The sequence below is a fragment of the Acinetobacter sp. ANC_7682 genome, from assembly GCF_056779795.1.
On the sequence record NZ_JBWYIQ010000009.1, the window covers coordinates 1 to 56,993 of the forward strand.

At 40.0% G+C, this 56,993-nt stretch carries 57 protein-coding genes and 2 tRNA genes (1 of these 59 running past the window's edge); 27 read left to right on the forward strand and 32 right to left on the reverse strand.

Annotated features, from left to right (window positions below):
- The 6 genes from AC1M9D_RS05130 to rplS form a co-directional block, all read left to right on the forward strand.
- Nucleotides 1-437 (forward strand): hypothetical protein (locus AC1M9D_RS05130; RefSeq protein ID WP_481611635.1); only part of this gene is annotated, 437 nt, incomplete at its 5' end.
- Entirely contained in the window at nucleotides 421-885 is a 465-nt protein-coding gene (locus AC1M9D_RS05135) for a type IV pilin protein (RefSeq protein ID WP_481611636.1), read from the forward strand. The genes AC1M9D_RS05130 and AC1M9D_RS05135, both read left to right, overlap by 17 nt.
- Nucleotides 886-1,029: 144 nt before the next feature.
- A complete protein-coding gene (rpsP, locus tag AC1M9D_RS05140; protein WP_035264308.1) occupies nucleotides 1,030-1,287 on the forward strand; it encodes a 30S ribosomal protein S16 in 258 nt (85 codons plus the stop codon).
- 18 nt (nucleotides 1,288-1,305) lie between these two features.
- Nucleotides 1,306-1,854 carry a ribosome maturation factor RimM gene (gene rimM, locus AC1M9D_RS05145; RefSeq protein ID WP_035264305.1) on the forward strand — a complete coding sequence of 183 codons (549 nt, stop codon included), beginning with the start codon at nucleotides 1,306-1,308 and terminating at the stop codon, nucleotides 1,852-1,854.
- 26 nt (nucleotides 1,855-1,880) lie between these two features.
- Complete coding sequence (trmD, locus tag AC1M9D_RS05150) at nucleotides 1,881-2,621, forward strand: tRNA (guanosine(37)-N1)-methyltransferase TrmD (RefSeq protein ID WP_481611637.1); 741 nt, start codon at nucleotides 1,881-1,883, stop codon at nucleotides 2,619-2,621.
- Nucleotides 2,622-2,800: 179 nt separating this feature from the next.
- Complete coding sequence (rplS, locus tag AC1M9D_RS05155) at nucleotides 2,801-3,172, forward strand: 50S ribosomal protein L19 (protein WP_004787066.1); 372 nt, start codon at nucleotides 2,801-2,803, stop codon at nucleotides 3,170-3,172.
- Nucleotides 3,173-3,233: 61 nt separating this feature from the next.
- Here the strand turns inward: rplS and AC1M9D_RS05160 are convergent, their stop codons facing one another.
- The 7 genes from AC1M9D_RS05160 to AC1M9D_RS05190 all read right to left on the reverse strand — a co-directional run bounded on the left by AC1M9D_RS05160 (nucleotide 3,234) and on the right by AC1M9D_RS05190 (nucleotide 11,237).
- Nucleotides 3,234-4,214 (reverse strand): lipase family alpha/beta hydrolase, encoded by a 981-nt coding sequence (locus tag AC1M9D_RS05160; RefSeq protein WP_481611638.1) that lies wholly within the window; start codon nucleotides 4,212-4,214, stop codon nucleotides 3,234-3,236.
- Between the two features lie 142 nt (nucleotides 4,215-4,356).
- On the reverse strand, nucleotides 4,357-5,334 hold the full coding sequence (locus tag AC1M9D_RS05165) for a lipase family alpha/beta hydrolase (RefSeq protein WP_481590092.1): 978 nt from the start codon (nucleotides 5,332-5,334) through the stop codon (nucleotides 4,357-4,359).
- 228 nt (nucleotides 5,335-5,562) lie between these two features.
- On the reverse strand, nucleotides 5,563-6,537 hold the full coding sequence (locus AC1M9D_RS05170; RefSeq protein WP_481611639.1) for an esterase/lipase family protein: 975 nt from the start codon (nucleotides 6,535-6,537) through the stop codon (nucleotides 5,563-5,565).
- Between the two features lie 158 nt (nucleotides 6,538-6,695).
- Nucleotides 6,696-7,685 carry a lipase family alpha/beta hydrolase gene (locus AC1M9D_RS05175; RefSeq protein WP_481611640.1) on the reverse strand — a complete coding sequence of 330 codons (990 nt, stop codon included), beginning with the start codon at nucleotides 7,683-7,685 and terminating at the stop codon, nucleotides 6,696-6,698.
- A 221-nt stretch (nucleotides 7,686-7,906) separates the two neighbouring features.
- Nucleotides 7,907-8,890 (reverse strand): esterase/lipase family protein, encoded by a 984-nt coding sequence (locus tag AC1M9D_RS05180; protein WP_481611641.1) that lies wholly within the window; start codon nucleotides 8,888-8,890, stop codon nucleotides 7,907-7,909.
- 282 nt (nucleotides 8,891-9,172) lie between these two features.
- Nucleotides 9,173-10,159, reverse strand: a complete 987-nt coding sequence (locus AC1M9D_RS05185) for an esterase/lipase family protein (protein WP_481611642.1) — start codon at nucleotides 10,157-10,159, stop codon at nucleotides 9,173-9,175.
- Between the two features lie 37 nt (nucleotides 10,160-10,196).
- Entirely contained in the window at nucleotides 10,197-11,237 is a 1,041-nt protein-coding gene (locus AC1M9D_RS05190; RefSeq protein ID WP_481590088.1) for a lipase secretion chaperone, read from the reverse strand.
- A 146-nt stretch (nucleotides 11,238-11,383) separates the two neighbouring features.
- Here AC1M9D_RS05190 and truB point away from each other — a divergent pair, with 146 nt between their 5' ends.
- The 3 genes from truB (at nucleotide 11,384) to AC1M9D_RS05205 (ending at nucleotide 13,676) form a co-directional block, all read left to right on the forward strand.
- Nucleotides 11,384-12,289: a tRNA pseudouridine(55) synthase TruB gene (truB, locus tag AC1M9D_RS05195; RefSeq protein ID WP_035264283.1), complete on the forward strand. Its 906-nt coding sequence runs from the start codon at nucleotides 11,384-11,386 to the stop codon at nucleotides 12,287-12,289.
- A 12-nt stretch (nucleotides 12,290-12,301) separates the two neighbouring features.
- Nucleotides 12,302-13,069, forward strand: coding sequence for a sulfite exporter TauE/SafE family protein (locus AC1M9D_RS05200; protein WP_481611643.1), 768 nt, complete (start codon nucleotides 12,302-12,304; stop codon nucleotides 13,067-13,069).
- A gap of 148 nt (nucleotides 13,070-13,217) precedes the next feature.
- Nucleotides 13,218-13,676, forward strand: a complete 459-nt coding sequence (locus AC1M9D_RS05205) for a hemerythrin domain-containing protein (protein ID WP_035264279.1) — start codon at nucleotides 13,218-13,220, stop codon at nucleotides 13,674-13,676.
- A 36-nt stretch (nucleotides 13,677-13,712) separates the two neighbouring features.
- On the opposite strand, the gene AC1M9D_RS05210 is transcribed toward AC1M9D_RS05205, so the two are convergent.
- From AC1M9D_RS05210 to serA, 3 genes are all read right to left on the reverse strand, one after another.
- Nucleotides 13,713-14,591 carry an EamA family transporter gene (locus AC1M9D_RS05210; protein WP_481611644.1) on the reverse strand — a complete coding sequence of 293 codons (879 nt, stop codon included), beginning with the start codon at nucleotides 14,589-14,591 and terminating at the stop codon, nucleotides 13,713-13,715.
- Between the two features lie 113 nt (nucleotides 14,592-14,704).
- Nucleotides 14,705-15,574: an EamA family transporter gene (locus AC1M9D_RS05215; protein ID WP_481611645.1), complete on the reverse strand. Its 870-nt coding sequence runs from the start codon at nucleotides 15,572-15,574 to the stop codon at nucleotides 14,705-14,707.
- 135 nt (nucleotides 15,575-15,709) lie between these two features.
- Entirely contained in the window at nucleotides 15,710-16,942 is a 1,233-nt protein-coding gene (serA, locus tag AC1M9D_RS05220; RefSeq protein WP_035264273.1) for a phosphoglycerate dehydrogenase, read from the reverse strand.
- 352 nt (nucleotides 16,943-17,294) lie between these two features.
- On the opposite strand from serA, the gene AC1M9D_RS05225 reads away from it, so the two are divergent.
- From AC1M9D_RS05225 to AC1M9D_RS05235, 3 genes are all read left to right on the forward strand, one after another.
- A complete protein-coding gene (locus AC1M9D_RS05225) occupies nucleotides 17,295-18,704 on the forward strand; it encodes an FAD-binding oxidoreductase (protein WP_481611646.1) in 1,410 nt (469 codons plus the stop codon).
- 76 nt (nucleotides 18,705-18,780) lie between these two features.
- Nucleotides 18,781-19,209 carry a hypothetical protein gene (locus AC1M9D_RS05230; protein ID WP_481596176.1) on the forward strand — a complete coding sequence of 143 codons (429 nt, stop codon included), beginning with the start codon at nucleotides 18,781-18,783 and terminating at the stop codon, nucleotides 19,207-19,209.
- A 236-nt stretch (nucleotides 19,210-19,445) separates the two neighbouring features.
- A complete protein-coding gene (locus tag AC1M9D_RS05235) occupies nucleotides 19,446-19,805 on the forward strand; it encodes a hypothetical protein (RefSeq protein ID WP_228133217.1) in 360 nt (119 codons plus the stop codon).
- A gap of 61 nt (nucleotides 19,806-19,866) precedes the next feature.
- Here the strand turns inward: AC1M9D_RS05235 and AC1M9D_RS05240 are convergent, their stop codons facing one another.
- Nucleotides 19,867-20,193 (reverse strand): DUF1275 family protein, encoded by a 327-nt coding sequence (locus AC1M9D_RS05240; RefSeq protein WP_481611647.1) that lies wholly within the window; start codon nucleotides 20,191-20,193, stop codon nucleotides 19,867-19,869.
- On the reverse strand, nucleotides 20,133-20,594 hold the full coding sequence (locus AC1M9D_RS05245; RefSeq protein ID WP_481611648.1) for a DUF1275 family protein: 462 nt from the start codon (nucleotides 20,592-20,594) through the stop codon (nucleotides 20,133-20,135). Before AC1M9D_RS05245 ends, AC1M9D_RS05240 begins: the two co-directional genes overlap by 61 nt.
- A 305-nt stretch (nucleotides 20,595-20,899) precedes the next feature.
- On the opposite strand from AC1M9D_RS05245, the gene AC1M9D_RS05250 reads away from it, so the two are divergent.
- Together AC1M9D_RS05250 and craA are read left to right on the forward strand one after the other, a co-directional pair.
- Nucleotides 20,900-21,781, forward strand: a complete 882-nt coding sequence (locus AC1M9D_RS05250; protein WP_481611649.1) for a pirin family protein — start codon at nucleotides 20,900-20,902, stop codon at nucleotides 21,779-21,781.
- A gap of 171 nt (nucleotides 21,782-21,952) precedes the next feature.
- On the forward strand, nucleotides 21,953-23,176 hold the full coding sequence (craA, locus tag AC1M9D_RS05255; protein ID WP_481611650.1) for a chloramphenicol efflux MFS transporter CraA: 1,224 nt from the start codon (nucleotides 21,953-21,955) through the stop codon (nucleotides 23,174-23,176).
- 29 nt (nucleotides 23,177-23,205) lie between these two features.
- Here craA and AC1M9D_RS05260 read toward each other — a convergent pair whose 3' ends face one another.
- The 4 genes from AC1M9D_RS05260 to AC1M9D_RS05275 form a co-directional block, all read right to left on the reverse strand.
- On the reverse strand, nucleotides 23,206-23,496 hold the full coding sequence (locus AC1M9D_RS05260) for a DUF3817 domain-containing protein (RefSeq protein WP_179998758.1): 291 nt from the start codon (nucleotides 23,494-23,496) through the stop codon (nucleotides 23,206-23,208).
- A gap of 267 nt (nucleotides 23,497-23,763) precedes the next feature.
- Nucleotides 23,764-24,342: a superoxide dismutase [Cu-Zn] SodC gene (sodC, locus tag AC1M9D_RS05265; RefSeq protein ID WP_481611651.1), complete on the reverse strand. Its 579-nt coding sequence runs from the start codon at nucleotides 24,340-24,342 to the stop codon at nucleotides 23,764-23,766.
- A 120-nt stretch (nucleotides 24,343-24,462) separates the two neighbouring features.
- On the reverse strand, nucleotides 24,463-25,572 hold the full coding sequence (locus AC1M9D_RS05270) for an AI-2E family transporter (RefSeq protein ID WP_481587358.1): 1,110 nt from the start codon (nucleotides 25,570-25,572) through the stop codon (nucleotides 24,463-24,465).
- Nucleotides 25,573-25,698: 126 nt separating this feature from the next.
- Nucleotides 25,699-26,343 carry a ParA family protein gene (locus tag AC1M9D_RS05275; protein WP_179998757.1) on the reverse strand — a complete coding sequence of 215 codons (645 nt, stop codon included), beginning with the start codon at nucleotides 26,341-26,343 and terminating at the stop codon, nucleotides 25,699-25,701.
- Nucleotides 26,344-26,475: 132 nt separating this feature from the next.
- Here AC1M9D_RS05275 and AC1M9D_RS05280 point away from each other — a divergent pair, with 132 nt between their 5' ends.
- Nucleotides 26,476-26,943: a Holliday junction resolvase-like protein gene (locus tag AC1M9D_RS05280; protein WP_481611652.1), complete on the forward strand. Its 468-nt coding sequence runs from the start codon at nucleotides 26,476-26,478 to the stop codon at nucleotides 26,941-26,943.
- A gap of 31 nt (nucleotides 26,944-26,974) precedes the next feature.
- On the opposite strand, the gene AC1M9D_RS05285 is transcribed toward AC1M9D_RS05280, so the two are convergent.
- Entirely contained in the window at nucleotides 26,975-27,607 is a 633-nt protein-coding gene (locus tag AC1M9D_RS05285; RefSeq protein ID WP_481611653.1) for a class I SAM-dependent methyltransferase, read from the reverse strand.
- 244 nt (nucleotides 27,608-27,851) lie between these two features.
- Between AC1M9D_RS05285 and AC1M9D_RS05290 the strand changes: the two genes are divergently transcribed.
- Both AC1M9D_RS05290 and AC1M9D_RS05295 read left to right on the forward strand, forming a co-directional pair.
- Nucleotides 27,852-28,418, forward strand: coding sequence for a hypothetical protein (locus tag AC1M9D_RS05290; protein WP_481611654.1), 567 nt, complete (start codon nucleotides 27,852-27,854; stop codon nucleotides 28,416-28,418).
- Nucleotides 28,419-28,497: 79 nt separating this feature from the next.
- A complete protein-coding gene (locus AC1M9D_RS05295; RefSeq protein ID WP_481611655.1) occupies nucleotides 28,498-28,935 on the forward strand; it encodes a protease inhibitor I42 family protein in 438 nt (145 codons plus the stop codon).
- A gap of 49 nt (nucleotides 28,936-28,984) precedes the next feature.
- Here AC1M9D_RS05295 and AC1M9D_RS05300 read toward each other — a convergent pair whose 3' ends face one another.
- Together AC1M9D_RS05300 and AC1M9D_RS05305 are read right to left on the reverse strand one after the other, a co-directional pair.
- Nucleotides 28,985-29,560: a hypothetical protein gene (locus AC1M9D_RS05300; protein ID WP_481611656.1), complete on the reverse strand. Its 576-nt coding sequence runs from the start codon at nucleotides 29,558-29,560 to the stop codon at nucleotides 28,985-28,987.
- 53 nt (nucleotides 29,561-29,613) lie between these two features.
- Nucleotides 29,614-30,387, reverse strand: a complete 774-nt coding sequence (locus tag AC1M9D_RS05305; RefSeq protein WP_481611657.1) for a class I SAM-dependent methyltransferase — start codon at nucleotides 30,385-30,387, stop codon at nucleotides 29,614-29,616.
- Between the two features lie 121 nt (nucleotides 30,388-30,508).
- Here AC1M9D_RS05305 and AC1M9D_RS05310 point away from each other — a divergent pair, with 121 nt between their 5' ends.
- The 3 genes from AC1M9D_RS05310 to AC1M9D_RS05320 all read left to right on the forward strand — a co-directional run bounded on the left by AC1M9D_RS05310 (nucleotide 30,509) and on the right by AC1M9D_RS05320 (nucleotide 33,841).
- A complete protein-coding gene (locus AC1M9D_RS05310; protein WP_481611658.1) occupies nucleotides 30,509-31,771 on the forward strand; it encodes a hypothetical protein in 1,263 nt (420 codons plus the stop codon).
- Between the two features lie 305 nt (nucleotides 31,772-32,076).
- Nucleotides 32,077-32,817, forward strand: a complete 741-nt coding sequence (locus tag AC1M9D_RS05315) for a TetR/AcrR family transcriptional regulator (protein WP_481611659.1) — start codon at nucleotides 32,077-32,079, stop codon at nucleotides 32,815-32,817.
- A gap of 70 nt (nucleotides 32,818-32,887) precedes the next feature.
- Complete coding sequence (locus AC1M9D_RS05320; protein WP_481611660.1) at nucleotides 32,888-33,841, forward strand: 2-hydroxyacid dehydrogenase; 954 nt, start codon at nucleotides 32,888-32,890, stop codon at nucleotides 33,839-33,841.
- Nucleotides 33,842-33,951: 110 nt separating this feature from the next.
- On the opposite strand, the gene AC1M9D_RS05325 is transcribed toward AC1M9D_RS05320, so the two are convergent.
- From AC1M9D_RS05325 to AC1M9D_RS05335, 3 genes are all read right to left on the reverse strand, one after another.
- Entirely contained in the window at nucleotides 33,952-34,584 is a 633-nt protein-coding gene (locus AC1M9D_RS05325) for a hypothetical protein (protein ID WP_481611661.1), read from the reverse strand.
- Between the two features lie 374 nt (nucleotides 34,585-34,958).
- Entirely contained in the window at nucleotides 34,959-36,977 is a 2,019-nt protein-coding gene (locus AC1M9D_RS05330) for a CocE/NonD family hydrolase (RefSeq protein ID WP_481611662.1), read from the reverse strand.
- A 474-nt stretch (nucleotides 36,978-37,451) separates the two neighbouring features.
- Entirely contained in the window at nucleotides 37,452-37,841 is a 390-nt protein-coding gene (locus tag AC1M9D_RS05335) for a hypothetical protein (protein ID WP_481611663.1), read from the reverse strand.
- A 254-nt stretch (nucleotides 37,842-38,095) separates the two neighbouring features.
- On the opposite strand from AC1M9D_RS05335, the gene AC1M9D_RS05340 reads away from it, so the two are divergent.
- Nucleotides 38,096-39,007 carry a GAF domain-containing protein gene (locus AC1M9D_RS05340; RefSeq protein WP_481611664.1) on the forward strand — a complete coding sequence of 304 codons (912 nt, stop codon included), beginning with the start codon at nucleotides 38,096-38,098 and terminating at the stop codon, nucleotides 39,005-39,007.
- Nucleotides 39,007-39,201, forward strand: a complete 195-nt coding sequence (locus tag AC1M9D_RS05345) for a hypothetical protein (RefSeq protein WP_481611665.1) — start codon at nucleotides 39,007-39,009, stop codon at nucleotides 39,199-39,201. Before AC1M9D_RS05340 ends, AC1M9D_RS05345 begins: the two co-directional genes overlap by 1 nt.
- Nucleotides 39,202-39,240: 39 nt before the next feature.
- On the opposite strand, the gene glyS is transcribed toward AC1M9D_RS05345, so the two are convergent.
- Nucleotides 39,241-41,310 carry a glycine--tRNA ligase subunit beta gene (gene glyS, locus AC1M9D_RS05350; RefSeq protein WP_481611666.1) on the reverse strand — a complete coding sequence of 690 codons (2,070 nt, stop codon included), beginning with the start codon at nucleotides 41,308-41,310 and terminating at the stop codon, nucleotides 39,241-39,243.
- Nucleotides 41,310-42,287: a glycine--tRNA ligase subunit alpha gene (glyQ, locus tag AC1M9D_RS05355; protein WP_035264216.1), complete on the reverse strand. Its 978-nt coding sequence runs from the start codon at nucleotides 42,285-42,287 to the stop codon at nucleotides 41,310-41,312. The genes glyS and glyQ overlap by 1 nt, the downstream gene beginning before the upstream one ends.
- 314 nt (nucleotides 42,288-42,601) lie before the next feature.
- Between glyQ and AC1M9D_RS05360 the strand changes: the two genes are divergently transcribed.
- Both AC1M9D_RS05360 and AC1M9D_RS05365 read left to right on the forward strand, forming a co-directional pair.
- The gene (locus AC1M9D_RS05360; RefSeq protein ID WP_481611667.1) at nucleotides 42,602-43,429 is read left to right on the forward strand and encodes a transglutaminase-like domain-containing protein; all 828 of its coding nucleotides are present in this window, start codon (nucleotides 42,602-42,604) and stop codon (nucleotides 43,427-43,429) included.
- Nucleotides 43,430-43,627: 198 nt separating this feature from the next.
- A complete protein-coding gene (locus AC1M9D_RS05365; protein WP_035264211.1) occupies nucleotides 43,628-44,737 on the forward strand; it encodes an HPP family protein in 1,110 nt (369 codons plus the stop codon).
- Nucleotides 44,738-44,806: 69 nt separating this feature from the next.
- Here AC1M9D_RS05365 and AC1M9D_RS05370 read toward each other — a convergent pair whose 3' ends face one another.
- The 3 genes from AC1M9D_RS05370 to AC1M9D_RS05380 all read right to left on the reverse strand — a co-directional run bounded on the left by AC1M9D_RS05370 (nucleotide 44,807) and on the right by AC1M9D_RS05380 (nucleotide 47,507).
- Nucleotides 44,807-46,216: an SLC13 family permease gene (locus tag AC1M9D_RS05370; protein ID WP_481611668.1), complete on the reverse strand. Its 1,410-nt coding sequence runs from the start codon at nucleotides 46,214-46,216 to the stop codon at nucleotides 44,807-44,809.
- 97 nt (nucleotides 46,217-46,313) lie between these two features.
- Complete coding sequence (locus tag AC1M9D_RS05375; protein ID WP_035264205.1) at nucleotides 46,314-47,096, reverse strand: sulfite exporter TauE/SafE family protein; 783 nt, start codon at nucleotides 47,094-47,096, stop codon at nucleotides 46,314-46,316.
- Nucleotides 47,097-47,243: 147 nt separating this feature from the next.
- Entirely contained in the window at nucleotides 47,244-47,507 is a 264-nt protein-coding gene (locus AC1M9D_RS05380) for a PspC domain-containing protein (RefSeq protein ID WP_179998741.1), read from the reverse strand.
- 270 nt (nucleotides 47,508-47,777) lie between these two features.
- Between AC1M9D_RS05380 and AC1M9D_RS05385 the strand changes: the two genes are divergently transcribed.
- Complete coding sequence (locus AC1M9D_RS05385) at nucleotides 47,778-48,389, forward strand: hypothetical protein (RefSeq protein ID WP_481611669.1); 612 nt, start codon at nucleotides 47,778-47,780, stop codon at nucleotides 48,387-48,389.
- Nucleotides 48,390-48,480: 91 nt separating this feature from the next.
- Here AC1M9D_RS05385 and AC1M9D_RS05390 read toward each other — a convergent pair.
- From AC1M9D_RS05390 to AC1M9D_RS05405, 4 genes are all read right to left on the reverse strand, one after another.
- Nucleotides 48,481-48,556 (reverse strand) — tRNA-Lys (locus AC1M9D_RS05390).
- A gap of 19 nt (nucleotides 48,557-48,575) precedes the next feature.
- Nucleotides 48,576-48,651: transfer RNA gene (locus AC1M9D_RS05395), tRNA-Lys, on the reverse strand.
- A 130-nt stretch (nucleotides 48,652-48,781) separates the two neighbouring features.
- Nucleotides 48,782-50,623: a long-chain-acyl-CoA synthetase gene (locus tag AC1M9D_RS05400; protein WP_481611670.1), complete on the reverse strand. Its 1,842-nt coding sequence runs from the start codon at nucleotides 50,621-50,623 to the stop codon at nucleotides 48,782-48,784.
- Nucleotides 50,624-50,828: 205 nt separating this feature from the next.
- The gene (locus AC1M9D_RS05405) at nucleotides 50,829-54,206 is read right to left on the reverse strand and encodes an Rne/Rng family ribonuclease (RefSeq protein WP_481611671.1); all 3,378 of its coding nucleotides are present in this window, start codon (nucleotides 54,204-54,206) and stop codon (nucleotides 50,829-50,831) included.
- Between the two features lie 757 nt (nucleotides 54,207-54,963).
- Between AC1M9D_RS05405 and AC1M9D_RS05410 the strand changes: the two genes are divergently transcribed.
- Nucleotides 54,964-55,929, forward strand: coding sequence for an RluA family pseudouridine synthase (locus AC1M9D_RS05410; RefSeq protein ID WP_035264199.1), 966 nt, complete (start codon nucleotides 54,964-54,966; stop codon nucleotides 55,927-55,929).
- Nucleotides 55,930-56,054: 125 nt separating this feature from the next.
- Nucleotides 56,055-56,723: an HAD family hydrolase gene (locus tag AC1M9D_RS05415; RefSeq protein WP_035264197.1), complete on the forward strand. Its 669-nt coding sequence runs from the start codon at nucleotides 56,055-56,057 to the stop codon at nucleotides 56,721-56,723.
- A gap of 44 nt (nucleotides 56,724-56,767) precedes the next feature.
- Here AC1M9D_RS05415 and hcaR read toward each other — a convergent pair whose 3' ends face one another.
- Nucleotides 56,768-56,993: the 3' end of a DNA-binding transcriptional regulator HcaR gene (gene hcaR, locus AC1M9D_RS05420; protein WP_481611672.1), read on the reverse strand. It continues 680 nt past the right edge of the window; only the last 226 of its 906 coding nucleotides appear in the window; the start codon falls outside the window, past its right edge — the gene reads right to left on this strand; the stop codon is at nucleotides 56,768-56,770.

Sequence of the window (56,993 nt, forward strand, 5' to 3'; positions counted from 1 at the left end):
ACAGAATTAGGTCGCCCTCATACCCAAGTTGTCTCTTAAATTTGAGTAGCTTAAGGGAACTCAGCCTTTCAAACCTTTATGCAACAAAGCCACTTGAACGCTATAAAAGTCGCAGTTTTTCCTATCGAGGTTTTGATGCGAAGTATATCTACGATCAAGATACTTCAATGACGAGTATTTCCCTGCCTGATGCGAAGAAACCAAAATATGTGATTAGTATTGCCGATATCAGTGAAAAAACACCTAAAACCTTATTAAGTTCAGATCAGGGCTTGGGACGGGCATGGGGGATTCGAGCTGTACCAACGCAGACAGGCTATGATGCGTTTTTGGCGACGAGTCAGGGTATTCGTTGTAAAACAGAATATTTGGTGGAAAATGACTTAAAAGAAGTCAATGCATATACAGGATGTGGTGCAAATGCAAAACAATGGTAATTCAGGATTTACTTTAGTAGAGGTTATGATTGCAGTGGTCATCATTGGAATTTTAGCCATGATTGCCTATCCGTCCTACCAAGAATATGTTCGTAAAACTAAACGTGTCGAAGTAAAAACCACATTGGCAGATATTGCAGCTCGACTTCAGCACTATCAGGTTGCGAATTACAGTTATATTAAACCGGATGGCAAAGCAGTCACGTTGGCTGAATTGGGATTTCAGACCAATGCGCAAAATCGAGTTGAAGTTCCGCATTATGATCCTGTCTATACGGTTGGTATATCAGATGTAACCAACAACAGTTGGGTGTTGAGTGCAGTGCCTATGAGTGGAAAATTGATGCACACAGATGGTCACTTTGTCATAAATGAAGCCAATGAAAAATGTTGGGTGAAAGCAGCTTCTTGTACACCTTCTTCAAGTACAAACTGGGATGGAAAATAAATTTAAATTCAAAAATGTGGATAAATAATTTTTGAGCTTTCAATCGGATCAAAGTTCACGTAAAATACTGCCCTCTATGAAAGGGGTTTGAAATGTATCGATGGTCGGTGCAGGGATAATCCGTAAAAACTATAAGGTTCTATCATGGTTGTTATTCGTCTTGCACGCGGTGGTGCTAAAAAACGTCCGTTCTATCAAATCATCGTGACTGATAGCCGTAATGCACGTGACGGTCGTTTCATCGAACGTATCGGTTTCTTCAACCCTACAGCTCAAGGTAAAGCAGAAAAACTTCGTTTAGATGCTGATCGTTTCGCTCACTGGGTTGCTCAAGGTGCTCAACCTTCTGAACGTGTTGCTTCATTAGCTGCTCAAGCTAAAAAAGCTGCAGCTGCTGTTTAATACGGTAGAAGCTAGCCCATGACACCAACACAGAATGTTCCCGAAGATCGTATTCAGATTGGACAGCTACGTTCAGCTTATGGATTAAATGGGTGGCTCTGGGTCTATTCCAATACAGAACCTATGAGCAACATATTTGACTATCTGCCTTGGTACATCGAGACCAAAGCAGGTTGGCAAATTGTAGATGTGAAACGTTGGAAGCCACATGGTAAAGGCTTAGTTGTTTCGCTGAAAGGTGTGAGTGATCGTACTGCAGCAGACAATTTAGTTGGCGCAAATATCTGGATTTCTAAATCGCAACTGCCTCAACCAGGCGTGGACGAGTATTATTGGTCTGATCTAAAGGGTCTAACAGTGTTAGGTCTGGATGATGAAGAGCAAGAAGTCAATCTTGGTCAAATCCACGAATTGTTTGAAACAGGTGCTAACGATGTGATGGTAGTTCGCGCAACTGCTGACAGTGTCGATGGCGAAGAGCGAATGATTCCATGGCATAAAGATGTGGTGCAACGCGTTGATCTCGAAACTGGTCGTATCTATGTCAATTGGGGCGTAGATTACTAATATTTTCGGAAATACGGGAGTCTGCGATGTTTTTTGCAGTCATTACGCTTTTTCCTGAAATGTTTGAAGCGATTACAAGTTTTGGTATTAGCGGTCGCGCAGCGAAACGCGATTTAATGCAAATTCATTGTATTAATCCTCGTGATTTTGCAACAGGGAACTACAAACGAGTGGATGAGCGTCCATTTGGTGGTGGTCCTGGTATGGTGATGATGGCTGAGCCATTGGCAAAAGCAATTCATCGTGCCAAAGAGCTTGCAACGCGAGCAGGTGCTGTTCATGTACCTGTGGTGTATATGTCGCCACAAGGTAAAACCTTAAACGAACCTTCAGTACAAGATTTCGTGCAATATGACGGATTAATTGTATTGTGTGGTCGTTATGAAGGTGTTGATGAGCGTTTGATCCAAAAATATGTTGATCAGGAATGGTCCATAGGGGATTACGTTTTATCTGGGGGAGAACTGCCTGCGATGGTTTTATTGGACAGTATTATTCGGAGACTTCCGGGTGCAATGTCTGATGAACAATCACACGTTCAAGACTCATTTGTGGATGGTTTACTCGACTGTCCGCAATATACAAAGCCTGATCATTTTGAAGGTTTGGATGTGCCTGAGGTACTAAAATCAGGTCATCATGCAAATATTGAAAAATGGCGTTTTTTGCAGCGCTATCAACGAACGCTTGAACGTCGACCTGAATTGGTTGAAAAAGTTGAGTTGACTAAGCAGCAAAAGAAATGGCTCAAAGATTCGCAAAAATAAATCTTTTAGATTTATTTAAGCAAATATGACCTCAAGTATATTGCTTGAAGTATTAAATAGGCTCTTTATGCATTGAAGCGGTCAAGCATGAAGGGAAAGTCAATCGGGTCTATGCGCCTTAGCCTCTAGCCCCAGTGGATATCAGACCTCTTCTGACCCACACATATTGGAGATACCCCATGAGCGGTAAGCATCCTTTAGTACAAGCTGTAGAAAATGCTCAGCTTAAACAAGACATCCCAGCTTTTGCACCAGGTGACACAGTAGTTGTCCAAGTAAAAGTAAAAGAAGGCGACCGTGAACGTCTACAAGCGTTCGAAGGCGTTGTAATCGCTAAGAAAAACCGTGGTTTGAACTCTGCGTTCACAGTACGTAAAATTTCTAGCGGTGTTGGTGTTGAGCGTGTTTTCCAAACTCATTCACCAATCGTAGCTAAAATCGAAGTTAAACGTCGTGGTGACGTTCGTCGTGCTAAACTTTATTACCTACGTGAACTTTCTGGTAAAGCTGCACGTATTCGTGAAAAGTTACCAGCTCGTAAACAAGGTTAATTTTAGCCTTGCTTCGAAGCAAAAAAATGCGCCTTTTGGCGCATTTTTTTATGATCAAAACTTACAAACCTTGAATCTTCAAACGATTGGCATGTTGTCTAAAGATTGATACTGGATCAGGAGCAAAGAAGCCTTTAAGCCCAAGTATTTGATTGACTTCATCAAAATGATTTAAGTTGTAATTATCACGAATTACTTTGCCGTATTTAGCACTACAAATAGGCACGAGACCATCGTGATTGCGTTCATTAGGCATAATCGCTGTCCCTAAGACAACAATTGCGGTATCTAAAATATCGAGAACAATGGTCACCTTTGAAGAACCAATCCAAGAATAATGATATACGTCGTTAGCCGTTTGTGATGAACCGTTAGAATTACAGTCTTTTGGGATCGCAGCAGAAGGGAACTTTTGATTAAATTCTAAAGAACCTTTTACAGAAAGATCATACATGGATTGTTCGTAATTAACGCTAAGACTTGGATTACCTTCCATAATTGAAATTGCAGGTGCCAAAATATCACCAATAACTAATTTTGCTACACTATTAAGCACTTTACTATTTACGAAAGTATCTCCTAGGGGAGAGCCCTTAATACTGCCTGCAACAGCAGTTAGAGAAGCAACTTTCTTAGGAGCAATGGCTTCAACGTAACGTACAGTAGGTCCTCCATGACTATGGCCGATCAAATTGACCTTGTCTTTACCCGTAATAGCTAAAGCTGTTTCTACTTGTTGTAACAGCTGCTCACCACGAACCACAGTTGATTCGACAGGAGACATTTGAGCGACAAAAACACGTGCACCATTTCGTGCGAGGTCAGGGGTAATTTGATAGAACTGATCTAAACCGAAATGTTCTGTACCAATGCGGCTAAAACCTAATGCAAAGCCATGGGCCATAACAATAGGGTATTTAGTTTGCGCATAATTGGTATTTACGTATTTAGCTTCGACATCGATCAGGCCGGAAGTATATGTAAGTTGAGATAATCCTACCAGACTTAGCAGAAGTGCTGGGATCATTTTTTTTGTTTTCATTTTGTCTTCCTTAAAAAGACAATATTTATTGTCAAAAAATATTGTAAAGAAAAACTAAACAAAAATAAGATAAATCCGACTAAATGTTAATCATTATTAAACTGAAAGAAAGGGTGAAAAGCTCACCCTTTGTGTTTAGGTTTTATAGCCCTTGGAGTTTAAGTCGATTTGCATGCTGACGATAAACATCTACAGCGCTTGGTGCAAAAATGCTTTTTAAACCGAGTAGATGGTTAATTTCATCTAAATGATTCCATTTATAATTATCACGAATGACCTTGCCAAATCGAGCGGAGCAACGCCCTACAATTCCATCTCCATCTTTTTCAGCCAAAAGAGAAGAAGCTAACATGCCATAATCAGATGGATCTAAAGCGGTATTAAATGGAGAGTTACCCATAAATGAATAATAATGAGTATTGTTGACACGATAAGCCCCTTCACCACATTGGGTTGTAGGTACACCATTTGGAAAATTCTGACTAAATTTGAGTGATTCTTTCGTTCCTAAACTTTGTAGGGCTGCTTTAGCATCATAAGGAAAGACTTTTGGATCAAGACCAGATGCGAATGTAATCACTGGCGATACCAGATTGTCAAAAATCGCGCGAGCAGGTGCTTCTAAAATATTACCTACCAGAACACCTTCTAGTATATCAGCCATTCTTGCTCCTTGATTTCCAGAAGCAATTGTCGTAACAGATGCGACATGATCAGGTATAACACCTGCAATATATCGAACAGTCTGACCACCATGACTATGTCCGATTAAATTCACTTTTTGCTTGCCGGTAATGGCAAGTATCTCTTCAACTTGACTCAGTGCTTGTTCGCCTCGCACTTCACTTGAGTTCATCGTTGAAACACGTGTTTGCCAGATGTTTGCACCATTTCGAGCAAGATCAGGAGTGATCTGATAAAAGTAGTCAACACCGACCATACTACCAAAGCCAAATAAGCCATGGGCAAGCACAATAGGGTATTGGGTTTGTGCATAATTTGATTTAGGTGTTTTGACGGTATGGTTAACGGCTAAATCTTTAATTTGCGTTGAGGCTTGTGCAACAGGAAGAAAACATGAACCTATGCATAGGCTCATGACTATTTTTTTTAGTTTCATTTTCGATAATCATTCAGTGATTCGTTTATTTTTATGATTCAGGCGATATCCATCGCCATAATTTAAGATACTAAAATTGTGACTTAAGTCTATAAAAAAGAGATAAAATGCAAATTTATTGATATAAATTGGATGGGTGACTCATTTATAGGATAGATATGTCATGCTAATGAGGGCTATTTAAACAGTCTGGACCCATCTAGAGATGAGTGCAGACAAAAAAATATATTAGAGACCTTGTTGTTTAAGGCGATTTGCATGTTGACGATACATCGAGACTGGATCTGGCGCAAAGACACTTTTTAAACCAAGCACTTGATTGACTTCATCTAGATGATTCCAATTGAGATCATCACGGATGGTTTTACCGAATTTCGCACTACAACGTGAAACTAGTCCATCATTCTCTTGACCACCATCAATTAATAGACTGGTAATTTTTAAAGCTGAGTCTAGATCAAGTGGGTTTGTGACCGTTCCGATACCCGCAAAGGAATAGTTATATATTCCTTGTTCACGATATAAACCTTCAGAGCATGAGTTTTGAGGAACGCCTATAGGATATTTTTGATTAAATATTGCTGATCCTGCTAAGCTCAAACTATTGGCTCCCGCAAGTGAGTCATGAGGGAAGGATGCTGGATCAAGTCCCTGTGCCCAAATAATAGCTTTAGACAGTAGATTGACTACAGCCACAATTGGTGTTTCAAGGATTGGTGCTGTATCACGAATTTTTAATATAAAATCAGACACTGGTGAGCCTTGATGTGGCGCCCCAATCGCTGTCATTGATGCGACTAATTCAGGTCTTACACCTGCGACATATCGAATTGTGGGCCCGCCGTGAGAGTGACCGATTAGATTAACCTTAGGCGATCCAGTGAGTGCAATGACTTCTTCAACTTGATGTAAAAGTTGCTCACCCCGAATTTCTGATGAGTTAAATGGCGATACACGGGAAGCCCATACATTTGCACCGTTACGGGCGAGATCAGGTAAAATTTGATACCAATAATCTACACCGAGTGGATCAGTGCCAATACGGATAAAACCAGACATTCCGTGACTAAATACGATTGGATACTGGGTTTTTGCATAGGCAGTTTGAAATTTTGAAGTCACTTGTTCAGGTGCTGTAGCAGCGTAACTCGTGCCAATTAAACAGGCGAAAGAGAGGCATGTCCCCAAAATAAATTTTCTCATCTCTATTCCTTAGATGGATTGAAATACTCGACAATTTCCGTTGTCACAATAAGAGTATAGCGAAGCAAATGGAAAGAAAAGTGGATTTAAATTTTAGGGAACGATTTTTAAGACAAGCCTCCATAATTTCGTGATGAGCGTATGGAGGCTTGAGAAGATTATAGTCCTTGAAGTTTCAAACGATTTGCGTGTTGTCGATAAACTGATACTGGATCTGCTGCAAAAATGCTAGTCATCTCCATCATTTGATTGACCTCATCTAAATGATTCCAACGGTAATCATCGCGAATCGTTTGTCCGAAGCGAGCACTGCAAACTGGGACTAAACCATCATTTGCACCATCCTTAGATACAATGAAAGATGCCGCTTGCATTGCATAATCCGATGGATCAAGGGCATTGGTAAACGGTGTATTACCAGTAAATGAATACATACGCATGCCATTGACTTGATATGCACCCTCACCACATTTTGTGGTTGGTACACCCGCAGGGAAACGTTCTGTAAAGGCTAATGAGCCTGATGTAGATAAACTTTTAGCCGAGGCAAGCGAATCATGTGGCAGGCTTTTCGCATTTAATCCTTGTGCCCAAACAATTGCTCCCGAGACAAAATTCATCGCTGTCGCAAGCACAGTATCAAGTCCTGTTCCTTCTGAACGCAAGATAAAGTCCGCCATAGGTGATCCTTTATTCACACCAGCGACAGTGGTCATGGATGCCACATGTTCAGGAATTGTTCCACCAATATAACGTATTGATGGTCCACCTTGACTATGCCCAATTAAGTTCACTTTTTGTGCACCAGTAATGGCTAAAATATCTTCAACTTGTTGAAGCAATTGCTCTCCACGAATTTCATTGGAGTTGAATGGAGATACTCGTGTAGGCCAGACATTGGCACCATTACGCGCTAGATCTGGCAAGATTTGGTGCCAATAATCTAAACCAAAGCTCTCTGTACCAAGACGGACAAATCCTGTTAGTCCGTGTGCAAATACGATTGGGTATTTAGTTTTTGCGTAGGTATTGTATTTGCCGAGTGTCGAGGTTACAGGTTTCACTTCTAATGCAGAAGCATTAGATAATTGAGTCGTTAAGCAAGCTGCAGACGTAAGTAGGCACGCCATAATTTTGTTGTATTTCATCATCATCCTCAACTTTTTATTATCAAACCCTAATCCTAGAGTTAAATTGATTATAGTGATGTAAATCACGTTTTAAATATCGAATAGATGAATGGTAAATTTTTAAGGTTAAAAAAGAGAGGTAAATTTGATCAATGAACTATTTTGATGATGATTTGAATCTGCTTTCAAATCCAGCCTAATGAATTTGAAAGCAATTACTCAATTAAAGAGCTAGAGATTTAAAGTCCTTGTAATTTAAGGCGGTTGGCGTGCTGTCTATAAACTGCAACTGGGTCAGGGGCAAAAAATCCTTTAATTCCGAACAGCAAGTTCACCTCATCTAAATGATTCCACGGAAAGTCATCACGAATAGTTTTACCAAAATGAGCACTACAAACAGGAACGATGCCATCATTTTTTCCTGCTTTATGAACCGACAAACGGTCAAATAGAACCATGACAGGGTCACCTAGATCCAAGGCATTCGTAAAAGGCTTGTTTCCTGTCATTGAATATAAATGAATTCCTTTTTCTTGATAAGCACCTTCGCCACAGTGGGTTAATGGTAAACCGAGAGGGAATTTTTGATTAAACAAGGCAGTTCCTTCAACAGATGTACTCACACCAGCGGCCATCGCATCATGTGGGAACGTATCAGCAGGAAGACCTTGCGCCCACATAATGACTTTACCAAAAGTGCTGATGAGAACATTCAGTAGCTCAGATGTTCCTGTTTTATCTGCGATTTTTAATACATCTGACGCGATGATTGTACCTTTGTTGGCACCGGCTACAGTCATCACCGATGCAACATGTTCAGGCATTACACCTGCGGCATAACGAACAGAGTTTGCACCATGACTATGACCAATCAGATTGAGTTTGTCAGCACCAGTAATCGCCATAACTTCTTCAAGTTGTTGAACATATTGTTCACCTCGGACTTCAGAAGAATTGAAAGGAGACATTCTAGCCGCCCATGTGTTTGCACCGTTTCTCGCTAGATCAGGTAAAATTTGATACCAGTAATCCATGCCTAGACTTTCAGTGCCCAAACGTATAAATCCAACCATTCCATGAGTGAATACAATAGGATATTTCGTTTTGGCATAGTCAGATTTGACACTTGAGACTTTGATGTGTTGAGCTTGAGTAGCATAAGTTGTCGTAGATGTTAGACATAGCGCTGTTACCAGCGAGCCTAGAATGTGTTTTATTTTCATTATTATTCCTAGTTTTTAGTGAGTCTATGATGTTCTTCCAGATGAACATACAGAAGACCTTAAAAGATGTTATTGAATGCAACAAGATACAAAAAATGCCAATTTAGCTTGCCGAATTAACATATAAAAAGCAAAAAAGAATCAAAAGTTGAAATAATTAAAGGATTTAATCATTAGCAAATGTGTTCAAAAAGCATTATTTAAATTTTGTCGAGAGTCGCTGATGGTCGGAAAAGCTATTCTGATGAATAGCTTTCCATTTAACTGCGCTATTTTGTGCGTCTAGAGTCCTGTCAGTTTCAAACGATTGGCATGCTGGCGATAAAGTGAAATAGGATCTGGGGCAAATAAACCTTTGAGACCGAACATCATATTAGCTAAATCGGTATGATTTAGTTTGTAATCATCACGAATCACACGTCCAATATGCGTGCTACAGCGCCCAACCATGCCATCATTATCTTTATTGCCATACGATAAAGGCCCGAGCTGCATTAAAATGGTATCGATATCTAAGAGGTTGGTGGTTTGTGCAACACCAGTCCAAGAATAATAAAAGATTCCGTTGTCTATTGGGCTGCCTAAACGAGTACAACTTGACGCGAGAGCTTTTGTTGGAAAACGTTCATTAAATGCAGCAGAGCCTGTTTCAGTTAATGATTTCATCGAAGCATCAAAGCTGATCGGCATATCAGGACGACCTTGTGCATAAGCAATTAATGGGGGAATGATGTAATCCCCTAAAATATTAAATATTGTTCGAGTTGCTTCATTATTTTGAATTTTATCTGCGACCATAGAACCTCTGAAAGTCCCTCCTACACCAGTAACAGAAGCAACATAGTCGGGTTTTACTGCTGCAACATAACGCACAGTCGGTCCGCCGTGCGAATGACCAATCAGATTGACCTTTTTCTGCCCAGTAATCGCAATTACTTCTTCAACCTGAGAAATTAATTGTTCTCCTCGAAATTCAGTCGTATGAGCAGGTGAGAGTTGTGCTGCAAAAACGCGTGCACCATGGCGCGATAGATCAGGTAAGATTTGATACCAATAGTCAATATTGAATGTTTCATTGCCTATGCGAGACCAGCCTAACCAACCGTGTGTCATCACAATAGGATATTTGGTTTTTGCATAACTACCGATCTTTGTCTCATTTACTTCGAGTAATCCCGGACCTGCGTGGGCAGTGAATGAGCTTGATAAGCATACCGTTGTGACGAATGCTAACGTCATAGGTATCAATTTAAGTTTTAAGTTTTTCATCGTTCTTCCCTGTGAATGAATGTGTTCCTTGAAAAGATTAATCGGCAAAAGGAAGTTGACCGCCTTGATCATGAACTTGCTCGAATGTTTCTACCCGAAGTTGCTCTTGTGAATTATTAAAATGTTGAGAACGGAGGCGTTGTACAGCTTCCTGCTTTGCACTAGGGCTCATATTACTTTTTACAATGCTGTCACGTTCAGATAAATATTGATTGACCTTGCTTTTCCAATTTGAGCGCTGTCCATCAAGATTTTCTAGACGTTGTGTTGCTTCAGGACCCACTAAGCTGAGACGCATTTGACGAATTTCTTCTGCGCTACCACCACGTGCTTTAATTTCTGCAGTTAATTGACGAAGATCTTCGAGTTGAGAAAGTTGTTTTAAATTTTCTTTCCAATCTTCAGGTAGATCATTGAACAGTTCTTTTAATTTATCGGCTTTTTGTTTTTCAGATAAATTTTTATCTTCCATGACACTCATGCGAGCCAAGGTATAATCATGATATTCATCTTCGATACCAAATAAACCTTCAATTTCATAGTCTGAAAAAAATTGTTTACGCAATGATTTCATCTGATTAAAAATAGCTTTGTAATACTGCGCACTTTCTTTGTCATGGTTTGGTGGTGTTAGGTCACCCATTTTTTCACGATATTGAACATAACGTGACCATAAATCTGTCAGTTGACCTAGTAATGGTTCTTGATAGGTGCTTTGAGCAAATTTAATAAAATCAGCCTTGATTTGCGGAATCTCTTTTTCGCCGTATTGGGTAATAAAAAACTCAAAACAGTTCTTAGTATTTTCATTCACAATCAAACGGTTGGCATTATCGGTTTGGATTTGACAATTGATTTGAATATCTTGCTGACTTTTACTTGCAAAGCTAGAACCATTCACGGTTGTACTTTGTTGTAGCGCCATATTTTCTGATTGAATTTCGGCATCTTGTGCTGCTCGTTGTGAGTTTTCAGCAGATTCAGCTGAGTCAGGTTTCAACCATTGAAAGAGAAGGAATAAAACGATCAGACACGCCACAATCAGCAGTGTAATTTTCAATTTAGCTTTTGAATTCATTTCACATCCTATGAAATCATTTAGTTATTATTAATGGTGTAGAATAATTTGCCACAAATGTCACATTTTATGCATAAAAATTTAATCAATATTCGATAAATGGATTTGATAAAATAGCAGTATTTTACTGATCTGAATATTATCTAATGTCTGCTAAATCTCCAAAAATCACTCGACGTCATATAAGTGGTGTATTTCTACTCAACAAACCTTTGGGGATTAGCTCAAATGCAGCATTACAAAAAGTGCGTTGGCTCTATCGTGCTGAAAAAGGTGGTCATACTGGCGCTTTAGATCCATTAGCATCAGGCTTACTCCCGATTTGCTTAGGTGAAGCGACCAAGTTTTCACACTTTTTACTGGAATCAACTAAACGTTATCAAACGACGATTCAATTGGGAAATAGTACAACTACAGGTGATGTCGAGGGTGAAGTTTTGCTCGAGGCACAACCGATTGAACTTAACGAAGATAAAATTCAAAGCGTGATTCAGCAATTCGTTGGAGACATTCAACAAGTTCCTCCAATGTATTCTGCTTTAAAGAAAGAAGGTCGTCCTTTGTACGAGCTGGCACGTAAAGGAATTGAAATCGAACGTGAGGCTCGTCCAATTCATATTTTTGCCATTGAACTGATGTCTTTCACTCAAGATTCAATTACTTTGGATGTGACATGCTCAAAAGGAACGTATATCCGAGTATTGGGTGAGGATATTGCTCAAGCTTTAGGAAGTTATGGGCACTTAACATATTTACATCGTATTCAAACTGGGCATTTTGGTATTGTGCCAGAGTACACTATTGAATATTTAGAAAGTCTAACTGAACAACAACGTGAAGCATTATTGTTGCCTGCTTATGCGCCTGTCGATCATTTTCCAAAGGTTCAAGTACCAGAAGGTCGTGCAGAATATTTCTGTCGTGGGATGGAAAGTAATATTGATCATCCTGCCGAATCTCAAGTCCTCGTATTTGATGAAAAAAAGTGTTTAGGTTTAGCTGAAATTACTGATAAAAAACGTCTAGTTCCTAAACGTGTATTAAATTTATAAGCGAACTCAATTATGGAATTAGACATCATCCTCAGCCTGATTTTTTTTGCATTTTGCGCAGGCGCGATTGATGCAGCAGTCGGTGGTGGTGGTCTCATTCAGATTCCAGCATTGATGAGTGCTTTTCCTCATATGGTGCCAGCAACATTATTTGGCACCAATAAGCTAGCTGCGGTTGTTGGAACAGCAACATCCGCGTGGACTTTCGCTAAAAAAGTTAAGTTTGAATGGAAGTTATTACTGGTGGTGGCGATATGTGCTGCCATCAGTTCTTTTGCGGGAGCTGCCAGTGTTTCCATGATTCCGAAATCAATCTTGCAGCCCTTTGTCTTGGTGATGCTGATTGTGATGGCAATTTACACATTGTCAAAGAAGGAGTTTGGACAGGTTCATATTGCACAAACGGTAAACACTAAGATTCTGATCTTGGCTGGAATAGGAAGTTTGGCGATTGGGTTTTATGACGGATTATTCGGTCCGGGAACGGGAAGTTTTTTTATTTTTTATTTTATTCGATATTTACAAGTCGATTTTTTGCATGCAGCAGCTTTGGCCAAGATTGGTAATGTGATGACCAATTTAGCCGCTCTTACATTCTTTATTCCTGCAGGCCACATTTTATTTGCAGTGGGTGCTATGATGGCTGTTGCTAATATGATTGGTTCGATTGTGGGGGTGAAATTGGCGCTTAAATACGGTAGCGGTTTTATTCGTATTCTGTTTTTAATTCTAGTATCTATTTTAATTGTTCGATTAAGTTATCAGATGTTCTTAATGTAAACCATTCTCAACATTAAACTTTTTTATACAAATCGCTTCTTAAACCTATCTCGAAGTTATCGCCTAAGCTCTTATAGTAAGTTGAGTGTTTTGAAGATCATTCAAGTTTTTCTTTTTTCAAATCATATTTATAAGACAGGATAACAAGATGAATATTTTTGAAGCTTTACGTGAAAGTCATGATGTTCAACGTGAACTTGCTGAGAAGCTGGTTCAAACTTCAGGGGATACGCCAGAACGCCGAACATTATTTGAGCAGCTGAAAAATGAATTGTTTGCTCATGCAGTGGCAGAAGACCGATACTTCTATATTCCACTGATGATGACCGATTCAGGTTTGAATATTACGCGTCATGCATTAGCTGAACATCATGAAATGGACGAATTACTTGAGCAACTCACCGAAACTGAATTCAGTAATCCAGGATGGTTAGCCATCGCGAAAAAATTGTCAGAAACCGTGCATCATCATCTTGAAGAAGAAGAGCATGGTTTTTTTCAGCAAGCAGGAAAAATTCTAGAGGATAAACAAAAAGAGAGTTTGGCTAAAAAATATCAAACTGAATATAAGAAATATAAGAAATTAGATAAAGACAGCTTGGTTTAATCCCATGATAAAAAAGATGGCATGTGCCATCTTTTTTTATGTTTCTATGCCATGTGATTTCATTCTAGCAGCGCGATAAGTAACACCAATTGATGCAATCATAATACAACCCAAAGCAACGGCTTGTAATAAGGTAATGTGTTCATTCAACAGTAACCAACCTGTCAATGCACCTAATGCTGGTGACAAACTTGATAGCGTTCCATAAGACATTTTACTTAAATTCTTTAATGCCAATAAATCCAATGCATAGGGAATGGCTGTAGCCAAAAGCGCAATGACGATGGCTTGTGGCCAATATTCAAATTGAACTAATGCGTATGGATTATGAACCATACTGATCGGTAATAATGTCAACGCTGAGAGGACGATTGCAATGCTGAGAGCATGCATGCCGATATTCTGCCGAACGACTTTCTGTCCAAAATAAATATAGAATGCCCAACAAACGCCCGCACCAATGGCCATAGCAGCCCCAAGATATGAAAAGTTAGTCGCATTGGCATCTTGCCAAGGCACCATCAGTGCTACACCGAAAATTGCCAGGATGACCCAAATGTAATCACTTCGATGTTGGATTGACAGTAAAGCCAACGTGAGTGGGCCTAAGAACTCAAGTCCTACTGCAATCCCTTGTGGTAGTTTTCCTAATGATGCATAAAACAAGACATTCATTAAAGCGACTGAACCACTATAAAAGAGAAGATTTTTCCATTTTAAGTAAGGAAGGCGACGAAGAATTTTCCATGAACGGAACATCAATACAACCATAATTGATGCAAAGCATAGACGTAAAGTGACCACAGTAAATGGATCTAAAACTTCAAAAAGCTGCTTTGCGAAGGATGCACTAATTTGATAGGCGATCATGGACAAGACCATGAACAGCACGGCAGTGAGTTGAGCATTTGGCATTGGGAAAACGAAGCCGAATTAAAAAGAGTGAGACTGCTCAAATTTTAACATTATTCTGATGACCACAGTGCTTCAATCCATCATTGAAAATGTAGTTTAAATTAAGTATGAGATCATTTTTGTTTGGCGTGTTGAGTGGTATAGGTGCAGCCAATTGAGGCACAAATGATGGTAAACAATGCTAGCCATTGATTCCATAACAATTGCTCACCCAAAAATACAAACCCAGATAATGCGGCAACAGCTGGTTCAATACTCATCAGGGTACCGAAACTTAATGCTGTTAGATTTCGTAGTGCAATCATTTCTAAAGTAAAGGGTAAAGCACTGGCGAGTAACGCTAAAGTGATGAATAACATTAGATGATTAATTTCAAATACGCTTGCTGGCAAGCCGATACCGAGGGCGATCGGCATGAGAATGATACTTCCAACAAACATGCCTAAACATACGGTGTGATTACCTGAAACTCCCGAAGGCCGCTGACCAGCAATAATATAAAGTGCCCAACATGCGCCTGCTGCCAACGCAAAAAATACACCAAGTAAATCCAAAGGTTGTTTGGCTTGGTCAAAGGGAAATAAAAGGATCAGTCCAATAATGGCCAAACTAACCCAAATAAAATCAAACTTTTGACGCGCATAATATAAGGCCACACTGAGTGGACCAATAAATTCAAATGAAACTGCTAAACCGAGTGGAAGACGATCAATGGCAAGATAGAACAACATATTCATACCAGCTAATGCGACACCATAACTGACAATGGCTTTCCATTTAATTTGTTTAAATTGAATTTTCCAAACTTGAAAAATAAGCGCCAAAATCACAGCACTAAATGTCAGACGTAGAGCTGACACAGTAATGATCGGGAATTGTTCAAACAAAACTTTTGCTAATGAACCACTACTTTGTAGACTGATCATGGCAATCAATAACAAACCGAGTGCTTGTAACTGCGGGTTTATTTTTAACAAAGACATGGTTTTAAATGTATGGTGGTTAGATTAGAAAGGGATATCTTTCATCTAAGTTGGCGGAGCTAACGTCAACTCAGATGAGACACCATAAAAAAACCACAGCTCGAAAAAGCTGTGGTTTTCCAAACGTATTAGAGATTAGAACAATACGCGAGCGCGGATTGTACCTTCTACGTTATGAAGTGTATCAAGTGCTTCAGCAGAAGCTGTAGCATCAACATCCATGACTAAATAACCCACATCACCTTTGGTCATAAGAGACTGACCAGAGATGTTAATGCCGTGTTCAGCAAACAGGTTGTTGATTTTAGACAACACGCCTGGAATATTTTTGTGAATGTGAAGTAAACGGTGTTTACCTTCAGTCAACGGAAGCGCAATTTCAGGGAAGTTAACTGCTGACAATGTCATACCTTTGTCAGAGTAAGCAACGAATTTCTCTGCAACTTCTAGACCGATGTTTGCTTGAGCTTCCATCGTAGAACCACCCACGTGCGGTGTTAAAATCACGTTCGGGATATTACGTAGTGGAGAAATAAACTCTTCACCATTCGCTTTAGGCTCTTTCGGGAATACGTCAACAGCAGCACCAGCCAAATGACCTGATTTCAGAGCATCAGCTAAATCTTCAATTACTACACATGTACCACGTGCAGCATTGATGAAGATTGAACCTTGTTTCATCTGAGCAAATTGCTCTTTGGTCATGAAATTACGTGTAGAAGGAACATCTGGCACGTGTAGTGATACAACATCAGCATTTGCAAGAAGTTCGCCCATTGAGCCAACTTGGCGAGCATTACCTAAAGGTAATTTTGTTACTGTATCAAAGTAAATCACTTTCATACCCATGCTTTCAGCAAGTACAGAAAGTTGTGAACCAATTGAACCGTAACCCACAATACCTAAAGTTTTACCGCGTGTTTCAAATGAACCTACTGCAGATTTGTTCCAACCACCTGCATGTGTATCTGTAGATTTTTCAGGTACACGACGAAGGAGAAGAATAGCTTCAGCTAATACAAGTTCAGCAACAGAACGAGTATTTGAGTATGGTGCGTTGAACACTGGAATACCACGGCTCATCGCAGCATTCAAGTTCACTTGGTTTGTACCAATACAGAAACAACCGACCGCGATCAATTTATTCGCAGCTTCAAAAACTTCTTCAGTTAATTGTGTGCGCGAACGAATACCGATGAAGTGAGCATCTTTAATCGCTTCTTTCAGCGCTTCACCTTCAAGCGCAGTTTTACGATAGTCAATGTTGGTGTATCCAGCAGCATTCAAAGTGTCGATTGCGTTTTGGTGAACGCCTTCTAACAATAGGAAACGAATTTTATCTTTAGGCAAAGAGAGATGTTGGCTCATTACGGCTCCGCTACAAAGGCCAAATTTAGTGGCAGTATGATAGCATACGTGAGCGTGCTATATACATTTCCTTTATGACTTGAGCTATGGATATTTTTGCAAGATATAGTCCTTATCAGACAAACTGCGGTTGAATTAACTGCATCATATCTAAGTAACATTCGCAAAATGTCTGATTTTATCGGGGTTTCATGGGAAAATGCTTTATAATGCACAATCGTGAAATTGACTCATCCAGTCGTGGTGATATTTTCTTCACATTCGCTTAACAAATACGCTTTTAAAATCTTAATTAAAGGTTTGTTTTTTAAGCAATCTACAACTTGTATCTTTCTTGCTAGGTCTGCAAACGATGAATGCTCCAGTTGCTTTAACCCCAGAGTTATTGACTCAATTAACGTCAATTGTTGGTGAAAACCGTATCAAAGCTGATGCGGACAGCCTACAAAATTGGGGACGCGATCACACTAAACATTTTGATCCAAACCCATCAGTCATCGTTTTTCCTTCGACGACTGAACAAGTTCAGGCAATTGTGAAACTAGCAAACCAATTTAATGTTGCTGTGACACCATCAGGTGGTCGTACTGGTCTTTCTGCAGGTGCTGTCGCTGCCAACGGTGAAATCGTGGTCAGCATGGATAAGATGAACCAAATTTTGGAATTCTTCCCAGCAGACCGTATGGTACGTGTACAAGCAGGTGTGGTCACTGAGCAACTTCAGAACTATGCTGAAGAACAAGGTATGTATTATCCAGTTGATTTCGCTTCAGCTGGTTCATCACAAATCGGCGGTAACATCGGTACTAATGCAGGCGGTATTAAAGTCATTAAATACGGTATGACACGTAACTGGGTACTCGGTCTTACTGTGGTCACTGGTAAAGGTGATGTGCTGCGTTTAAACAAAGGCATGATCAAGAATGCGACAGGTTATGCATTGCAACACTTATTTATTGGTGGTGAAGGTACGTTAGGCTTAGTGACCGAAGCGGAAATTAAACTTGAGCGTCAACCACAAGATTTGCAAGTGATGGTGCTTGGTGTACCTGACTTTGATGCCGTGATGCCAGTTCTTCACGCGTTCCAAGCGAAAATTGATTTAACTGCGTTCGAGTTCTTCGGTGAACTTGCGATGCAAAAAGTATTGGCAAATGGTCACGTGCAACGTCCATTTGAAACCGAATGCCCATTTTATGTATTGCTTGAGTTTGAAGCGCCATTTGAGCCAATTATGGACAAGGCAATGGAAATCTTTGAGCATTGTATGGAACAAGGTTGGGTACTTGATGGCGTGCTTAGTCAAAGCTTAGACCAAGTAGAAAGCTTATGGCGTCTGCGTGAAGATATTTCTGAGTCAATCGCACCATTTATCCCATACAAAAATGATATTTCAGTGCTCATCACACACGTACCTGCATTCATTAAAGAAATTGATGCAATTGTTGCTGACAATTATCCTGACTTTGAAATTTGCTGGTTTGGTCATATTGGCGATGGTAACTTGCACTTAAATATCTTAAAGCCTGAAAATTTAACCAAAGATGAATTCTTTGCTAAATGTCAGGTGGTGAACAAGTATGTATTTGATACTGTGAAAAAGTATGATGGTTCAATTTCTGCGGAACATGGTGTGGGTATGACGAAGAAGCCATATCTTGAGTACACACGTTCAGCTGAAGAAATTGAATATATGAAAGCACTCAAACAAGTATTTGATCCAAATGGGATTATGAATCCAGGGAAGTTGTTTGATTTGTGAAACAAAATCTATCTATAAATAAGTTCTAAAAAACAGCATGCTTGTCATGCTGTTTTTTATTTCACGAGAAATTTTAATGTTAAAAAGAATAATTTTTCTAAGTGCAATTGCACTTTCACTTAATGCATGTATAGGTCAAAAACAGTCGAATGAGATCAATACTAAAAATCATAATTCTGAAGCTGGTCAAGTAGAAACGTCGAAACAAAATGCCAATTCTGTTCAAAACTCTCCTTTAGATCAAGTGTATCGGAAAATTCAAAGCTTTGAAGATATGAGAACAGTAGATTTACAACAGGAATTCGATACACCTGAATCTGGAAAATCTCATGCAAAAGTAACTGTCACCTATGGTGGACTAGCGGATGACTCTGTTTCTGCACAACGTGAAACTTACCAATTTGAATACATTAATAGTGAGTGGAAAGAAATATCAAAAGATGAAACTTGGAAATGTGGTCGTGGACCAGATACTACAAACTTTCATAATAAATTATGCCCTTAAAAATTTACTTTCGAAATTTTCCATAAAATTGTTACGAGCGTCATTTGAACTGTTTAAATTCAAAAATGTAGCATCAATATGCTGCATTTTTTATTCGTATTTCTCGTTCTATTAATCATTTTTAATGAGCTTTAGAAAAAATAACATACATATCTGTTCTTTTTTGTCACAACAGTTCAGAACATCATATGTAAAAGATCAATGACGAACTGAGTAAAACAATGATGATGAAAATAATGACCACAGTTGGTCTAGTTAGTATGATGCTCACGGGGTGTGCTACTACGAAAAATGTTATTTCTAAAGTACATGGGAATGACACTCCTTTAGAGCAAGTCTTGAAGCTACATCCTGAATTACGCAATGAGCTTGCGACTGTTGAATTACGTCAGTATTTTAATCGTGCCGAAGCACCGACCGTAGCCGAAGTCAAAGTGACACAAACAGGCTTGATGGATGACTCAATTGCTGCCGAGCGCTTTATCTATAGTTTTAAATTGAACGATGGTAAATGGCAGCAAGTTAATAAGAAAACGGAATACAAATGTGTGCGAGGAAAAAATACAAAATCTTTCCAAACTGCGCTTTGTCCATGACATCAGACCAGAAATTCGGTTTAAAAAGGCATAGTGAGTTATGCCTTTTTTATTGCATGCATTATTGAGTCGAATAAGGATGAGTAGACGAGAAGCGCCACTCACGATAGCAAATATAGCCCATCGCTAAAATGGGAAAAATCATACATAAGAAGCCAAACAACATATAAGTAATCGCACCTAATATTGCACCTGAACTGAAGGATAAAATAGTCGGTAAGATTTTTAGAATATTTTGTTTGGCAACTTGTTTGCGTTCTTCTGATACATGAGGTGCCCCATAAGCAATAGTACAATCAATGGTGAGTTGAGCAAGATTGCCCGTCATTAAGGTTGAGGTAGCCATTGTAGATAGTAATGTTCGGATAATGGCATTTCGAATTCCCATTGCAGCAATGCCCAATGTTGCGGTAAGTATTGCGCTAAATTCAGCCAAAGTATAAAAGGGGCTGAAATTAAGTCCCGCCAGCAGAAGAGCGTTAACAGTATTGTCTCTGCAATAAAGAACCCCAGTAAGATGTTCGGATACTTGTCTTTCCAACGTTGTTCACACCACGCAGTAATACCAATCGTAACTACGAAAATGCCAATAAAAAGAGCCCACAGTCCTAATCCTCCCAAGATCGTTTCTTTGCCTGCAGTCACGATATAGCCAGTAACATGATTGGTATAAATGCCAAATAATGAAATAAATCCAACGGTATTTAGCCAACCACCGACGAGCGATAGAATCGAAGCTTCATGATGATGTCGCCAGCGATTTTTAATTGGTATGTAGCATTTTGACATAGTTCTAAAAGCTCAAGGTGTACTGAGAGATTACATCGACAAAACAAGTGTTTTATCGAGTCTGCAGATCCTTTGCTTTGTGGAATTAATCCATATGAACATTAAGTAATTAAAAGTTTCATATTGATCAGTGGTGAATGTTCAGATTAGATGATTTCTAACATTTTATATGTTTCAAATTGCATCAAATTTTGATGACAAAAATATTTCAATTGATAAAACACAACTGAAAGCATCATAAAATTAACGTAGAGGGAAATCTAAAACCGCATTAAACTAAAGTCATTCAATAAATAAGATTAAAAATGAAAACACTCGCTTTTATCCATCGTAACGACAGTCATTTTTCAGTTGGAGACTTTAATCCGGTTGTGTCTGTTTTTTCACACTATGAACTCGGAAATACAGTATCCCCATTTTTACTTCTCGATCATATTGGTCCCGGTATGTTGAAACCCTCTCAACTGCGTAAAGGTGTTGAAGAGCATCCGCACCGTGGTTTTGAGACAGTCACGTTCGTGTATGAAGGTGAGTTAGAGCATTGGGATTCGCAGGGTGGTGGAGGAGTTATTCAGAAAGGTGATGTACAGTGGATGACTGCTGCATCAGGCATTATTCATAAAGAAAAATTTAGTGAGACATTTTCACGAGAAGGTGGACGATTTGAAATGATTCAGCTGTGGGTGAATTTGCCAGCAACTGCAAAAAAATCGAATCCGCGTTATCAAAGCTTACTCAAATCTAATATCCCGGTTGTAGATTTAGCTCATAATGCGGGTACTGCGCGTGTCATTGCTGGAGCCTTTATGCAAGTGAAAGGACCAGCATTAGTCCATAGTCCTTTGCTGGTTTTGGATTTGGATTTAAAAGCAGGTCACACACTCACATTACCAGCAGGACATTTGGATACCACACTGATGTATATGCGCCGTGGTAAAGTTGAATTTGGCATAGATGATGAATTGCTGACTGATCAGGGAATGGCGGTGTTTTCAAGTCATGGTGAAAACGTTGAATTCACCACATTGTCTGATAGCAAAATTTTATATCTCATGGGGCAGCCGCTGAACGAACCTTTAGTCGGGCGTGGTTTTTATGTCATGAATACGCAAGATGAGATTGTTGAAGCGATTGAGGAAATGAAGCATGGTACTTTTTTGAAAAGTCATGCAATTGATGCCAAATGATGTCAATGTTTAGGTGAGAAATTGATTTGCGATAAAGATTAAATTTTCGTTTAATTTTCAGACTTTGTTTCGCAATTCAGGGTTACAAAAACGCAAAACTTTGTCATGGCATTGTGATGCATTTCACGTAAACTACGCTTCCCAAAAAATATTCAAACATGTGAAAAAAACATGCAAAAGGTGAGTAAAGCAACCTTAAGTCGGGCAACAATTATGTTCCCTTTGGCATTGGTGCTCTTCGAATTTTCAGTCTATATCTGTAATGATCTTGTACAACCTGCGATGCTTACGATTACACGTGAGTTTGGTGTAGGCAGTGAGTGGGCGCCATCATCCATGTCTTTCTTTTTATTGGGTGGAGCATGTTTGGCGTGGTTTTTAGGACCGTTATCAGATCGCTTAGGTCGTAAAAAAGTACTCCTTGGTGGTGTTTTCTTTTTTGTGGTCTGCTGTTTGCTCATTTTATTCACCCAGTCTATAGAGCAATTTCTTGCATTTCGTTTTTTACAAGGGATTGGGCTGACCATTATTTCAGCTGTGGGTTATGCTGCCATCCAAGAAATTTTTGAAGAAAGAGATGCGATTAAAGTCATGGCTTTAATGGCGAATATTTCATTGATCGCACCATTACTTGGTCCTGTGCTAGGCGCATTTATGATAGACCATGTGTCTTGGCATTGGGGTTTCATTGGGATTGCCTTTTTAGCAACCTTAAGTTGGTTTGGTCTTAAAGCAAAAATGCCTGAGCAGCATTTGAGTATTCCAAAGCAACCATTAAGCTATGTATGGGATGACTTCAAAGCCATTTTTAAAAATAAAAAATTCATGGGCTTGGCTTTATCTGTACCCATGGTCTCAATTCCACTGATTTTGTGGATCGCTATGTCACCTGTAATTTTGGTCGAACAGCTCGGTCTGACCAATATGCAATATGGCTATGCACAGGTGCCTGTATTGGGTGGTTTAATTATTGGAAATATTGTCCTGATTCGCGTCATTGATCGCTATGCGGTAGGAAAGACCGTGCTAGTTGCATTGCCGTTGATGTTGGTTGGAACGCTTATTGTTTTGGCAGGTGCGATTTGGCAGGATTATTTGTTATGGTGCTTAATTATCGGTATGACCTTAATCAGTTTTGGTGAGGGCTGCAGTTTTTCTGTGCTTTATCGTTTCAGTTTAGATGCATCTGAGGTATCTAAAGGAACTGTTGCTGCCGCAGTAGGAATGATTATGATGATTGCATTCTTTGTTGTGATCGAAATTGTACGCATTATGTATGAATCTTACGGCACGATGGCATATGCATTGGCTTGTTTTATCCTTATTGCACTGTGGTTTAGTGCTCCAAGAAAAATTGCTCATCAGATCATGCAAGAAAGAGCCACTTCAGCATAAAAAAATCCTCCTTGTGGAGGATTTTTTAATCATTGTATTTGTTCGAGATGTTTGAGTTTACGATCAAAAATAAAAGGGGCAAAGGGTAGAACGGAAGCTATCAGCCCAAGAATAAATACATTGATAGACCATTTTTGCTTCTCGCATACCACAAATAATACGACTAAAAACAACACAAATAGAACGCCATGTCCCATGCCAATATATTTCACATAAATAGGCTGATCTAACATATATTTCATTGGCATGGCAAAAAAAAGCAGTAGTAGGAATGAAATCCCTTCAAGTAAACCAATAATACGTAAGGACTTAATATTCATTCTCAAACCCCACAAAAGAAGACATCCTATTTTACCTAATCGTTGTTGTAGCAAAGTTAGAATCTATGTGGACTAGATCGCATTGTTTAAGGGAAATATAATTTATAATAATCGTTTTTTATGATAGTAGATTTAAAATAAGCTAATATGTCAATCATGTCTATAAAGATGAATATGAAGTGATACTCACAACATTTTATAGATCATCAGCGAAATAAAAAAAGGACTAAGCTAGAGCTTAATCCTTTGATGAGTCTTGGGTGTAGCTTAGCGTATAACACCACATGCTATACGATCACCCCCACCACCTAGTGGTTTAGGTTGGTCTGAATAATTGTCACCACCTGCATGTACCATGATGGATAGACCTTGAATGTCTGCAAGTGTAAGACGTGGTGCAATCACTTGTGTTTTTGCATTACCTGACGCGTCAACATTTAACACTGGTAAGTCACCTAGATGACCATCGTTTGGCGTACCATGCCCAGGCGCTTGATTTGGATTGTAATGTCCACCAGCGGCAAGCGCAGCACCCATTTTTCCATCTTTTTCAGCAGGTTCACATGAGCCTTTTTCATGGATATGGAACCCGTGATATCCAGGTGATAATTTAGTTAAGTCCGTTGTGATCACAAGACCTTTGTCACTATCTTGGAAGCTAATCGTTCCAATTTGATCATGAACTCCTTGAGCACTCACCGCATTTACAGGAATGGTTTGGATTTTAGTGTTGGATTCTTTGGATGCAGATGTATTTTGCGTTGCCGCACATCCTACAAAGCTTAAACTCAGCAATGCACTGAGCATAGAAATTTTGAACGCTGAAACTTTCGATTGCATTTGCATGCTGTTCTATCCTTGTTCCATGTAAGTGATAACGCATTGAAACAAATTTGGCATTTAGCAACAAGAACGATTTAAGTATTTGATTGTATAGATTTCTTATCAGTAAAAATAAAACACCACTTATGAGAGTGGTGTTTCATTGTCTTGATCGTAGGCCATCGTGGCTTTAGGCACGGGTTCTGGTTCCAGTGTTTCATGTAACCATTCACGCCAAATGGCTAAAAGAATGGCGAGAATTACAGGACCAATAAAGAGTCCAACTAACCCAAAGCTCGCTAACCCCCCCAGTACACCAAACATGATCAATAAGAACGGAATTTGAGTAGCACCTGAAATGACCAAAGGACGAATGACATTGTCGGCTGTACTCACCACACAAACGCCCCAAGCCATTACGCCAATCGCCTCAACGGTTTGACCTTGTGAAAATAACCACAGTGAAACAGCACCATATGCCACTGGAGGACCAAAAGGAATCAGCGCCATGATAAAGGTCATAATGGTTAAAAGCATTGGATTTGGAACACCAGCAACGTAATAGCTGATTCCTGCCAATATCGACTGTGCAACGGCAGTCAAACCAACACCATATACCACTGCACGCGTTGTTTCAGAGATCGTGTCGATATAATGTTGGATACGTGGACCAATGACTTTCTCCATCGCTTTACTGACCTGTTGAACAATCGTTTGTCCATCACGGTAAAAGAAAAATAGAGAGAGCATGGCGAAACCAAGTTTGACTAAATTTTTGGTAATTTCGCTAATCACGAATTTACCGTAATTTAAATGTCCTTGAATCCATACACTAATATTACTAAAAAGTGCATTTGGGTCGGCATTGATGTCACGTACAATTCGAGAAACTTCTTTACCTACAATGGGTAATTCACGTATCACATCAGGAACGGTGATATGACCAGAAGCCAGTTGGCGCTGTAAATCAAAGAATAAGTTTCGACCTTCATGTTGAAGTAAGAAGATAGCAAAAGTGAACGGTAAACCGACAACGAGTGCCAATAAGCATGTCATAACAGACGCACCCAATGTAGGTCGATTACCACACCAAGCGAGAATACGTTTGTATAAAGGCCAAGTCATATAGGCGATAATACAAGCCCATAACACAGGTACGATAAAGTATTTGACAATGTCATATCCCAAATAAAGCAGAATAAAAAACAAGCCAAATAAAAGTACACGCTGTAAAGTTGGATTAAAATCTTGCACTAAAGTCTCTGATCTATATTCTTGATTTTCAAACGTATCTGCCGCACATCTGATTCATTTCGAGTATGCATTTAACATCATATATGAAAATGAAAAAAAAGTGCGACGACAATCTGGATTCTTTATTTAGAACCAATCACTTGGATCATCAATTAAAACATCTAACAAGGGTTGCCATTGTTGTTGTATTGATAAATAAGTTTTTTGATTTTTATCAAAAATGTTGAGACCCTGCATCGCCAATTGACCATAAGCTGTTCGTTCAGAAATCCAAGCAACAGGTTGTTGATCAATCTTGGTAAAGAACTGTTGGATCTCTTGAGCACTCTGACTATTTGGTTTGACACGATTTGCCACCAAATGAACTTGAACTTTACCTTTCCGAATACGTTTAATGTCATGGATGTGTTTTAAGAAGCGACGCGTGCTGTCGATATCAAAAAAAGAAGGTTGCAGAGGTGTGACCACTGCATGACATTCTGCAATTAATTGTTCAGCGTGCTCACCTGTTAATGCGCCTGGAGCATCAATAATCAGATAATCAAGATTTTTCGGTGCATCACCAATCGATTTTTCATGGCGCCAGTCTAAACTTTGAATGTGTGTTGCTGATTCTGGGCGCTGCTTTAACCATTGCAATGCAGATTTTTGATTGTCCGCATCCGCCAATGCAACTTTATAACCTTTCTGTGCGAGTGCTGTCGCAAGCGTAATCGCAGAAATTGTTTTTCCACAGCCACCTTTTTGGTTGGCAATCAGTATCGTTTTCATGAGTTTAAAATTATACATGCTTCAAATAAGGTCTAATCTTAGCTTAGCATTAAAATCAGCCAAAACGCGCATACATGACAAAAGTTTAGTTCTTGTTTAAATTGTCCGCATAACAAGTCATAGAGAACGTCAATGTCCATTTGGATGGCAATGTTAATAGGCGCCTGTATTGGCGTGGTAATCACCATAATGATGTTGAGCTCAACCCGCAATGGCCGTATCAAAGCAGAATATGAACAATATATTGCAGAGCTTGAACTTGAGCATCAACACGCATTAGCTGCTGCTCAAAAACGCAGTGTAAATACTAGTCGTGCGGTACTGAAAGGTAAAATGGCTGAACAGTTAGCACCGATTATGCCTGAATTTCAATATTTACCAAGTGATGCTAAATTCTTAGGTGATCCTGTCGACTATGTGGTATTTGATGGATATACAGATTTCCGTGATGGTGATGGCGCGGCAGAAGATATTGAAGTTGTATTGATTGATATTAAAAGTGGTGGAGCACGGCTCACCAAAGGTCAGACGGCAATTGCGAATGCAATTGCCGAAGGGCGTGTGCGTTTTGAGACGATCCGTATCGACTTTCAAGACTAGCTTGGATCAATAATCCACTACTTAGAAGTGATCAGTTGGTTTTAGTCGCGCGAGCAAGCATCATGCGACGACCTACTTTGGGCACTTCTTCTGCTTCGAAATAATCGAGTTCAGAAATCTCAAAGCCAGCATCAAGCAGTGCTTGCTCGATATTTCTGTTCAAATGACAACCATCAGCAATCACTTTCTGTACTGGCGTTAAAAGATCTTGAAGACGCTTTAAACTCTTTTGCTGTTGTGCATCGTAAGCGACATGTTCAACCAAATGCAAAGTGCCACCGATGCGTAATACACGTTTAATTTCATGTAGAACTTGTTGAACATGACTCACACTACATAATGTCCATGTGCTGACGACATGTTGAATAGATTGATCTTCAAATGGTAAATTTTCCGCTTTAGCATGAACATGTTCCACATGGAACGGTGCATCTTGAATACGTTGTTCAGCTAATTTGTATACATCTAGGCTCGGTTCAAGCCCATAGAGACTGTGCACAGCTTGATAAAATGGCAGGTTAATTCCTGTACCAAAACCGATTTCTAATACCTCACCTTGAATCGGAAGCAGAAGACGGCGTCTGCTATCCATCATACTTGGTAACTGCATGACTTGATTCAGAATATGAGGGAATACTCGTTGCTGATAAAATTTATAAATCATTTTTGTTCTTAACATCTTCCATTATTCGATTATTTTACACGTTCAATACACTTTTAACAGTAGACAAAATTGTGACTAAATCACGATAGATTGTTACTGTTCATCAATTTCCTTTTCAGAATGAAGTTCTAAGATAGATCATATAGATTTAGGTTAAATACAATTCAGTCGGATGTTTTCCATAGTAGATGTATGTGCTGCTGTTGAGTTGTTTTTGACACTTAGAAAGAAGGATGGATGTCTGTTGAAAAAGTTAGTTCTCGCATTATGTATCGCCCTTGGTGGTGTTTCGGCTTATAGCTCTGCCAGTGTGAAGTCGAGCGACTTTAATATTGCCAATGGTTTGCCGCCAGCTTCGTCAGATCAAAAAATTTCAGTATTGGAACCCTTTGAAGGGGAATTTCGTATTCTTGGTTCAAAAGAATATACCGATGATCCGCAAGCCCAATTTTCACCTATCGACTATGCAGTGACCCGCGGTATTTTCACAGAACCTGAAATTGCACGACAAATTTCGATTAATCAGTATGACCGCTATTTAAATTGGAAAATGGCAAAACCACCGATTCACCCACGCTTAGCAACACAGTTGGTGAGTAACATGCACATTATCCCGGCTAATCCAGAAATTGCGAAAGAGATTAAGAAAGTTCAACGTGGTGATCTGGTGCGCTTAGAAGGGGAATTGGTGCAAATCAATGCCAAAGATTTGGTGTGGAAGTCAGCTTTGGATTGGAATGGTATCGGTGATGGTGCATGCAAATTAATTCGCGTCGAATCAATTGAATGGTTAGAAAAGCGAAATATTTAAATATGATTTGAGATTGATGAGTTTGAAATGATTTTCAGCTCAAAGTTTTGATCATTAGATAAATGAGAGAGTGTGGATCATGAGCGTTGGCAAGACATCCTTATGGATAAGTTTATGTATTGGCGTACTCGGGAGTAGTCTTGCTGCATGTCAAAACTCAGTCTCTGAAGTGCAAGCGGAGTCCCATCACTATACTGATCAGCAAAATTGTCCTGCACTATTGGTGATGAAAGTGGGTGAAACCTTAGAATTTAATGCAGCAGAAAATCCAAGTGCGGGTTATCAATGGCAAATCATGCAACCGCTTCATCTCTTTAAAGTTGAAGAACAATATTTGGCCACTGAAAAATCAAAAGCGATGGTAGGCGTTGGAGGTGAAAAGACAGTGAAGCTGACTGCGCTAAAGCCTGGTCAGGAACTCATTGAATTGGCGTATGTGCGACCTTGGGAAGTTGCTCAAGACCGTACTCAAACAGATGTCCCAACATCGTGGCAATGTCGAGTACGTATTTCTTAAGCAGGCAGAAGACCGTTTCTAAAATTGTGCTGTACTTTTACTATGTACGCTATTGTTCTTTCGTGACACTAGTATTTTGACTCCAATGTTGGAGTTGGGCTTTCGCAGTATAATAATCACTCATATTTCGAATTGCATCTTTAGGATTTCGAAGCTCATCTTCGGGAGACTGTTCGAGCTCTTGATAGACCTCAATCTGATTTTCCCAGTATTGATAAAATAAGCCTTGAATATATCTACCTTGTTCCGTCTTAAGATCTAAGTCTTTCAACATATTGAGGGAGGACTGAATGAGATCTCGTTTACGCTGGAACTCCATATCCGCATTTAAATTGCCATCTGCTTTTAATTGCTGAAGTTCTTCATCTAGCTCATCGCTCAATTGCTCAAAACTTTGATCATATTGATTCAGCAAAGCAACGTCATGAGCGTCATTTGGAGTGGATTCAAACGATTTGATCGGCTGTGCTTCGATTTGTGTTTTCAATTCAACGGATGGATCAACGGATTCTTTTTGTTCGGTCTGAGGGTTTTGTTCTGTTTTTTGGCATCCAATGAGCATGAAAGGCATACTCAAGCAGAGTGCAAATATCGAAAGTCGAATAGGGTGAAGATTTGCCGTCATGAGAGTCAATCCTCTGTTGGTTTTTTTAATGAATGATCGAGATTAAGTTTAGTTTATCGCGCACGATAGTGATAGGCATAAGTGATATAAGGAAAGGAAACTTCGTCATGGGGCGTAAGTCCCTTATGTTTAAATATGATCGACTCAAATGCTGTTTTCATTTTTGCTTGGTCTGCCGCTGACATTGCCGCAATAAAACTGGTAGATAAGAGTCGTTTGCTGACGACCTGTTCAACACTGCCGACTTGATGCTGAGTGAAGGTGCTTAAACTTTGGAATTCAAATAATTCTTGCTGCTGAAATACATTTTGCCATTGGTCACTGTGAAAGCGTGGCGTATCGGACTCAAAAGGTGCGATGTAATCCGCCAATGCTTTGACCCAATCCACTGAGATATCTCGTTGGTTCCAGACTAAACCTAAATGCCCTTGGGGTTTAAGAAGGCGATGCATTTCTTGCAATGTTTGTCGTTCAGCAAACCAATGAAATGATTGTGCGCATAAAATAGCATCAACACTATGCGTTGATTGCGCAATTTGATGGCTTGATGCTTGTAGTGTCTTCACCTCAGGATGTACTATTTTCAATTGTTCGAGCATTGCTGGAATCGGCTCAACGGCGATTATGTTCGAGGTGACTTGTTTTAGATAGTGCAGGAATTTTCCTGTCCCTGAACCTAAGTCAATCGCAACTGCATCAGGATGAATATTCAACTCATCTTTCAACCACGTGACGATAGCCTGTGGATAATTTGGTCGGACTTGTTGATAAAGTTCAGCCGCAGAACTAAACCCATTTTCAGCAGCAGGATGAAGTGAATGTGTCATATTTTGCGCTTTTTAATCTGAACAGTATCTATAAAATATGACACCGACAATGTGATGTAAGCAAGTGAACGATTGATTCATTTTGCAAACCAGATGATGAGAACCCTTTTTTGGAATTGCAATGGATAAGCAAATAGTATTTGAAGACGAACACATCAGAGCAATTTATTTAAAAGGAACAACAGAAACATTGGTTCTCTCTTTTGGTGACTTGATCAGTCGTGCCAAAGGCAATGCCATTAATGCTGAAAAATCCTTAGCCAAATATGACTACAATGTCATAGGTATCATGCCAAAACAAAAGTCATGGTTCCCATCACAGAGCATGCAAGCTTTGATCGAGCAAATATCGCCTTTGTTGAATCAATTTCAGCGTGTCGTGGCTTATGGTGGTTCTATGGGTGGCTACGCAGCGATTAAGTACAGTAAGTTATTGGGCGCAGCACGTGTGGTCTCTATGGTGCCGCAATATTCAATTAATCCTGCTGAAATTGAAGACCGCCGTTATACTGATTTTTACGATCCTAAGGTCAATGCTGACATGCAAATTGCCGCTACAGATATTGCGTCCGATGCAGAATATATCGTGGTTTATGATCCCTACTTTGATCTGGATCGCGAGCACTATGAAAAAATCAAGCCGCTTATTCCTCAACTCAATACACTACATTTACCTTATACGGGTCATGATGCGGTTGCTGTATTAGCAAATTCTGCGTTATTGCATGATTTTATTGAACATGAATTTGATGCAACCTACTTTTATCGCCAGATTCGAGCAGTTAAAAAGAACAGTAAATTTTACTATCGAAGCGTGATCGCACATCTGCTTGGCACTCACAATGAAGCATTAGGTAATATTTTAAAAACCATCGATCTACAACTAGACAGTAGCTTTTTTGATGCCAGTCTTAAACAGACGATTACCCGTATCTTGCTGACCAACAAACGAGTAGATGAACAAGATCTACAAAAGCTTGGTATTTCGATTCATTTGCCGTTTGAAAATAAAACACAACTTCATGACAGCTTTGGCAAAGTGTTGGTCTTTAACGTGATCACCCAAAAATTAGAAAGCTATGAACAACATGTGATTGATATTAATGGTAAGTACATTATTCCATTACATGTGGAAAGTACTGGATTGGCCCAGATTGAAATTAAAAAACAGCACTATCTCATTTGTATGAATGATCGCCGTGTCACCAAATTGATCAAAATGGATGATGCGCTCAGTGCAGATATGAGCCCTTTGATTGTGAAAAAGGGCGAAGGTTTCTTTAGTATCAGTTATAAGCATCTTTATATGCACTGCGATGAGTTAGGAAACTGTATTTTTGAATCAGACATTGTTGGTGAGGCAGAAAAATTTTCAGTGGAGTAAGCCTGAATTTTTCATAGCAATTGATCAAAGCGCTTCGGCGCTTTTTTTATCTTTAAGTAAAAAATATAGAGTGTGTGATAGGTCTCAATCTGTCGTAAAAAGCGATATTGTTTAAAATTTACCCGTGTTTATTTTGTAACGAAAGCGATGGAATGACTCTGTTTCATTGCTAAGATCAGGCAATATATAACGAATTTGAATGATTCAAATGATGATGTATTTATGAATATCGGAATATTCATGCATCTTTGACGTGTCTACTTGAGCACAAAAAAACCCATATAAATGGAATTTAGGTGGGACAGATGAATAAAAAGAAAATTGTAAAAACTGAAACAGGAATGAATCCTCCAAAACAATCGCGTACACATCGCCGTGTTATGCAGGTGATTCAAACTGCAGAAAAACTTTTAGTTAAAATGGGCTTAGAGTCAATTTCAATTCCCGAAATTGCCAATGCTTCAAACATTCCAAGAGCCAGTATTTATCAGTTCTTTCCAACAAAATATGATCTGTTGCATCATATGGCACAGTTGTATTTGCAGAAACTAGTAAGCTTGCTTAAGGAAGCTGGTTTAAACGTCATACGAGAACATCCGCACGAAAGTATGACGGCTTATGGTCGAATGGTGGCTGCAGCTGTGATTGAGACCACTGCCAAGTTTTATAATGACTCTGCTGTGGCCCGATTATTAATATTGTCAGGTCCACTGAACCGACAAGTGTATTTACGTCATCAAATGGAACTCAAACAGTTCAGTCAAGATTTAAGAGATGCACTTAAAGCAATTCGGGTAGATGATTATTTACCGCAACAACCTGACAGTATGTTGATCATTATTGAAATGATCTTTACTTGTATGAAACATGGTTATTACACAGAAGATCGGATTTCTGAACGTATTTGTGAGGAGGCGTATCGTTTGGCAACGGCATATTTAAATGCGCTGAAAGAAGATCAATTTTCCCTAAAAGCACACCGTGCAGCAACGACGCAATCTGAGACAAAAAACCAGTCAAATCAGCTGTTATTGACCTACCATTAAGCTTACAATCAGTTGAATTATCATGAAAATCTTGCAGTCGAAATGCAGATCAATATTGCTGAGGTTCAACGTGAAAGCTGTTTTTTTGGATCAATTCTCTCTCGATCAGAATGATTTAGATTTTTCGGGGTGGTATCAAGTCTTTGATGAGGTAACATTCTTTGAGCGCACTGATCCAGATCAAGTGCTTGAACGCATTGCGAATGTAGATGTGGTGGTGACCAATAAAGTGGTGATTACGGCAGGCATGATGCAACAACGACCGCAGCTTAAATTAATTTTAATTTCAGCCACAGGCACCAATAATGTCGATTTAATCCAAGCAAAAGCTCAAAACATTGTGGTATGTAACTGTCAGGCATATGGTACTGCCGCTGTAGCTCAACATACCATGATGTTGATGCTCAACTTGGCAACGTCTTTTATTCAATATGATCGTGCAGTTCGTGCGGGTGAATGGAATAAAGCATCACAATTTTGTTTATTAGATTTCCCCATTGCTGAATTGAATGGTAAGACCTTAGGGATTTTGGGCTATGGTGAACTTGGTCAAGCCGTAGCGAAATTGGCTGAAGCCTTTGGTATGAAGGTGATTGTGGCTCATTTACCAGGACGACCTGCAGCCGCTGATCGTGTCAGTCTACAAAGCTTGCTGCGTCAATCAGACTTTATTAGCTTACATTGTCCATTAACTGAAACAACACGCGACTTAATTGATGCAGAAGCATTCAGTTTAATGAAAGAAAGTGCATATTTAATTAATTGTGCCCGTGGTGGTATTGTGAATGAACAAGCATTGGCGGAAGCACTAATAAATCGGAGAATCGCAGGGGCGGCGACGGATGTGTTGAGTATAGAACCGCCTCAGCAAGGCAATGTGTTATTGAATTCGGATATCCCTAATCTCATTATTACACCACACAGTGCATGGGGAAGCGTTGAAGCACGTCAACGCATTGTGCAACAAGTACAAGAAAACGCAGCTGCATTTAAAGCGGGTCAGACGATCCGTCAAGTCAACTGAAGTTAAGCAAGAAAAAAGGTGCTGTGAGAAGCACCTTTTTTCTTGAAGAGATATAAATAAACTCAACCTAATAAATAAACTTCACTTAGGTTTGAATAAAACGACATGGTTTAACGTGGGACACCTGCATCACTGTCATCTACAGCTGGACTAGAGGTGGTAGCTCCACTATTAGGTAAAGCAACACTTTGACGCTGAATGGTCGGTTCTGCTTCAGGTGCTTGATTTTGACTTGCTAGCGTGGTGTTGGCTGATTGCGCAGTTTCAAGGTTGACTGAATTTTCTTGAACGGGTAAAGCGACCGATGCAGTAGTTGGAGCAGGGGAGGCTGTGACAGCAGGTGCTGTCGTTGGGTTGGGTTGACTCAAACTGCCTCTTTCGATGGGAACACCACCTGCACCGACGAGGTTCTGTTTAGCATGCTGCACAGATTTAACAGTTGTATCCACGCCTTGACGAGCACCGTCACGTAATGCAATCGCTTTTTCATTGGTGAATTCTTTGGTGTTTTGCCAAGCTGAATCGACGGATGGTTTGATTTTAGCAATACCACGCTTGGTCGCATCATCAACGGTGTTGGCTGTATTTTGCAAAGTCTCTTGTGCTTTGACTGCAAGTACTTTGGCTAAATTTGGATTGTCACCGTAAGCAGGATTGTTGCCCGTTAAAGTAGAGTCTTGAGCAAATGTAGTTGCTGAGTATAGCGTAATACAACTTACCAGCATCGTTTTCATTATGTTCATGAAGGATCCTCTTCTCGGTTCTGTATGGGTGGCGCTGTGACTCAATCGCCTCATCTGTACAAAACTTTTGAATTTTTTATCAGTTTCCAAGCAAACTACATGAGCGATGGGGCTGTTTCAATGTTGAAATGTATCTGTAACGTTGTGCTTCGGCAGTTTTAATGACTAAAGCTACAATTTTTATTCATCTTGCATCGCTTAAAGGCTTTTAGGATACAACACTACATTGTGTGCATTGGATCGTGGACAATAAAATTAAAAGTAAAGTTTATCATCCGATTCTAAGACAGGTGTTGATCAAACCAATATATTCAACATAAAAAAAGTCTGAGCATTGATTCATGCTCAGACGCTGTTTATAAGAAATCTAAAAATTAATGCTTCAGATATTGAGTCGGGACTTTTGGTAAAACCACGCTTGATGGGTATTGTGAATTCGAATAGATCGAAATCGATCCCAAAAGCGATGAAGTTAAACTTGATAATGGGGCAACGCCTTTCCATACATCACTGGAAACCACCGAAATTTGAATACGATGTCCTTTCGGAATAAGCGCAGCAGTTGCTGGAATCTCAATATTGACCAAGACTGGCTTGTTTTTGTCTAAAGGCTGAATATCCGATGCTTTAAATGTATGCCAAGGTTGAATCATTTGTCCTTTGATATAACGAGAACGTGATTCGTCAACTTTACGCATGGACGCTGTGATAATACCCGTGCTTAATGTTTTAGCATTGCCCGTTCTTGGGTCCACATCGGATACACGTACGACTAAACCACTGTCTTTAGAGCTGGATGAAATCCACAAGTCAGCTTGTATCGGTCCATTTAAATAATAGTCTTCAGTTAAAGGTACTGAGTTAAAGACCGACGCAGGAATATTTGCCAAGTTGCTATTTTCCAGACATGGGAACGGTAGGATAGACGTTGCACCAATGAGAACTTGTTCAACAGTACTTGAGCATAAACCGAAAGTTGGCGCTTGTAATAAGTAATTTTCACCAGAGCTTGACGTTGGTCGATCTTTTGCAAGATTTCCACGTGTATTTAAGAATAAACGATCAGGTTCTAATGCTACATGCGGCCAATCCGTACTGACGACATAATCGTCATAACCGTGCACCCATTGTGTGACATTAGGTAGAGTTTCAGCGCCAGTGTTGATGCCTTTTAAATATTGATCAAACCATTGAAGTTGCATTTTGTCTAAACGCGGTACATTACCTTTAGGCAAACTTGGGAAAAGTTGTGCGGCTTGAATGTGTGCCCAAGGTCCAATAAAGGTTTTTACTGTGGTATGACCTTTTAATGCTTCATGCCAAAGCGGTTCACTGCGTTGGAACAAATCACGTGTTCCCCCGACAATAAAAGTCGGAACTTTAATATTATTGGCTTGTTCTAACAGCGATCTTTCTTGCCAAAAGTCATTATCAAAAGCATCAGCTTTGCCTTTTAGAGCATTGGCAAAAAGCGGTATTTGGAATTCTGTACTGTTAATAATTTTATCGAGTGCGGTCAGTTTTCCAGTAATCGGGTCTTGCACCAAGGTATCAATCGGTAAAGTACCCAACAGTGTAATTAAACTCATCCAAAGTGGAATGAAGTTAGTGTTTAGCTGCCCGCCATTGAAAAGAATATCGCGGTACGCATCACCCATAGGTACGATTGGGAGCGCTGCCTTGATTGCTGGATGTTGTGTCGCTGCACCCAGCATCGCCGTGATTCCTAAATAAGAAACGCCATATAAGCCGACATTTCCATCAGAGAAGCTTTGTTTACTTGACCAGTCAATAATTTCATAAGCATCTTGTTGTTCGACTTTACCAAAAGCTTCCCACTTACCTGTAGAGTTGCCTGTTCCACGAACATCTGCAACGACTGTTGCGTAGCCACGTTTCACCATTTCCGGGTCTGCACCACCTGCTATTGCTGAAACCTTACCTGCAACCCCTGCGCTATAGGCCGTTTGAATAACAATCACAGGGAATTTTGCATTGATAGGACGACCTGACTCATCCGCAGGGAGCGTGACATAAGTGGCGATTCGCGTTCCATCACGCATGGTAATCCACTGTGCTGGCAAGGTCACCGACTTGGGATATTCAGCAGGTCGATCATACAATTGCCATTGAGCATTGGCATTGGAAAGTAATGGGACTTGAGGTTGACTCGGAGATTGTCTAGTTCCGAGTCGGGTGTTTTTTAATGCAACGGGAGTACCTGGGAGCGTGACATCTGGGGAGGTCACTGGGTCGGGTTGAGGACTTAAATAGCTTAAGTCTGGTGTCACATTTGGTGTTGGATTAATTGTTTTATTTGCTATGCCAATGGTAGTCGCAAGTATCGTGACACCGATGCCAACAGCAGCATAGAAAGAATTTAGCAATTTCATTACATAATTCCTTTTTGTTTTTCATTTTTGTAGTCGTGCTTGAGTGAAGAATGAAATATGCATAAAGCCAAATCGTTCCATTCATTTTATTTTTATGTCTCCTAATCTGATCAAAAAAGATAATTCAGATCAGGCTTCAATGTTGTATCACTGTTTAGTTTAACTAACAAGTTTGGGGCTTGCTGTTTGTCGGATTGGCAATGATGTTTTGATTAAGTATTTTATTTTTAATATAAAAAAATGTTTATTAGGTCAGTTTAAAAAATACAACTGTATATAAATTAATCATAATTTAGAAGATATTTCTTCTATCTGATTTCTATAGAAAATTATTGAATGTGAGCACTTATGCCAATCGGGAACTGTGATTAAGAAATCATGAAGTAGCTTCATTCCAATTAAAAAAGCACAGTTGGTTTTAGCCAATTGTGCTTTTGTAGTTTACGAATGATCAGATGAATGGTTTTTAGCGTCTTAAAAATGTTCACACTGTTGAAGATTTTGCGCTTTAAAGTGGTTTTTTAGCGCGTTGAAATTGGCTTTTTTAGTTGAATCTTGAATATCAAATACGGTCTGTTTGTTTTCGACATCTGCATCTAAATTTGAATGTGCTGAAATCAATTGCTCCCCTTGGAAAAACCAGTATTCAGTGGCTTTGCCTGTTGCAAAGTTGCCTGTAAATTCGATGAGGCAGTTGTCTTTTTGTTTAATGAGGCGAGCAATATTGTGTTGAGTTTCAGGTTCAACAGCAATGTTTTTGTGTTGTTCTAATACGATAGGAGCATTGGGGTTGGTTGGAGAAGTTGAACAGGCTGTTAGGGTTAAACAAGTTAAAGTTGAAATAACTAAAGTTTGGATTTTCATTCTAAGTCTTAAATTTCGATCTATATATTTAAGTATATGAATTTGATATAAGAATGCCCATAGCGAGATGGTTGAGTTTTCGTGAATCAAAAAAAATTAAGTTAATAATTATTTTGATATTTTTTAAGGTTAATTGGTATTTCAATAAATAGAAATTGATTATAATGAATGAGATATGACTATATCTAATATATGATACTTAGCTACAATTTAAAAATAGTAGTAAAAATATACGCTTATAAATCAGGTTGGATATGCCTTCTTTAATTCTTTTAAATTCATTTTTTAAGTCAAGACTTTACAAAATTATTATTACTCTGATTGTGGCTATAAATGGTTATTTAATTTTTGCTATTTCTAATGATGATCAGAAATTAGTCCTTAAGACAAATCTTGGTAAAGTTGGAATATGGATTGTAGATTGCAGCGGTTATATAGTTTTCATATCTTTATTGGCTGGAGGATTAATAAGTATTTTCTTAGGGTGGTTACAAGAAAAAGTTGATGAAAAGAATGTATTAGATAGATTTGCAGTTGTTTTACTCGAAACTATAGAAAGCGTAGTTGAAGAGAAAAGGAAAAGGTTTGCGGATGCAGTAGTTTTGTTACTACAAAGCAATGCTAATCCCCCAACAATTAATACGGTTTTTAAAACTATTACACAGCCTGATATTCAAATTAAAAATATAATTAAAGCATTAGAACTTTGTTATAAAACGCTATATCCAAAAATTTATTTTAAAATAGCTCTTATGGATGTAGAAGGGGGAGAATTAAAAGACTGGGTCTATTTTTTACCTTATAAAGCTCGACCAGAAACACCAATAGATGTATTGAAATCTGATGATAGTGCCATATCACAATCTTTAAAAAACAAAGAAATAGTGATAGTTGAGGACGTACAGAAAGAGTTAAAAAAGAATGAAAACAAAAAATACATAAAAGGGAGTACAAAATTGAATGAAAATTGGTCACAACTTTGTTATCCTATTAAAAGCATCACTTCTAACGAAGTGATTTTTATCATTTGTATTGCTGCGAAGGAAGCTAACTTCTTTTCTGATAAAGAAGAGCATCTTACATCATACAAATGGCTCTTGGATTTTTTCAGCTCAAGATTGGCTCTAGAACACTCCTTAGCTGAATTAAAGGAAAAAGCGCGCTAATGACTAATATCGTTGAAATCAAAAAAATAAATAGCAATATTGAAAACTCAAGTATCTATCAATCTGATGAAGATGCAAAACAGATTGATTTAAATAATCGTTTAGTTAATTTAAGTGAACGTGTTCGTGTCGCTACACGATCAATTAGACATTTAGAAAAAGAACGAATGAGTTTTAGATTTAAATTTCGTTAAAAAAACCCGCTCTAAAGCGGGTTTTTTAATGCTAGATACTTAGTGCTGTAACACCGAAATATCAGCCACTTTCGTAAACAAATCACGAAGCTGTGCAAGCATACGTAAACGGTTCGCTTTTAATTCAGCATCATCAGCCATGACCATTACACCGTCAAAGAACGCATCCACTGGCGCACGAAGTGCAGCAAGTGCAGACAACGCAGCAGTGTAGTCTTTGGCAGCAAATAACGGCTCAACCTCAGGTGTAATTTTCGCAAGTTCAGCGAACAATGCTTTTTCAGCATCTTCAACCAAGTTCCCTTCAATCACTTGACCTTCAGGTGCAGCTTCTTTTGCAAGAATGTTTGCAACACGCTTGTTTGCAGCAGCAAGCGCAGCCGCTTCAGGCAATGCACGGAAGTGATTTACCGCATTTACACGCTTATCAAAATCAAGTGGTGATTTTGGTGATAACGCTTGAACCGCTTGAATTACATCAACAGCAACACCTTGGTCTTCGTATTTCGCACGGTAACGGCCTTCAAGGAATGCAACAGCATCATTTAAAGTCTTGTCATGATCTTTCAATACATCGCCATAAGCAGCAAGTGCAAGTTTGATCAAGTCTTCAATTGACACATCAAGCTCGTTTTCAGTCACTAAACGTAAAATACCAATTGCAGAACGACGAAGCGCAAACGGGTCTTTAGAGCCTGTCGGCGCTTGACCAATACCAAAAATACCTGTGAGCGTATCTAAACGGTCAGCAAGGGCAATCGTTGTACCTGTTTTGGTTTTTGGTAAAACGTCACCTGCAAATTTAGGTAAATACTGCTCACCTAAAGACTCAGCCACTTCATCATTTTCGCCTTCAAGACGTGCGTAGTAAGTACCCGCAATCCCTTGAAGTTCAGGGAATTCACCCACGAGTTCAGATGTTAAGTCACATTTTGCAAGAAGCGCAGCTTTTTCAGCGTCTTGAGGGTTTGCACCTGTAATTGGCGCTAAAGCAACAGCGAGTTTTGCAATACGTGTCGATTTGTCCCAAAGCGTACCCAATTCTGCTTGGAAGACCATGTTCGCAAGTTTTTCTTTACGAGACGCAAGTGGTTGTTTTTGGTCTTGTAAGAAGAAGAATTCAGCATCAGACAAACGTGGACGAACCACTTTCTCGTTACCTTCAATAATTTGTGTCGGGTCTTTAGACTCAATATTTGACACAGTAATGAAGTACGGTTGAAGTTTATTGTCGCTATTTACTAAGCAGAAGTACTTTTGGTTGTCCTGCATTGTTGTGATGAGTGCTTCTTGAGGAACAGCAAGGAAGCGTTCTTCGAAGCTTGCACGAAGCGCAACAGGCCATTCAACCAGTGCAGTCACTTCGTCACGTAAGTCGCTAGGTACAATCGCAATCGCATTTACTTCATCAGCTAAAGCTTTGACTTGACCGTCAATGATTGCTTGACGCTCTTCAAAGTTTGCCACAACGTAAGCCGCTTTTAACTTCGCTAAGTATTCATCAGCATGCGTTAAAGTAATTGCTTCAGGTGCATGGAAACGATGACCGAAAGTTACGTTACCTGCTTTGTGATCTTGAATTGTTGCATCAACAACGTCGTTGTCTTTAAGCAATACCACCCATTTTACTGGACGTACAAATTCGGTACGGCTTGCCGCTGAACGCATACGTTTCGCAATTGGAAGATTGTCCAATGCATTTTGTAAAATTTGTGGAAGTAAAGCATCAAGGCTTTGACCTTTGACATCTTTTAAGTAGCAAACTTTTTCGACTTTACCCGCTTGAAAAGTGGAGATTTGATCAACCGTGATGCCTTGACCACGCATAAAGCCTTCAAGCGCTTTAGTTGGGTTACCTTCAGCATCAAACGCTGCTTGTTTCGCAGGGCCATCAAAACGTTTTTGCGTATCTGCTTGCGCGCCATCTACATTTACGATTTTAAGGGCAAGACGACGTGGTGCAGCATAAGCTTCGATAGAATCAAACGCTAAGCCTGCCTCTTTTAAGCCTTTAACGGTTTCTGCTTGTAGTGCATCACGTAATTTTTTAAGGCTTTTTGGTGGAAGTTCTTCACAACCTAATTCGAACAAAACGGTATGTTTAGACATTATTTGCTCTCCTCAGATTTTGCTTCTGCTTCAACTTGTGCCTTTAACTGTGCCAATACTTCATCACGTAGAGCTGGTTCTGCCATTGGGAAACCAAGTTCCGCACGTGCAGCCACATAAGCATTTGCAATTGAACGCGCCAATGTACGTACACGTAAAATATAACGCTGACGTTCAGTCACAGAAATCGCGCCACGTGCATCAAGTAAGTTAAAGCTATGCGACGCTTTAACCACTTGCTCATACGCAGGAAGTGGAAGTTTTGCTTCGATTAAACGTGTTGCTTCAGTTTCATAGAAGTCGAAGAGTTCAAACAGTTTATCAACAGGTGCGTATTCAAAGTTATAAGTCGACTGTTCAACTTCATTTTGATGGAATACATCACCATAAGTCACTGTACCAAACTGACCTTTAGTCCAAACCAAATCGTAAACTGAGTCTACACCTTGCAAGTACATTGCAAGACGCTCTAAACCGTAAGTGATTTCTCCAGTAACAGGGTAGCACTCAACACCACCGACTTGTTGGAAGTAAGTGAACTGCGTCACTTCCATACCGTTTAACCATACTTCCCAACCTAAGCCCCACGCGCCAAGCGTTGGAGATTCCCAATTGTCTTCTACGAAACGAATGTCGTGTACCAACGGATCAATACCAATCGCTTTAAGTGAGTCAAGATACAACTGTTGGATGTTGTCTGGGTTTGGCTTAAGTACCACTTGGAATTGGTAGTAATGTTGCAAACGGTTTGGGTTTTCACCATAACGACCATCTTTCGGACGACGTGAAGGTTGAACGTATGCAGCGTTCCAAGTTTCAGGCCCTAATGCGCGTAGGAAAGTTGCAGTGTGGAATGTACCTGCACCCATTTCCATGTCGTAAGGCTGTAACACGACGCAGCCTTGCTCCGCCCAGTAGTTTTGTAAGGCAAGAATTAAGCCTTGGAAGGTATCAATATGCGATATGGCGCGACTCATGGTCATCCACTTAAAATTAGAGAAAAATTGTGCTTGATTATAAGGATTTTACAGGGGAGTGGCAAAGGGTTAATACGCTGAAAATATTTTGGAAAAAATTAAAATGGTCTTGATTCATGCCAGATTTTGCGCGGCTTTGCTGCAATTTTATGCTAGATCAGCAATGGGGTGAGATCTAAAAATCAGGAATAAATCAGATGTATAGCATCCTGTTCACTGAAGCGCGATAAAGTTAAACTGATCTCATACGATTGCGGTCTTAGAATTAGTTCAATCTTCACACAATATAATAATGCCTAATAATAAGGAACTTCATGACCACTTACCAAATTCAGTGTCATTTGAAATACAAGATTGTGCAACCTACCGAATTTATTTTTATGGTTCAGGTCGCCCATCATCCCGATCAGAATATTCTCGAAGAACAGCTCACCATGAATATGCCGGTCAAATGGCATGAATTTCGGGATGCTCAGCATCAAAACCGTCATATCCGGTTGCAACTCGAGCCTTGTGAGGCATTTGAACTGAATTATAGCGCGACAGTTACCCGTCAGCCGTGCATTCCTGTTGATCTGAGACAAAACCTGAATGAAGTCAAAATTCCAGACCTGCCGGATGAAGTACTACCTTATTTGCTGGCCAGCCGCTATTGCAATTCAGATTTATTACTAGAAATGGCGAAACGCTCATTTGGCTGGATGACACCCGGCTATACGCGTGTAAAAGCCATCGAACAGTGGATTTATAACAATATTTTTTATGTCTCTGGCTGCTCTGACCAGTTTACGACTGCGACGGATGTACTGATCCACCGGGCGGGGGTATGCCGTGACTTTGCCCATTTAGGCATTGCGCTGTGCCGTGCTTTAGGAATTCCGGCACGCATGGTAGTCGGTTATGTGGAAATTAAAAAGTTTTTACCTGACTTTCATGCCATTTTTGAAGCCTATCTGGAAGGAGGATGGGTGCAGTTTGATCCGACCCGTTTAGCTCCAGTCGACGAGCTGATTCGCATTGGCACCGGGGTAGATGCCGGAGATGTGGCATTCTCAACCTATTATGGTCAGGTCGAGCTGCTTAAAATCGAGCCTCTGATTAAACCTGAATGCGATAGCGGCGCTGAGGCTAAAATTACCTGACATGAATGATCTTATTGAAAATCCTATGAGGAGTTGAACCGTAAAAGAGAACTAGATGGATGACTGTTGCCTGGAGAGAGACTTGGCTTTTTAAACAGCATCCATTTAAGTGTAATTAAAAGATATAAAATGAATACATCTTTAAAGCGACTAGTTTTATAATGCGCAAAATCTGTAAACATTAAAATCAGGCGCGCCGTGTTCCATTCCAATCTTGACTGGCTCAATACCTTAAAACCGAATTTTAAAGTTCTTCCACTCAAAGACCGTTTACTCTGCGGTATTGGGGCACTACTGGGTCTCACGGTATCGTCATTACTGAGTTTATGGATTCTGGGTGATTTTGAAGCCTGGTATATTGCGCCGATGGGGGCCTCATCTGTGCTGCTGTTTGCAGTTCCGGCCAGTCCCTTGGCACAGCCCTGGAATATTCTGGTAGGTAATACTATTGCTGCGGTAGTGGGTGTGACCTGTGCCTTGTTTATTGCCAGTCCGACTGAAGCTTTTAGTCTGGCGGTGGCCTTGGCCATTATCCTGATGATGACCACAGATTCCCTACATCCACCCAGTGGTGCTGTCGCCATTACGGCGGTACTCGGCGGCAATGCGGTCCATGAACTCGGCTATGCTTTCGTTTTCTATCCGGTGCTGCTGAATTCGATCTTATTGATGGTAATTGCGATCGTCTTTAATCGAATGATTGGCAAGCGTTATCCGCAGCAGGCGCAATTGAATACCCGTTCCAAAGATCCGACCCCGACCCAGAAAGTCACTATTCAGCCGCAAGATATTCAGGAAGTACTAGATCAGCAAACCGAGCTGCTGGACATTAGTGAATATGACCTGCAAAAGATTATTCTGGAAGCGCAGGACCGAGCCAATGCCCGTGCGGTCAACCAGTTTACTTGTCAGGACATTATGACCAAAGACGTGGTGACCTTGCATGCCAATGATGATATTCAGCATGCACTGGACAAGTTTAAGCAGATGAACCTGATGAGCCTGCCGGTGGTTAATGCGGAAGGCAAGCTGGTGGGAACGCTGGCCATGTATCAGGTGGTAGAATGGTTTAAACGTGCTGCAGATGTGCGCAGCAGCTGGGAACATCAGGTCAAACATATTATGACCCGCAAGGTAGTCACAGTGCAGCCATTGCAGCCGATTCAGGATCTGGTGCCCTATTTTGTGGAACGTTCTTTTAACTATATCCCGGTAGTGAGCGAGCAGCGTCTGGTCGGAATTATTAGCCGTGCAGATATTATTGCTGCCCTGAATCAGGAACTAAACCATTTTAAAATGAGAGCTTAAAACTGTTTTAGATTGTCCTAAAAAAGCACCCAAGGGTGCTTTTTATTTGGAATCTGGATTTATTTAAACTTAGATAAAGAACCAGTAAATAAACAGGGAAACCAAGAAAATACACATGATATTCAGGACAAAGCCGACTTTCATCATTTCACTTTGTTGAATATGGCCAGTACCAAACACAATCGCATTCGGTGGTGTCGCAACAGGAAGCATAAATGCACAAGAAGCACCAATGCCGATCACAATAACTAAAATTTCCTTAGGCATACCCATTTGATCGGCAATCGCTGCAAAGACTGGTACTAACAGTGCAGCAGATGCAGTGTTACTGGTGAATTCTGTTAAAAAGACAATAAATGCTGCTACAACAAAAATAATCATCAATGGTGAGGTATCACCAAACACATTTGCAAGCGTTTGACCAAGTACCAATGAACTGCCTGAATCTTTTAAAATTGCACTGAGGGTTAAACCACCGCCAAATAAAAATAAAACGCCCCAATCTGTATTTTCAGCAACTTGTTTCCATGTTGCAGTACCGATAATCACGACCAAGCATGCTGCCAGAACAGCAATCCAAGTATCAGGTTGTGAAATACCAAAGTTCTCGGTCAGCTTTTTGCTGAAGATCCAAGCAATAGCCGTACAGACAAACAATACCATTGTTGCAATTCGAGTACCCGTCCAAGGAATATCCTCAGTCACAAATTGCACTTTATGATTGAGCTTAGGTCTAAGTACCAAATAAAGACTCAAGAGCATGGCAGGTAAAATAAGCAGCATCATCGGTAAACCGATTTTCATCCAATCTGCAAAATCATAGTCTAAAGCTTTTGCTGCAATTGCATTTGGTGGAGAGCCAACCATCGTCCCCAAGCCACCAATACTTGCAGAATAGGCAATACCTAACAGGATAAAAACAAATGTTTTTCGATCTCGACTGACATCTAAATGTGAAAGTAAACCAAGGGCAAGTGGAAGCATCATTGCTGCAGTCGCCGTATTTGAAATCCACATAGATAAAAGTGCTGTTACAGCAAAAATCGCTATTACAGAGATGCCGAGATGACCACCAGACATAGAGATGATCCACATCGCAATTTTTTTATCGAGCTTTTGAATATGCAGCGCGGTCGCTAATGCGAAGCCACCAAAAAATAAAAAAATCACAGGATCTGCAAATGTAGCTAATGCCGCTTGTGTTGTGATTGGTATAAGCTCATCGCCTTTAGCCATAGGCATCGCGAGAAGAACTGCGAGTACGGGTACCAATAGGGCGGTAATCGTGATGTGGATGGCCTCAGTCAGCCATAAAATGCCGATAAAGCAGAGTAATGCCAAACCTTTATTGGCATTTTCATCATAGGGTAAGACTTGATAGAGTCCATAAGAAATAAAAGCGGCGATCAATATCAACACCCAACCTTTGATGAGCCCTTTAGGCATCATGTTGGTTGGGGTCGCGAGTTGTTCCGTCATATTCGCTCCTTTTGAATGTCGCTATAGGTTTTATAGTTGCATGTATTAAACTTCTTAATTCTGAAGAATGAATATCCTTATCACTTTTCAAAATATACTATTTAAACAATGAAATCGATTGTTCTAATAAATTATAGCTTTGCCACAGGGCTTGAATACCGAGCAAAAGTAATAGGATCAATACTGTATTTTTAAAAAACTGTTGAGAGATGTGTTGCCTGATCAGTCCGCCGATCCATACCCCAAATATTGCAAAAACACAGATCAACATGACTAAAAGTTGTTGATGCTCATCAATATTGACCAAAATTGGGTAAAGTAGAAGGAGTTGTATCAATTTGCTGGCGATAAAGCTTAAATTACTCACGATCACAATATCGGTTTTACTCAGCTGACAGCTGAGTAAATACATCATTAGAAATGGTGCCATTGCATTGGTAGCACCACCGATAATGCCTGCTAACAGACCGAATATCAGCATATTGAGCACTGACGGGCTGACGGTGAATGAATGTTGTCGTAATTGATCAATCACATACAGCACCATCACCATGCCAAGTAAAAGCTTTAAATAACCTTCATTGAGCCACAATAAAAGTTTTACCCCAAGCAGACTGCCAACTAAGCTACTTAGAATAAGGGGAAAAAATCTTATGCTGTAGTGTTGAATGCTCTGCCATATTGAATACTGAGGGTGAGCAGTTAGCAGAATTAAATTTAAAATGAGACAGGGAAGAATGACCAAAGTGACAGCGAGGCTGAGCGGGAGTTGAGTAGAGAGTACGGCGGTACTCATCATGGGAAAGCCGAAACCGCTCAGGCCATGTAATAATGCGGCCAGTGCGCATAGCCACAATACCATCCATTCCGACTGTGCCATTGATTGTCCATATTTATTGTTTTGTTCAAGTTAGCGCTATTTTGAGAAAGATGCAAAATGAGAATAAAAAAAACACGATAATTGGGGGAAATTATCGTGTTAAAAAACTCACCCGAGGTTGTGTGGGTGATTGAGGGTAAACTCAAGTTAAAGCGGTGATCTGTCCTGGTGTACAGTGCGCATTGGACGATCATAAGTATTTGAATGTTCGTGCTGAACTTTATTTTTTGGCATCACTAACCAAAGCACTAAGTACACTAAAATTCCTGGAAATGCAGCGCTCATCACTGACACTAGAACAAAAATAATTCGTAATAAATTCGCATTCCAACCAAAACGTTCAGCAATACCACCCATCACACCAGCAATCATGTTAGAGCGGTTTGAGCGATATAAACCAACATTGGCCATTGAGTTCTCCTTTAGAACCTAAAATAGTCATGAAATAGACTTCGCAATTTCTCTTTAACGTTTGTCTATACATTTTATATGGAGAATAATTTTTAGTTTTAAAGGAGATTATTCACAAAATATCGTAATTTTATGTAATGAAAAAGATAAAACCTTGATGTGGTATAGGTTCTGGATAATTAGACAGAACATGCTAATACTTGTATATCCCTATTTTATAAGGATAATATTTTTATACATCGCAATTTATGAAATGGCTCAAGATATAAAATGATGAATTTAAATTTTAAAGTTCATTCAATCTCAATGTTCAGCATTATCGCCATCATGAATATTGCACTTGCAGCATGTAGCCAGAATGAATCGCCACACATTGAACACATCAACCAAATTCAGGAGTCGCATACGCCTGAGTCTTCTAACTCATTAACGAATGTCGCAGGTAAGGCACGGCCTCCAATTCAAGAGAAAGCGGATACAACACCGCAGTCTGTTGCTAAAGAATGGCAAAAATTTGTAGGTCGTTACCAAACCACGATGCAATGTGGTGATGGCTTTGCTCGTTGTGATAAGGGAGAAGCTGAGTTTATTATCAATTTATTGGCTGATGGCACAGCTCATCGTATTTTTATGCATCGTGGTAAGGTTGAATTTACAACGCAACGTCAATATCGCCAAGATCGTTGGTTGTATGATCCGCATCACCATCAAATCATTATTTTGAGAGAGAGTGGGGTTCAGTTTTTTTACGATTTGGATGAGCAGGGTAATATGGTCATGGATCTTGATAAAATTGCCAATGCAACGCAAGTGAACCAAACTTTCTTTAAAGACAATCCGCTTCCGTCACGTGCATATACTTTGCAACGTCAAAAGCTTTAAAGACATAAGAATTGATACTCTATAAGGGTAGCTTGTATTATATTGCAGGCAATAAAAAAGCCTTTCAATATGAAAGGCTTTTTTAAGAATCTGGTGGGTCGTCCGCGACTCGAACGCGGGACCAACGGATTAAAAGTCCGCTGCTCTACCAACTGAGCTAACGACCCATATGGGTTTCAAAATAAGTGGTGGGTCGTCCGCGACTCGAACGCGGGACCAACGGATTAAAAGTCCGCTGCTCTACCAACTGAGCTAACGACCCATCTCGTTTTGATGTTGCGTATTTTAGCAAGTTATTTGAGTAGCGCAAGTAAAAAATATAAAACTTTGTTACGTTTGGCTAGAAATGACACAATTTCGTGTTTTCTAGCCAAAAAACAATCGATTTTAGCTTAAAAACGATATTTATACTGTTCAATATTTTTCAGAATCTCTTCATTTAAATCGCAATATGCATCTTCATTTGGTAATAAAACCAAAATACGATCTGAAGTTTTGTCTGGAAAATAAGCTTCTTCCTTTAACTTACTCTTTTGATATTTAAATGTTCCTGTAGTTTCGAGTGTTTTCTGTACACGTAAGAACACTGGAACCGCATAGCTTGGCAAAGACTTCTTAAAGAACTGTGCCATATCGGATAAATCTTGCTCATTTAGTTCAGCACCTTCTGCTAAAGTGATGGCTGCCATACCTGCACGACCGTTAGTATTTGGAATCTCAACGCCGTATACCACTGCTTCTGTGATCTTTTCATAATCACTACAAATATTTTCAACTTCAGTTGTAGAGACATTCTCACCTTTCCAGCGAAAGGTATCACCGAGACGGTCAACAAATTGAGCATGGCGGCACCCGATATCTCGCACGAGGTCACCTGTGATGAAATAAGAATCTCCTTTGGTAAAAACATCATGCATGATGGAGGATTTATTCTTTTCTGGATCGGTATAACCATCAAATGGCGAGCGATTGGTAATTTTACCAATCAATAAGCCTGTTTCACCTTTTTTGACTTTAATACAATGACCTTTTGCATCACGAATAGGAGCTTCTTTTTCCTTGTCATATTGGATAATGGCATAAGGAATAGGAGAGAAACCTACGGTATTGTCGAAGTTTAAAATATTGGAAAAGCCGACATTACCTTCACTTGAAGCATAAAGTTCGAGTACTTCTTCAATACCAAAGCGATTTTTAAATTTATCCCAAATATTTGGACGCATGCCGTTACCAATCATCTTGGTGACGTGATGATTGCGATCTTGGTGTGATTCAGGAGCATCTAGAAGATAGCGACATAGCTCACCAACATAACCAATTGCTGATGCATTAAATTTTTGAACATCTTTCCAAAAAGAAGAGGTTGAGAACTTACGACGAATCGCTAGTGTCGAACTACCAGCAATTACACCACACCAGCACACTACCATGCCTGTAGCATGATAAAGCGGTAAAGTGACATACATAACGTCATCTTTATTTAGATTGAGGACATGACCATATGTGCCATACGCTAACATCCAACGACTATTGGTAAAGACTACGGCTTTTGGTAAACCTGTTGTGCCAGACGTATAGATGTAGAATAAGCCGTCAGCACCAGTCACCTTATGTGTTTCAGCTAGATTATCTTTAGATTCAGATAAAATTTCTTGTGCAAGATTATGATAGCCTTCAGGTGCTTGACCAGCATTTTGGCGTGTATTTTGATCAGCAAACCAATAGAGCTTATCTTTTGCGACAGTCAGTTGTTCGCGTACTTCATCTACAGCTTCACGGCATTCTTCACCGACAATTACGCCGATTGGTTTAACCAAATTAATACTATGGGTAAGTACCTTACCTGTTTGAGACGTATTGACGAGCGCTGAAACAACCCCAATTTTTGCAAGACCAATGACGGTGGCAATAAGTTCACTACGGTTTTCAACAATGACCGCAATCACATCACCTTTTTTTGCACCTTTAGCGATGTAGTAGTGCGCAATTTGGTTTGCCCAATCATTTAGTTGTTGGTAGGTATATTTCTGATCTTCACATAACAGCGCAATACCTTGAGGATTTTTTTGCGCTGCACGCTCAAAAGCGAGGGCAAGACCTGCTGGCGTTTTAGGAGTACGTAAATAAGCCTGTTTGAGCCCGACAAGAATATTTGGCAACTTCGTGACCAAATGTGGGAGTCGTGCTGCTACGTCTTTGATTCCAATGAGATCGTTTTGATAAGTCTGGCTCATACTGGTCCTATTTTTTGTGATATTCCGTTTAGTCTTTAATTTTTCGCAAGTTTTTTACTTGGTTTTGTCACTGAATATCTTATCCATTTTGAAAAATTGATCAATTCTGAACAGGATTTTTCAGTCAAAACTTTAAAGACCATAACAAAAAAACCTAGCCACCGTAATGACTAGGTTTGTCAAAAGCTAATGTAGTTTAAGCAAATTACTCAGCTGATGGTGTTACTTTTTTTGGTGGGCGACCACGAGGGCGACGCGGACGAACAGGTTTTTCTTCTTCCTGCTGTTCTGCATCATCCTTATCTGCTTCAACTTGTGCAGATTTATCTTCAGCATTTACGGCAACTTCCGCCACTTCAACTTTCGCAGTTTCTGCTTCTGTAGGCACTACTTCATTTGATTCTGAAGATTTTTCTTCAGGTTGCTGTTCTGAAGAAGTTTGAACTTTTTCTTCAGTCTTCACTTCAGATTGAGTCACTTCAGCTGTCTGTGTTGCTGTTTCTTGATGTGCAACTTCAGATGTTGCATCAGCTGCTTGTGGAGCATCCGCAACAGGTGCTTCAACTTTCACGGCTTCTTGTGCTGCAACTTCTTCAAGGCGCGCTTGTTTTGCTTGCTCAGCTGCAAGTTTTGCAAGACGACGACGCTCACGTGGATCATTTGCAACACGCTTATCTGACACTGGTTTTGGAGGTGTTAAGTCCAACACAGGTGCAGGCTCTTTTTCAGCTGGAGCTTGTTGAACAGCGACATCACGTGTTACTGGTTTTTTCTCAGTAACAGGTTCAGCAGATTGAGTATTTAAACTCCCTGCATACTGTTCAGTGAACTTTTGCAATGCGCGATTGAAGGTTGGAATTAATCCAAACTGCTCAATCAATACAGAGCAATCCGCACCATACACATGTTGAATTAAACTTAAAACCGTATGTTGTGCTAAAGCTGGCACTTGTGAAGGGCGAAGCTTCGGCGCATCTGATTTTGCTTTCTGGTCATGTTGATGCTTGTTACGACGACGTTGACGTGGGTCGTTACTTGCACGTTGTGGTGCTTGTTGAGGTTTAACCTCAGCTTCAATGATAGGTTCATCAACCGTAATTTCCACTTGAGGTGCTGACACTTCAGCATCTGTCACAACAGGTGCTGGAGCAGTTGCTACAGGTGCTGCTACTTCAGGCGTTAAAGCAACAATCTCACTTTGTGCTTGATCAACATTAACCACTAACGCTGTTTTAAGCTCATCATTACGAGGTACATCAATTAAATCAACTTTAACTTGAGCTTCTTGAGCAACAGGTGCTGAAGATTGCTCTTGATTTAATACACTTTGATCGCGTTGACGATTTGGACGTTGTGGACGTTGTGCATTACGGTCACGACGTGGCACAGCTTGTTCAGTTTGTGCTTCGAAAGCTGTCTCGTTTTGTTGAGGGCGCTTTTGATGACGTTTCTGATCACGCTGTTCTTGGCGTTGCTCATGACGGTTTTCATTGCGTGACTCATGACGATTATCTTGACGTTGTTCATGGCGAGGTGCCTGTACAACTTCTTCAATCACATGTTGATCTGCGTTAACTTCGCGTGTGTCACGTTGCTTATTGCGATTTTTCTTGTTATGACGTTGTGGACGCTCGTCTTTTTCAGCTTGACGTTCTTGGTCGCGTGTATCATTTTTCGCAACAGGCGTATGTGAAATATACGCATTTGTTTCAACTGGTGCAGATGCTTCAATTGCCACAGGTGTTACAGGTGCAATTTGACCGAATTGACCACGACTTACGGCACCACCGTTCACCATTTGTTCAATTGCAGCCGCTGCAGAGTTAGCCGTACGCGATTGATCAATCGTACTTGCTTGTTTTTGAACAAACAGATTTTCTAACCATGCGCATGGGCTAGTTGCTGGAGCAGCTACTGCTGGCGCAGTTTTTTGCGCTACCGCAGGTTGTGTAGCATTTTGGTTATTTTTATGACGCTTATTGCCTTTTTCCTGCGTTACAGGGGCATGCGTATGTGGAGCTGCATGCTCTTCTTCTAAGTGCCATTCTGAAGACTCATAACCCAACTCTTTTTCACTTGAACGAGTCGCTTCAGTACGTTCATAGCTGGTTGGTGCAAAGCCTTCAGGATTATACGAGATTTCGTAATGTGGCGTTTCTAAATGCGGGTGAGGGAGTACAGTCACACGTACATTTGAAGTTTGCTCCAAATACACGAGGCTATGACGTTTTTCATTGAGAAGGAATGCTGCAATTTCAACAGGAACTTCTACTTGAACTTCACCTTGACGCTCACGAAGTGCAATTTCTTCAACTTTACGCATGATCGAAAGTGAAAGAGAACGCAAGTCACGAACCATACCTGTGCCATGACAACGTGGACATACATAGCCAGTCGCTTCTTCTAAAGAAGGGCGTAAACGTTGGCGACTCATTTCCATTAAGCCGAAACGAGACAATTGACCGAACTGGATACGTGCACGATCACTTTGAGTTGATTCACGCAGTTTTGCTTCAACCATACGTTGATTGCGTTCTTTGGTCATATCGATGAAGTCAATCACGACCAGACCACCGATATCACGTAAGCGAAGTTGGCGAGCGATCTCTTCTGCTGCTTCTAAGTTAGTACTAAGTGCAGTTTCCTCTACATCGTGACCACGAGTAGATTTTGCAGAGTTAATATCGATCGAAACCAATGCTTCTGTTTGGTCAATGACAATTGAACCACCAGAAGGAAGTTTAACTTCACGCTCGTAAGCAGTTTGAATTTGACTTTCGATACCAAAATGAGCAAATAAAGGCTCATTCAAAGTATATGTTTTTAACTTGTCTAATTGGTTCGGCATCACGGCTTTAACAAAGTTATAGGCTTCGTTATAAGCTTGTTCAGAATCAATTAAAATTTCTGCAACATCATCACGTAAATAGTCGCGAATTGCACGAGTAACTACACCAGCTTCCTGATGAACCAACATTGGAGAAGGGCCAGAATTTGCTGTACTTTGGATGCGTGCCCAAAGATCGAGCAGGTGCTGAAGATCAAGTTGAAGCTCTTCTTGTGAGCGACCAATCCCTGCAGTACGTACAATCACGCTCATACCACGAGGTACATTTAAAGACGCCAACATTTCTTTCAATTCTTCACGAACTGAACCAGAAATTTGACGACTAATACCACCACCTTTCGGGTTGTTTGGCATTAAGACCAAGTAACGACCAGCAAGGGAAATAAAAGTTGAGAGTGCAGCGCCTTTGTTGCCACGTTCCTCTTTTTCAACTTGAACTAAAAGCTCAGTACCTTCAGTGATTAACTCACGAATGTTTGAAGTTTGACGAGGGTCAGCTTTGTAATATGAGTTTGCGATTTCACGCATTGAAAGGAAGCCTTGACGGCCTGCACCATATTCTACAAACACAGCTTCAAGAGATGGCTCAACGCGAGTCACATGACCTTTGTAGATATTGGCTTTCTTTTGTTCACGAGTACGATTTTCTAAATCGAAATCGTAAAGACGGTGACCAGTGATGAGTGCAACGCGAACTTCTTCGGCATGTGTTGCATTGATCAACATACGTTTCATGGGTGTAACACCTAATAGTGATACACAAGCAAAACATCGCGATTTACGTAGCGAACATCAACCCGCATGGATCAATTCCTAGATCACCATAATCAGTTTGATCTAAGTGTATTACCGGCCTTTATTGATCGGCTTCGGTATTTTGATTCACGTATTGATGACGGCAATACGGCTTTAATCCTGTCACTGATTAAAGAAGCCTGAACATTCACTGGCGGACTAACGGTGCATTGGATGTTCGTTACTTTCACTGTCACATTGCTCGAAGATCATCTCTTCAATTTTTTGATAGAGTGTCTTGATACGGAATTATCGTCGTATCTTTACAAATTGTGCAGATCCAATGCATCTAACGTTATAGCCTGAATGAGAAATCAGGTTGCGACCATTCTGATGTGTATCAGTTAACGTTTAAAAACCAACATAATTGTTGGCGACATATTTTTTTAAACAAACTGATTTATGTGCAAAAGCACAATTAAACGCAACAGTTTGTCTTTTTGCCGATATAATAAGCCTTCGGCGTTGGCATATTCTTTTGGGACCATTCCGAGTTTATGCTAAACAAAAATTTAGTTTGAATTTCAAAATTTTGAAATCTCTAAACAAATGTTCACTTACGGCGGTATCCGTGCGCTGACTATAGCAAACCTTAGATCATCTGCCTATGGGCTACACAGACATTTCTAGTCAATTGGGTAGTCTAAATGATCAGTTTTTAATCGAATTTAGTATTTTTTTAGGTCAACGTAACTGTATGAATTCTACGCAAGAATGGCAAAGCGTCACTTGGTTTGAAGTGGATGAGCACCAATTGGGGCAACGCATCGACAATTTTCTATTCGCTCGTCTTAAAGGAGTACCGAAAAGTCGAATCTATCGTTTAATTCGTGAAGGTCAGGTGCGGGTCAACAAAAAGCGTGTGAAAGCGGAAACCAAATTAAATATTGGTGATCAAATCCGTGTTGCACCGATTCGTTATGAACAAAAAGATGAATCTCAAGCTCCAGTATCAGACAAAGTCGCGCAGGGCTTGTTAAGCCGTGTGGTTTATGAAGATGAAGGTCTTTTAGTGGTGAACAAACCTTCTGGGATTGCGGTGCACGGTGGAAGTGGTGTGGCGTATGGTTTAATTGAAGGCTTACGCGCAGCGACAGGGAAAAAATATTTAGAACTGATCCACCGTATTGACCGAGATACTTCAGGCTTGGTGATGATTTCTAAAAAGCGGAGCGTGTTAAAAACACTTCAAGATATGCTTCGTGAACACAAGATTCAAAAAACTTATGCTGCTGTGGTGAAAGGCCAAGTCACATTAGACTCACAATTAATCGATGCACCATTACATCGCTATGAGTTAGCCAATGGTGAACGTCGAGTACGTGTATCTAAAGAAGGAAAACCTTCAAAAACCCAATGGAAGGTAGCAGAACGCTTCATGCATGCATCACTTGTGTATGCGTCACCGCTTTCTGGTCGTACACATCAAATTCGTGTACATGGACTCAGTATCGGTCATCCCTTGGTGGGTGATGAAAAGTACGGGCATGAGACGGAATATCGTGGACCTAAACCACGCCGTTTATGTTTACATGCAATGCGCTTAGAGATCCCAGGATATCCAGTAATTGAAGCACCATTGCCTGAGGATATGCAAAGCTTGGTTGCACAACTTCGCGCACAAAAAGCGGATAAACCTGTAGTGCAGTCTCAACAAGACTGAGTGCGTCTCAGTGGTTGGTAAGGATTGAATCATTGTGTCATGACGAGGTCATGCAACGATGAGATCTTAATATGTCATTATGATATTTACATGGCATCCACCCGATCAAAATTAGGATACAAAATATGACATCAGCGGTAAAACTCATTATTTTTGATTGGGATGGCACTTTGTTTGATTCAGTGGGTCAAATTGTTGAAAGTTTAAAATTTGCCGCCCAACAATTTAATCAACCTTTGACTGATGAGGATGCTAAAAGCATTATTGGCTTAGGATTACCTGAAGTTGCGCAGGTTTTATTTCCTCAGGTTCCTGATTTACACGAGGCAATTTTACAGTCTTATTCAGCGCATTATGTTGAACACTCGAAACATGATCGTTGGTTTGATGGTGTGGCTGAAATGTTGCATGATCTCAAAGAATCAGGAATTCATTTGGCTGTTGCGACAGGAAAAAGTCGTAAGGGGCTAGATCGAGTACTGGGGCAAACTCAGAGTGTGAGTTTGTTTTCAGCGACACGTGCAGCCAGTGAAACAAAATCAAAACCAGATCCGTTGATGTTGGCTGAAATTTTAGCCGAAACTGGTTTTAATGCAGATCAAGCGATAATGGTAGGAGATACTTCATACGATCTTGAAATGGCATTGAATATTCGTATGCCAAGTGTAGGGGTGACGTATGGCGTTCATGTGCCTGAGGTATTACAGCAATATCATCCCCTTGCGGTTGTGGATTCCATTGATGAATTACATCAACTTTTAAAAAATTTGATTAATCAGTCAGTTGCTTGCTAAATCACATCGATAAAAAACCCGCTCAATTCAGCGGGTTTTTTTATTCACGTTGAACTTTGATTAAAGTCTAAATAAAAGACTTTTGAAAGTAACTCCATAAATTTTTGCACAGCAATACCAGTGGCATTCTTGCGATAACTTACAAAGAGATCCAGAGAAGGTAGCTCTACATCGAGTGGACGAGTCACACTATTTTCCAAGAGAAGTGGCATAATATAGCCAGGAAGAATCGTACACCCTAAGCCAATACCAATAGAGTTAATGTTAAAC

What these genes read in the sequence shown, in the direction of transcription:
- AC1M9D_RS05325 (WP_481611661.1), bottom strand. Translation starts at nt 34,584, where the DNA reads ATGAACATAATGAAAACGATGCTGGTAAGTTGTATTACGCTATACTCA.
- AC1M9D_RS05295 (WP_481611655.1), top strand. Translation starts at nt 28,498, where the DNA reads ATGAGCGTTGGCAAGACATCCTTATGGATAAGTTTATGTATTGGCGTA.
- AC1M9D_RS05385 (WP_481611669.1), top strand. Translation starts at nt 47,778, where the DNA reads ATGATGAATTTAAATTTTAAAGTTCATTCAATCTCAATGTTCAGCATT.
- AC1M9D_RS05160 (WP_481611638.1), bottom strand. Translation starts at nt 4,214, where the DNA reads ATGAAAACAAAAAAAATGATCCCAGCACTTCTGCTAAGTCTGGTAGGA.
- AC1M9D_RS05175 (WP_481611640.1), bottom strand. Translation starts at nt 7,685, where the DNA reads ATGAAATACAACAAAATTATGGCGTGCCTACTTACGTCTGCAGCTTGC.
- AC1M9D_RS05190 (WP_481590088.1), bottom strand. Translation starts at nt 11,237, where the DNA reads ATGAATTCAAAAGCTAAATTGAAAATTACACTGCTGATTGTGGCGTGT.
- AC1M9D_RS05360 (WP_481611667.1), top strand. Translation starts at nt 42,602, where the DNA reads ATGACCACTTACCAAATTCAGTGTCATTTGAAATACAAGATTGTGCAA.
- AC1M9D_RS05330 (WP_481611662.1), bottom strand. Translation starts at nt 36,977, where the DNA reads ATGAAATTGCTAAATTCTTTCTATGCTGCTGTTGGCATCGGTGTCACG.
- AC1M9D_RS05410 (WP_035264199.1), top strand. Translation starts at nt 54,964, where the DNA reads ATGAATTCTACGCAAGAATGGCAAAGCGTCACTTGGTTTGAAGTGGAT.
- rimM (WP_035264305.1), top strand. Translation starts at nt 1,306, where the DNA reads ATGACACCAACACAGAATGTTCCCGAAGATCGTATTCAGATTGGACAG.
- AC1M9D_RS05300 (WP_481611656.1), bottom strand. Translation starts at nt 29,560, where the DNA reads ATGACGGCAAATCTTCACCCTATTCGACTTTCGATATTTGCACTCTGC.
- AC1M9D_RS05375 (WP_035264205.1), bottom strand. Translation starts at nt 47,096, where the DNA reads ATGGCACAGTCGGAATGGATGGTATTGTGGCTATGCGCACTGGCCGCA.
- serA (WP_035264273.1), bottom strand. Translation starts at nt 16,942, where the DNA reads ATGAGCCAACATCTCTCTTTGCCTAAAGATAAAATTCGTTTCCTATTG.
- craA (WP_481611650.1), top strand. Translation starts at nt 21,953, where the DNA reads ATGCAAAAGGTGAGTAAAGCAACCTTAAGTCGGGCAACAATTATGTTC.
- AC1M9D_RS05235 (WP_228133217.1), top strand. Translation starts at nt 19,446, where the DNA reads ATGACCACAGTTGGTCTAGTTAGTATGATGCTCACGGGGTGTGCTACT.
- AC1M9D_RS05415 (WP_035264197.1), top strand. Translation starts at nt 56,055, where the DNA reads ATGACATCAGCGGTAAAACTCATTATTTTTGATTGGGATGGCACTTTG.
- AC1M9D_RS05245 (WP_481611648.1), bottom strand. Translation starts at nt 20,594, where the DNA reads ATGTCAAAATGCTACATACCAATTAAAAATCGCTGGCGACATCATCAT.
- AC1M9D_RS05200 (WP_481611643.1), top strand. Translation starts at nt 12,302, where the DNA reads ATGGAATTAGACATCATCCTCAGCCTGATTTTTTTTGCATTTTGCGCA.
- AC1M9D_RS05310 (WP_481611658.1), top strand. Translation starts at nt 30,509, where the DNA reads ATGGATAAGCAAATAGTATTTGAAGACGAACACATCAGAGCAATTTAT.
- AC1M9D_RS05340 (WP_481611664.1), top strand. Translation starts at nt 38,096, where the DNA reads ATGCCTTCTTTAATTCTTTTAAATTCATTTTTTAAGTCAAGACTTTAC.
- sodC (WP_481611651.1), bottom strand. Translation starts at nt 24,342, where the DNA reads ATGCAAATGCAATCGAAAGTTTCAGCGTTCAAAATTTCTATGCTCAGT.
- glyQ (WP_035264216.1), bottom strand. Translation starts at nt 42,287, where the DNA reads ATGAGTCGCGCCATATCGCATATTGATACCTTCCAAGGCTTAATTCTT.
- AC1M9D_RS05400 (WP_481611670.1), bottom strand. Translation starts at nt 50,623, where the DNA reads ATGAGCCAGACTTATCAAAACGATCTCATTGGAATCAAAGACGTAGCA.
- AC1M9D_RS05170 (WP_481611639.1), bottom strand. Translation starts at nt 6,537, where the DNA reads ATGAGAAAATTTATTTTGGGGACATGCCTCTCTTTCGCCTGTTTAATT.
- AC1M9D_RS05180 (WP_481611641.1), bottom strand. Translation starts at nt 8,890, where the DNA reads ATGAAAATAAAACACATTCTAGGCTCGCTGGTAACAGCGCTATGTCTA.
- rplS (WP_004787066.1), top strand. Translation starts at nt 2,801, where the DNA reads ATGAGCGGTAAGCATCCTTTAGTACAAGCTGTAGAAAATGCTCAGCTT.
- glyS (WP_481611666.1), bottom strand. Translation starts at nt 41,310, where the DNA reads ATGTCTAAACATACCGTTTTGTTCGAATTAGGTTGTGAAGAACTTCCA.
- AC1M9D_RS05345 (WP_481611665.1), top strand. Translation starts at nt 39,007, where the DNA reads ATGACTAATATCGTTGAAATCAAAAAAATAAATAGCAATATTGAAAAC.
- AC1M9D_RS05185 (WP_481611642.1), bottom strand. Translation starts at nt 10,159, where the DNA reads ATGAAAAACTTAAAACTTAAATTGATACCTATGACGTTAGCATTCGTC.
- AC1M9D_RS05230 (WP_481596176.1), top strand. Translation starts at nt 18,781, where the DNA reads ATGTTAAAAAGAATAATTTTTCTAAGTGCAATTGCACTTTCACTTAAT.
- AC1M9D_RS05165 (WP_481590092.1), bottom strand. Translation starts at nt 5,334, where the DNA reads ATGAAACTAAAAAAAATAGTCATGAGCCTATGCATAGGTTCATGTTTT.
- AC1M9D_RS05275 (WP_179998757.1), bottom strand. Translation starts at nt 26,343, where the DNA reads ATGAAAACGATACTGATTGCCAACCAAAAAGGTGGCTGTGGAAAAACA.
- rpsP (WP_035264308.1), top strand. Translation starts at nt 1,030, where the DNA reads ATGGTTGTTATTCGTCTTGCACGCGGTGGTGCTAAAAAACGTCCGTTC.
- AC1M9D_RS05240 (WP_481611647.1), bottom strand. Translation starts at nt 20,193, where the DNA reads ATGGGAATTCGAAATGCCATTATCCGAACATTACTATCTACAATGGCT.
- AC1M9D_RS05280 (WP_481611652.1), top strand. Translation starts at nt 26,476, where the DNA reads ATGTCCATTTGGATGGCAATGTTAATAGGCGCCTGTATTGGCGTGGTA.
- AC1M9D_RS05315 (WP_481611659.1), top strand. Translation starts at nt 32,077, where the DNA reads ATGAATAAAAAGAAAATTGTAAAAACTGAAACAGGAATGAATCCTCCA.
- AC1M9D_RS05215 (WP_481611645.1), bottom strand. Translation starts at nt 15,574, where the DNA reads ATGTCTTTGTTAAAAATAAACCCGCAGTTACAAGCACTCGGTTTGTTA.
- AC1M9D_RS05260 (WP_179998758.1), bottom strand. Translation starts at nt 23,496, where the DNA reads ATGAATATTAAGTCCTTACGTATTATTGGTTTACTTGAAGGGATTTCA.
- AC1M9D_RS05250 (WP_481611649.1), top strand. Translation starts at nt 20,900, where the DNA reads ATGAAAACACTCGCTTTTATCCATCGTAACGACAGTCATTTTTCAGTT.
- AC1M9D_RS05135 (WP_481611636.1), top strand. Translation starts at nt 421, where the DNA reads ATGCAAAACAATGGTAATTCAGGATTTACTTTAGTAGAGGTTATGATT.
- AC1M9D_RS05380 (WP_179998741.1), bottom strand. Translation starts at nt 47,507, where the DNA reads ATGGCCAATGTTGGTTTATATCGCTCAAACCGCTCTAACATGATTGCT.
- trmD (WP_481611637.1), top strand. Translation starts at nt 1,881, where the DNA reads ATGTTTTTTGCAGTCATTACGCTTTTTCCTGAAATGTTTGAAGCGATT.
- AC1M9D_RS05370 (WP_481611668.1), bottom strand. Translation starts at nt 46,216, where the DNA reads ATGACGGAACAACTCGCGACCCCAACCAACATGATGCCTAAAGGGCTC.
- AC1M9D_RS05335 (WP_481611663.1), bottom strand. Translation starts at nt 37,841, where the DNA reads ATGAAAATCCAAACTTTAGTTATTTCAACTTTAACTTGTTTAACCCTA.
- AC1M9D_RS05210 (WP_481611644.1), bottom strand. Translation starts at nt 14,591, where the DNA reads ATGCCAAATGCTCAACTCACTGCCGTGCTGTTCATGGTCTTGTCCATG.
- AC1M9D_RS05225 (WP_481611646.1), top strand. Translation starts at nt 17,295, where the DNA reads ATGAATGCTCCAGTTGCTTTAACCCCAGAGTTATTGACTCAATTAACG.
- AC1M9D_RS05305 (WP_481611657.1), bottom strand. Translation starts at nt 30,387, where the DNA reads ATGACACATTCACTTCATCCTGCTGCTGAAAATGGGTTTAGTTCTGCG.
- AC1M9D_RS05205 (WP_035264279.1), top strand. Translation starts at nt 13,218, where the DNA reads ATGAATATTTTTGAAGCTTTACGTGAAAGTCATGATGTTCAACGTGAA.
- truB (WP_035264283.1), top strand. Translation starts at nt 11,384, where the DNA reads ATGTCTGCTAAATCTCCAAAAATCACTCGACGTCATATAAGTGGTGTA.
- AC1M9D_RS05285 (WP_481611653.1), bottom strand. Translation starts at nt 27,607, where the DNA reads ATGATTTATAAATTTTATCAGCAACGAGTATTCCCTCATATTCTGAAT.
- AC1M9D_RS05405 (WP_481611671.1), bottom strand. Translation starts at nt 54,206, where the DNA reads ATGAAACGTATGTTGATCAATGCAACACATGCCGAAGAAGTTCGCGTT.